We start from the raw sequence: 57,671 nt of genomic DNA, 5'->3' as shown, positions 1-57,671 counted from the left end.
AAAAAGGAGATGTGATCACAATCGATAACTATCATTTTGTGATAGAAGAAGCCACAAATAAGAAGATTGAATTGGTTAAAATGACTATCAAAGACTGAGATTCTTTTTTAAATTTAAAAAAAAACAAAAAAAAAACAGTAGTTCTATAATTATTAATTAGATAATTGTATTTTCGCAAACAAAATTTTAAAATAAACAATAATATACAATGGCAGTTTTATCAAAAATTAGACAACATTCCGCTATAATGATTGGAGTTATTGCTCTAGCATTATTTTCATTTATAATACAGGATCTTTTTTCGAGCGGGAGTTTTGGTTCTAGCTCAAAGGATGTAGGAAGCATTAATGGGAAGGATATCGCATTTGAAGACTTTAGACTTAAAGTGAGCAATGTAGAAAAAAGTGGACAAGGAATTTCTTCAACAGAAGCGTCTAGACAAGTGTGGGATCAAGAAGTGACTATCGCTTTGCTTTCTGCTGAATTTGATAAATTAGGATTAAGAGTAGGTGAAAAACATATTTTGGATATCCTTAAAGCAGATCAAAATATTGGTAAAAATCCAATGTTTTTAAATGCTGCAGGAATGTTTGATGTTGCAAAATTTAAAGAATATTTCAAATCAAATCCAGAGCAAGCACAATTTTTAAAAGACAGAGAAAAAAGTGCTGAATTGAATGCTAAATTTCAAATTTATAATACCTTAATTAAAGGGGGTATTTATACAACTGAAAGCGAAGGAAAATTTAATTACGAAATGGGAGCTAACAAAGTGAGCTTTGCTTATGTTGCTGGTTTGTTTTCGACTATTAAAGACAGTGAAATAAAAGTTACTGATGCGGATATTTTGGATTATATGAAAGCAAGTCCAAAAAAATTCAAATCTGAAGAAACTCGTAAAATAGAATATGTTTTAATTGAAGACAAAGCATCTCCAGAAGATGTAAACGAAGTTAAGACTAAGGTTAATTCATTATTGTCAGGAAGTGTAGTTTATAATCAAGCAACTGGTAAAAATGATACTGTAGCTGGATTTAGAAACACTAAAAATGTGATTGAATTTGTAAATTCAAACTCTGATGTGCCTTACGATTCTTCATATGTTGCCAAAAAAGATTTACCTGCAGTTGATGCTGATAAATTATACAACTTAGCTCCAGGAGAAGTTTACGGACCTTATGTTTTTGGAAGTTACTACTGTATTTCAAAATCTTTAGGTAGACAAGCTGGTGTAAATGCAAAAGCAAGTCATATCCTTATTAGTTATGAAGGAGCTCAAGTTCCTAATCAAAGAGAGAAAAGAACTAAAGAAGAAGCTAAAGCTAAAGCGGAATCTGTTTTAGCTCAGGTAACTGCAAATCCAGATAGTTTCTTGATGTTGGCTTTTACAAGTTCAGATGATTCTTCTGCTCAACAAGGTGGAGATTTAGGATATTTTGGTCAAGGTCAAATGGTAAAACCTTTCAATGATTTCGTTTTTAACAATGGTATTGGAAAAGTTGGATTGGTAGAAACTCCATTTGGTTTCCATATCATCAAAATTACTGATAAGCAAGACGGAATTCGTTTGGCAACTGTAGCTCAAAAAATTGAAGCTTCAGAAGCTACTTCTGACAAAGTATTTACACAGGCAACTAAATTTGAAATGGATGTTGCAGATAAAGATTTTAATAAAGTAGCCAAAGATATGGCTCTTACTGTAGCTCCAGCGGTTTCAGTAAAAGCAATGGACGAAAATTTTGGTCCTTTAGGAAATCAAAGAACTATCGTAAGATGGGCTTTTGAAAAAGACTCTAAAGAAGGTGCTGTAAAAAGATTTGAAGTAGCTAATTTAGGTCACGTAATTGCAAAAGTTAAAACTATTGACAATTCTGGATTAGTACCAGTTGATCAAGCTAGACCGTATGTAGAGCAAATTCTTAAAAACAAGAAAAAAGCAGAATTATTAAAAGCGAAAATGAGTGGAAGTTCATTGGAAGCAATTGCTAAAGCGACAGGTACAACTGTACAACAAGCTACTGACGTTACTTTGGAAAATCCAGTTTTAACAGGTGGTGTTGGTCAAGAGCCAAAAGTTGTTGGAAATGCATTTGCATTGGCTGCTAATAAAGTATCTTCTCCAATCGAAGGTGTTACTGGAGTTTATGTAGTGAAAAACATAAGTACTGTTAAAGCGCCAGCTTTAAAAAGTTATGCTGATAATGTAACTAAATTAAAAGCACAAAGTGCTTCTGAAATAAACAGAGTATTGCCAGCTTTAAAAGAAGGTGCTGATATCAAAGACAACAGAAAAGATTTTAATTACTAAACAGTAATTTTCAAACATAAAAAACCCGATACTTATAAACTGCAAGTATCGGGTTTTTTGTTTTATTTATTTTTCAGTTAGAAGCTGTAGTCTATTTCTAATACTGAATTTTGGTAAAATTATAGTATCATTTCCTGATAAGGAATAATGGTTTCAAATCCTTTGGATATAAAATATGAAGCGGGGTTTTCCTTTGAAATAACCAATACAAAATCGCCACCCCATGCGCCAAGACTTTTTATGGTTCCATCAAAATCATAGAACAAGTTTTCTTTGACGGTTTTGGTTTCAAGAATAAAACTCAATTCTTTTTCGTGTTTCTCTAACGCTTGCGCAAAAGTGTTTTCGTCTTTTGCATTCAAAACGATTTGAGTGAGTTGATTGATAATTTCTTTTGTGTCTTCTAAATTGTTTTTTTTCTCTTTATAGGAAGCAATGGCATTTTTGCTGTTTTGCTTTTGGTTTAGATAAACAAAGTATAGATTTTCTACAAATGTTGGTTGGAATTTTACTTTTTCAACAACTGGTTTTCCTTGTTCAAGATGATATAGAATTGGACAGTCGTTTTGCGCACAGGCTATATCATATCCACTGCCTCCAAAACTGTTTTTAAGTAACGTGAAGGCATTTATTTCAAACCATTGGGCAATGTTGTTTATTAAAGTTGAAGAAGTACCCAATCCCCATTTTTTAGGAAAACTCAATTGGGTTGAAACGATATAACCCTCCGAATCTAAAATTGCACTTGGGTTCAACTGATAGGCTGATCGTAAAATGGTAATTAGAGTATTTTTTACAGATTCTTTTTCAAAAGGAGTTGTGGAAATAATTTCCGAAAACAAAATGGTGTCATCAAACCAGATACTTCCGTCGGCATCATAACTTTTCCATTTTATTTCTTGTTTATCGTTTCTTTCAACAATCAGATTCTGTCCAAGTTTTGTGGGTAAAGCCAATGCTTTTGCACCATCAAGAACTAAATATTCTCCTGTTATTAAAAGTTTCCCGTTGCTGTAAAATGTTTTTTTCATTTTTGGAAAATAACCCTGTTATGGTTTTAAACCCTAACGGGGTTGTTAATTGGATTTTCTAAGATTTTCAATATAATCAACTACTGCGCTATGGGAAACAATATTATGCTTGAAGTGTTTTTTTATCAAAATACGTTCTTCTTCATTAGCCTCAAACTGATTTAGAATGTTGTTCAAATGCATTTTCATGTGTCCGTCTTGAATTCCTGTTGTAGTCAATGAACGCAATGCAGCAAAATTTTGTGCCAATCCAGCAACAGCAACAACTTGCATTAATTCTTTGGCTGATGGTTTTTCAAGCATTTCCAGAGATAACTTTACCAAAGGATGAAGTGATGTTAATCCGCCAACTGTTCCTAATGCCAATGGGATTTCCAACCAAAAACTAAAAATTCCATTTTCTATTTTGGCATGAGACAAACTAGAGTAATGTCCTTTTCTGGAAGCATAGGCGTGGATTCCAGCTTCCACAGCTCTAAAATCATTCCCAGTTGCAAGAACAACAGCATCAACTCCATTCATGATTCCTTTGTTGTGTGTTACGGCACGATACGGTTCCACTTCGGCAATTTGTATCGCTTGAATAAACTTGGTCGCAAATTCATGAGGATATTCAATATGTTTTTCAGCTAAATCTTCAATTGGGCAAGAAACTTCTGCGCGAACGATGCAATCTGGAACATAATTTGAAAGAATACTCATAACTATTTGTATGTTTTTTTCTTCTTCGCTAAACATCTCAAAAGTTAATGCTTCTTCTTTTATTGTTTTGGCAAATTGTTCCAAACAAGAGTTGATGAAATTGGCACCCATGCTGTCTTTTGTTTCAAAAGTAGCATGCAGTTGATGGTAATTTGGTAATAAACTGGTTTTGTTTTTTAGAACTATATCCAAAATTCCGCCACCACGTTTTTGCATATTTTTGGTGATGCTTTCGGTTGCTGTAAATAATTTAGATTTTAATTGAGCAAAGAACAACGTCAGTTTTGATTCGTCTCCTTTGTAAATAAAATGTACCTGTCCAATTTTCTCAGTACTGATTACAGTTGCTTTGAATCCGCCACGAGTGGACCAAAATTTTGCTGCTTTGGAAGCGGCCGCAACAACTGAACTTTCTTCAATAGCCATTGGGATTGTACTGTATTTTCCATTGATCAGAAAATTAGGGGCAACACCCAGAGGAATGTAAAAATTAGAAATCGTATTTTCTATGAATTCATCATGTAATTTTTGAATTTTTTCGTCAGAGTTCCAGTAATTTTTAAGTAGTGCTATGGCTTCACTTGGAGTTGAAAAATAGTGATTGGCAATCCAGTTTATTTTTTCTTCTTTGGATAGTTTAGAAAATCCAGCAACAGCGTTGTTCATAGGTATAAATTATAGCTTTATAATCGCAAAGATACACATTCCATTTTATTGCTTTTTTCAAAATGAATCTGTATTTCGAATTCGATTAATTTATTTAGGGAATTGACTTTTTGAGATTTATAATAGAATGAGTGTTATATAATAAGGAGTCTTGTTTTATCATAAAATTCAAATACTACAAAATCAATGGAAAGAATAACTGTGCTTTGTTGGGTTGTTAGAAAAATATTCAGTAAAATTGTTAAAAATATTTTTTTATAACATTTAACAAGGCGAAAGTGTTTTATTTATAAAATTTTCACTAAAATTGTCGCTTTTATAACTTAATCCATATTGTGTAATGAGTATGACATTAAATTAGTACAAATACTAATTATGACATGTAAATTGCATATTTCAAAAGAAAACAAATTTACCTAAATATGAATTCGAATAAGATTACTGCCTTATTTTTCTTTTTGTGTGTTACTGTATTTGGACAACAAAAAATTACCGTTGAAGAAATTTATACAGGCGCTTATCGTGCCAAAGGGATGGATAAATTGCAATCAATGAAAAATACCAATCAATACACGGTATTAAATTCTGACAGAGCAACTAAAAGCATGCAAATCGATCTTTATGATTTTGCAACATTAAAAAAAGTATCAAATCTAATCGATACTAAAAATTTCAAAGAGCTGGCAGACGGAATTGACAGTTATACTTTTGATGATTCTGAAAAAGAGATATTAATTGCTTGTCATTCAAACAAAATTTTCCGCCATTCTTTTACAGCAGATTATTTTTTATATGATATAGCTGCCAAAACACTAACAAAACTTTTTGATTTCCAGGTTCAAGAGCCTACTTTTTCTCCTGATGGAACTAAGATTGCTTACGCCAAAGAAAACAATTTATATGTTTATGATGTAGCTTCGAAAAAATCAACTGCAGTTACTACCGATGGAAAAAAGAATGCTGTAATTAATGGTATTACGGATTGGGTTTATGAAGAGGAATTTGCTTTTGTTCGTGCTTTTGATTGGAGTGCAGACAGCAAAAAACTAGGCTATATCCGTTTTGACGAAAGCGCAGTGCCAGAATTTTCAATGTCGATTTTTCAAAAAAGTTTATATCCAACAGTTGAGACTTTCAAATATCCTAAAGCAGGAGAGAAAAACTCGTTAGTTTCATTGCATTTATACAATGTAGATTCTAAAGCAGTAATAAATGTGGATTTAGGGAAATATAATGATTTTTATATTCCTAGAATAGAATGGACTAATGATGCCAATGTTTTGTCTGCCAAAATAGTGAATCGTCACCAGGATAATTTAGATTTATTATTCGTTGATGGAACTACTGGAGCCTCCAAAGTTGTTTTTAATGAAACAGAAAAAGGTTATATTGATTTTATTGATACAGACAACTTAACTTTCCTGAAGGATAATAGTTTTATTTGGACAAGTGAAAAAGACGGTTTCAACCACATTTATCTTTATGATAAAACGGGAAAACTAAAAAATCAAGTTACTAGAGGAAACTGGGAGGTTACTTCATACTACGGTTTCGACGAAAAAACAAAAACTATTTTCTATCAATCTACTGAAAATGGTTCTATCAACAGAGATATTTACCGCATAGGATTAGACGGAAAAAATAAAGTTCGTTTATCTAAAAATACTGGAACTAATGCAGCGACTTTTAGTCCTAATTTCCAATTCTTCATTAATACTTTCTCAAGTGCTTCTCAGGCTACGACTTATACTTTAAACGAGTCAAAAACAGGGAAAGAAATTCAGGTTATCGAAAACAATCAGGCTCTTACAGCAAAATTGGGAGGGTATAATTTGCCGTCTAAAGAGTTTTTTGTTTTAAAAACAGCTAAAGGAAACGAACTTAATGCTTGGATGATTAAACCAAAAGATTTTGATGCTTCAAAAAAGTATCCTGTTTTTATGTTCCAATATTCAGGGCCAGGTTCACAACAGGTAAATAATGATTGGAACTCTGCAGATGACTATTGGTTTATGATGTTAGCACAACAAGGTTATATTGTGGCCTGTGTTGATGGAAGAGGGACAGGTTTTAAAGGCGCTGATTTCAAAAAAGTAACCTATAAAGAATTAGGAAAATACGAAGTTGAAGATCAAATTGATGCTGCAAAAGTAATAGGGGCCTATCCTTATGTAGATGCTTCAAGAATTGGTATTTTTGGTTGGTCTTATGGAGGTTTTATGGCATCTAACTGTATTTTTCAAGGAGCTGATGTTTTCAAAATGGCAATTGCTGTAGCACCAGTAACCAACTGGCGTTTTTACGACAGTATTTATACAGAAAGATACATGCAAACTCCACAGGAGAATGCAAGCGGATATGATAATAATTCGCCAATTAATCATATAGATAAATTAAAAGGGAAATTCCTTTTGATTCATGGTTCTGGAGATGATAATGTGCATGTGCAAAATTCTATGCAAATGATGGAAGCTTTAATTCAATCCAATAAACAATTTGATTCTCAAATATACCCTGATAAAAGCCACGGTATAAGTGGAGGAAAAACAAGAATTCAATTGTTTACTAAAATGACTAATTTTATCAAAGAAAATTTATAAACCAAATCACAAAAACAAATACCAAAAGAAAAAATGACAGAAACTCAAACGAAAACAGCACATCCAAAAGGACTTTGGGTGTTATTTGGAACCGAAATGTGGGAGCGTTTCAACTTTTACGGAATGCGGGCTTTATTGACCTTATTTTTGGTAAACTCTTTGATGATGAAAGAAGAAGAAGCTTCATTGATTTATGGTGGATTTCTTGGACTTTGTTATTTGACTCCAATGCTTGGAGGTTTTGTTTCGGATCGTTTTTTCGGAAATAGAAATTGTATTTTGTTAGGTGGATTAATGATGGCAGTTGGACAATTATTATTGTTTACCAGCGGAAGTATTTTTGAATCAAACTTAGGGTTGGCAAAAATAATCATGTATTGTGGATTAGGGGTTATTGTTTTTGGGAATGGATTCTTTAAACCAAATATTTCCAGTATGGTGGGAAGTTTGTATCCAAAACAGGAAAAAACAAAATTAGATTCTGCATTTACTATTTTTTACATGGGTATTAACATCGGGGCTTTCCTAGGTCAGTCTATTTGTCCGCTTTTAGGAGATGTTAAAGATGCTACTGGTTTTAGAGATGTTTATGCTTTTAAATGGGGGTTTTTAGCAGCTTCTATCGCAATGCTTTTGGGAACTATTCTTTTTTACATCTTGAAAAATAAATATGTAGTGACTCCGGAAGGAAGACCATTAGGAGGTTTGCCATCTAAAAATATTGCTTCTGATTTTGAAGAAGGAGAAGCTCAAAAAGCTAATTTTTCTAACAAAGCTTTATCTATTGCCGGAATTGCATTTTTAGGTTTAGGCTTGTTTTTTCACTACGTAGTAGGACAAAATTTAATTTATACGCTGATTTATTCAAGCGGTTTGGCTTTGGCAGGATTAATTATTTCAGATTCATCATTGACAAAAATTGAGAGAGACAGAATTTTAGTAATCTATATTGTTTCGTTCTTTATTATTTTCTTCTGGGCTGCGTTTGAGCAGGCAGGTTCTTCATTGACTTTTATTGCAGATAATCAAACAGATAGAAACTTTTTTGGTTTTTTAATGCCAGCTTCGATGGTTCAGATTTTCAACGGATTGTTCGTTGTAATATTGGCAGTTCCTTTTAGTGTATTATGGGATACTTTAAGAGCTAAAGGAAAAGAGCCAATTTCTCCTGTAAAATTAGCAGTTGGATTAGTAATCATATCTTTGAGTTTCTTTATGATCGCGACTCAAGTTTCTTATATTGGAACTTCAGGATTATTGTTGGTTAAATGGTTAATTTTATTATATTTCTTAAACACTTGTGCAGAGTTATGTTTATCCCCAATCGGGTTATCATTGGTAGGTAAATTATCTCCAAAGCGTTTTGCTTCTTTATTATATGGAGTATTCTTTTTGTCTAATGCATCAGGTTATGCATTAGGTGGAACTTTAGGTTCTATCTTGCCGGCAACTGGTGATAAATTTGCAAAAGCAAAAGAATTAGGTATCGATCTTCAAGCAGTTTTAGACAAAACAATAACTCCTACTGCTGAACAATTGGTACTTTTGGATAAGCATCAAATTAGTGCTGCTAATCACTTTTTTGCAGGATTTGAAATTCACAACTTGTATGAATTTTTCATGGTATTTGTTGTCCTTACAGGTATTGCAGCAATATTGTTATTTGCCTTAACACCAGTTTTGAAAAAAATGATGCACGGTGTTAGATAATTTACTAAAATAAAATAGAATGAAACATCATCTTTTTGACAACCTCAAAAAGATGATGTTTTTTTATTTAAACTCTTTTTAATATAATTTAAAATGGAACAAAATTTAAGCCTGGAACAGATACAAAATTTTAAAGGAAAGTATCCTAAACAGTTATGGTATTTGTTTTTTAGTGAAATGTGGGAGCGTTTTTGTTTCTATGGAATGCGTGGAATGTTGGTTGTATTTATGGTTGGTCAATTAGGGATGAACGATAGAATTGCCAATTTGCAATATGGTGCTACTCAAGCTTGGGTATATGCATTTACATTTATTGGAGGTTTATTTGCAGATAAGATTTTGGGCTTGCGTAAATCGTTATTTTGGGGTGGAATCTTAATGATTATTGGAAGTGTTATTCTTTCGATTGATCCCAAAAACTTTTTTTTCATAGGAATCGGGTTTACTATTGTGGGAACAGGATTTTTCAAACCAAATATTTCATCGATGGTTGGTCAACTGTACCAAGATGGCGATCCGAGAAGAGATGCCGGTTTTTCATTCTTTTATATGGGAGTAAATCTAGGAGCATTAATTGGAGGATATATTTGTATAGCAGTTGCCGAGGGTTCTATGTGGCAATCAATGGTTCCTGAACATCTTCGTTGGAATGTAGGTTTTGGCTTTGCTGCAATTGTTATGATTATAAGTCTTTTGACTTTTACACAAACTCAAAAAAAGCTTGGAAATATTGGAATTTCTCCGTTGTTGGAAATTGAAAGTTCCAAAAGGAAAAAAATGGAAACGCTTACTTATGTTGGATCATTATTGATTATTCCTGTAATTATCATCATGGTTGCCAATACTGTTTACACGGACTATTTTATGATGATTATTGGGCCGGCTTCGATTTTATATTTGTTGTATGAGATGAAAAACTTTTCCGCAGCTGAAAATAAAAAATTATTTGCGGCTTTGATTTTCATTATATTCTCTATTTTCTTTTGGGCGTTTTTTGAACAGAGTGGTGGTTCTTTGAGTCTTTTTGCTGTAAATAATTTAAATAACGACATTCTTGGGGTACAATTAAGCCCGAATGGAGTGAACAATTCAGCTAATTCATTCTTCGTAATTGGGTTTGCAGCTTTGGTTGGATTAGTTTGGTTATGGATGGCTAAAAGAAAAATTGAACCGAATACCGTTATTAAATTCGGTTTGGCATTTTTATTTCTGGCTGGCGGTTTTTGGATTTTTTATTACACCAAATTCTTTGCAGGTGCTGATGGTAGAACATCATTAGGATTGTTTACTTTCGGTTGGTTTATCATCACTTTTGGAGAACTTTGTTTATCACCAATTGGTATGTCTGCCATGACAAAACTTTCACCTTTAAAAACACAAGCGGTAATAATGGGTATGTGGTTTTTGGCTAGTGCTTACGGTCAGTATTTTGCTGGATTATTGGGAGCCAATATAGCCGAAGCTTCTGAGCATGCAACTAATCTTGAAAAGTTAAATGTGTATGCCGATGGGTACAAACAATTGGCTATTTATGCTTTGATTGCTGGGATAGTTTTAATAGTTATTTCGCCATTGGTAAAAAAATTAATGCAAGAAGTAAAGTAGCAGATAAATTTTGGTATTATTTTTGTTTAATTTCGTAGATATTAAATACATTTGGGATTAAGGAAAATAAATTTCAAAATTTTATTTGACAAATAAATAACAGATACAAGAAATGAAAAAAATAATTTTAGTTGCATTCTTTTTTATTGGGCTAAGTGTTTCCCAAGCTCAAGAATTAAAATGGTATACAGATGTAAAAGAAGCTATCAAAGTTTCGAATAAAGAAAAGAAACCGTTAATGTTGTTTTTTACTGGAAGTGATTGGTGTGGATGGTGTATTCGTTTACAAAATGAAGTGCTTAAAACTCCAGAATTCAATAAATGGGCAAAAGAAAGTGTTGTACTAGTTGAGTTGGATTATCCTAGAAGAACGGCTCAGTCTGATGAGATTAAAAAACAGAATAACGAATTGCAACAAGCATTCGGAATTCAAGGATTCCCAACCGTTTATTTTGCAAATGCGAACGTGAGCAAAGATGGGAAAGTGAATTTTGAAGGTTTGGGAAGTACTGGATATGTAGCTGGCGGACCAACAGCATGGTTAGCAGTTGCGGATCCATTTGTAAAAAAACCGGCTTTGAGTCCTGAACCAACAAAAGCAAAAAAATCTAAAAAAGCATAAGAAATACAGTTAATTAATTTTATAAAATCCCTTTTCACTAGTTGAGTGAAAAGGGATTTTTTGTTGGGAACAAGTTGCTTTCCATCTTTTTTGGAACGATTTGTAATTGGAGGCATCGACAACAACCATTTTGGGTTTCATGGTTTGTAATAGCCTCTCAAAATTGATTCTTGGCGATTGAGTGAATATTAAAACATCGGGCAGTACGTTTTTTGGATATGCCTTAGAACTGTCTATTAACAGTATTTTTTTTCCTTTAAAATACATCAGATTTTTCAATTTGTTTTTTTCTGTTAATGTGCTAAAGTTGGCCGTGAGATACGAAGTCAGCACTTTATTGGCTTTGACATTTTTTAAAAGACTGTCATTGGCATAAAGATTTGTATTAGCTCCATTTCGTTCTATGAGTTGTGTGTTTTTTGAAGTGTTTAAAACAACAAATTCAACTTGATTTTGAACTTCCCACTTTGTTCCAATAGCAGATAATTGGAAGGTTACAATGGCTATTAATACCCAGATAAAATTTTTAAAGCGTTTTTGTTGGAAAGCAATAATTGTCGTAATAATTACCAAATAACTGCTAAGTAAAAGTGCTGTGTTTAATGGTATGTCTTTGATAATAAATTGTTCCAAAGAAGCAATGAAGCCAATTATTTTGTTCAAATGATAAATACTTATTTCCAAAAATTTTGCAAGATAAAAAGGAACCCAGTTAAAAGAAGCAAAAACCATTACTAGACATCCAACTCCCATAATAATACTTAGGAACGGAATCACGATTATATTCGTAATGAAAAACAATCCTGGAAATTGATGAAAGTAATAAATGCTAAGAGGCAAAGTGCCAATTTGTGCCGCAAGCGAAACGGTTAGTATGTCCCAAAAGTAGTTGACGATTTTGTTTTTTGGTTGCCAAAGGTTTGCAATCAAAGGCTGTAGCCAAACGATAAAAAACAGTGCTACATAACTTAATTGGAAACCGACATCGAATAAAAAGGAAGGTTGAAACAGCAAAATAAGTAAAACGGAAACGAGAAGCGTGTGGTAGATATTGACACTTCTTCTTAAGTATTGTCCAATCGCAACAAACGAAAACATGGTTACAGAACGAACTACCGAAGGCGCCAGTCCTGCTAAAATTCCAAAAAGGAGCATGATTGCGAGCGTAATTAACAGCTTGACAAAAGTACCTTTCTTGGTGTTTGGAAAAGGTTTTAGAGCAAAAGAGACAAACAATAATATAAATCCAATATGTAATCCAGACACCGATAAAATATGCACGGCTCCTGCATATTGATAGTCCTGAATAATTTCGGGATCAATGTCTTGTTGTTGACCCATTATCAGTGCGACAGCAACGTTCAGTTCTTTATTGTTGAATTTGCTTTTCTCTAAATTTTGGATAATCCGTGTTCTTAATTGCGAAGTGTAATACCAAATGTCTTTTGATATTTTGGGATTGAGCTGTATTTGATTTGGTTCGATATAGAGTTGAGCATAGATTTGTTTGTTTTCGAGGTATTTCTGGTAATCGAATTGGTTGGGATTTTTCTGGCTTGTATTTTTATATAAAAGCGCATCGATTTTTAATTGGCTGCTAATGGCAAATGAATGTTTTGTGCTGTCTTTGTTGATGTTGAGCAGAATTCGACCAGATGCTTTTTCTTGGTCAATCGAATTTAGTATGGCAATATAACGTTCGTTGAAAACGGTGGATTTTAGTTTTTCCCGTAATGTCAATGTGAAAGTATGTTTTTTTTCGAAGATGTTTTTGTAATGGGTGTAATTGTTTTTTTGATTAGAATCGGTATGGATAGTTTGTGTGGTGATACCAATGGAAAAGGCAAGGATATAAGTCGCTATCCCAAAATGCAGTTGAATTTTTTTGTTTTTTTTACTTGAATAATATGATCTGAAAATAATTATAATTGCTATAGCCAGAAAAGCAAATACAATAGGAAGAATTGGTTTTAGGAAATAGGCGAGTAGTATTCCTGCGATAAAGGCTATTGTAATTCTGGCTAGGGGGAATTGTAATACTTTCATATTACTAAAGTACAAATATTTTGTAAGAAATAAAACCTTTTTTAAGCTACTTAACTTGATTTCGATTAGCACAGCAAAAAAATCAATCTGAAGTAAGCAACAATCTGTCAGAAGATTGTGATTGGGAGTCCGAAGCTCGTATCAGGGTATTATTTTTTCTTTGGATGCTCAATTTTATTGGACGGAGCTCAATAAAAGTGAAAACAAAGAAAATTTACATTTTGCAAGGTTGCAACCTTTATTTCTTATATTTGAAAAGGTCCAAATTGGATTTTTGTCAGGCTAAAGTGTTTAAATCGGTGGAGTAGGGTGGTTTTGTCAGGTTATCAGTAAGTTAGTAACAAGTATGTCGCACAAGACGAAAAACATCTAGAAAACTATATTATGGATATTGAAATCAAAAAAATTAATTCCTCAGAAAATGAAATAGTAGGTGAACTATTTAATAAATATCGAATATTTTACAAGCAATCAAATATTGAACTTGCAAAAACATATACAAAAGAGCGTCTAGAGAAAAATGAAGCGCAAATATATGCTGCATTCAAAAAGGAAAATCCAAATCCTGTAGGTTTTATGCTGCTGTACCCAAAATCTTCTTTTGTTTCCACTAAAAAGAATTGGCATATTGGATATTTATTCGTCGAGATAGACCAAAGAAAAAGGGGTATTGGACAAAGATTAGTCAACACAGCATTAAATTTTGCAAAAAATGAAGGAGCAAATTTCATATCATTGAACACTGAAACTGACAATTATCCTGCTCAAAAACTATATGAAAACATTGGTTTTGTAAAGGAAGGACATTTTTCGGGTTATTTATATTATCAATTTAATCTCTAAAATAATACTCAAACTTAGGTAAGTATGTCTTTTATTGACATCGTTTGTTTTGCGTGAGGGATAGCAGCAAGCTACCAAAGTAGCGCGAATAGCCCGACACCATAAAGAAAAGGAGCCGAATCACCGCAACGATGATTTGGCTCCTTTTCTTTATGGTGGCACGCCCAAATAATCTTTAAATTACTTTATGGAATCAACAATTAAATGAGCTGTTTTTTTGCTGGCGCCTATTCCACCTAGTTTTTCTTCCAGTAAATCGTAGTTTTCGAGAAGTGTTTTGCGATAGTTCGGCTCCAGAATTTTGGCCAATTCTTCTCTAATGCGCTTGGTGGAGCAATCGTCCTGAATTAATTCGGTTACAACTTCCCTGTCCATAATTAGGTTGACCAGCGAAATGTATTTTAGGGTGATGATGCGTTTGGCGATTTGATAAGAAGCCCAACTTCCTTTATAGCAAACCACTTCGGGAACTTTGAAGAGGGCCGTTTCGAGCGTAGCCGTTCCTGAGGTTACCAGTGCAGCCGTGGCGTTACGCAATAAAGCATAGGTTTTGTTTGAGATAAATTTTATGTTTTCGCCAGAAATGAATTGTTGGTAAAATGATAATTCCTGGCTTGGCGCTCCTGCAATCACAAATTGATAATCGGGAAAATCCTTAACAACACTTAGCATCACCGACAGCATTTTGCTGATTTCTTGTTTTCGGCTTCCGGGTAAAATGGCGATAATTGGTTTTTCGGACAATTGGTTTTCGGCTCTAAAAGTATTGGCGTCAACACCCGATTGATTGTGGATGGCATCAATTAATGGATGTCCGACAAATTCAACTGGGAATTTATGCTTGACTTCATAAAAGTCTTTTTCGAAAGGCAAAATCACGTACATTTTGTCGATATCGTGCTTGATGGCCGTGATTCGGTTTTCTTTCCAAGCCCAAATTTGTGGGGAAATATAATAATGGTTTTTGTACCCGACTTGCTTTGCCCATTTGGCAATTCGCATGTTGAAACCAGGGTAATCAATGTAAATAATTACGTCTGGTTTGAATTGCGTAATGTCATTTTTGCAAATAGTGATATTATTCAAAATGGTTTTCAAGTTGAACGCCACCTCGATAAATCCCATAAAAGCCAATTCACGATAATGTTTTACCAAAGTCCCGCCTACATTTTGCATCAAATCGCCACCCCAAAAACGGATGTTGGCATTTGGGTCTTCTTCATAGAGTGCTTTCATCAAATTGGAACCGTGTAAGTCTCCAGAAGCTTCTCCTGCAATAATATAGTATTTCATTTTTGTGTATTTTTTAGTAGTTGCTGAGATTCTAAGGTACTAAGATTCTAAGATTAAAGCAGAGATTTTCAAAAAAACTTAAAAACCTAGAACCTCAGTAACTTAGAGGCTATTTTTAAAGAAACAAAGTAACAATAGTCAGTGCAATAACTGCCAAAACGACACCTCTTGCCATGAGTTCTTTATTCATTTTTAATAAAACTCCGAAGGCTATTAAATCCATTATAGAGCCTAGGGTGACAATTTTTCCGAGTTGGCCTTCGTTTTTCATAGATTGGATTCCGGCTAAAAAATCGGTGTGCATAGCCAGCGTGATGTAAAGGAACATTCCGAAGAAGGAAGCTAAAATTCCTATTATGAATCCGATGAGTAAGTCTGTTTTCTTCATTTTAATCTCTTTTTTATTTAATCCAATCTCTTTTAGTTAGGTTTTGTATGGCGTGATGTGCTGTTAAGTCAAATTGTACGGGAACTATAGAAATAAATCCATTTTGTAATGCCCATTCATCAGTGTCTTCACCTTTGTCTTGGTTAACAAATTCACCTGTAAGCCAGAAGTAGTCTTTGCCTTGTGGGGTTTGTCTTTTGTCAAATTTTTCGACCCAAAGGGCATTCGCTTGACGACAAATTTTGATTCCCTTGATTTCTTTTTCTTTTAATTTTGGAAAATTCACATTCAAAACAACACCTTCTGGAAGTTTGTTTTTTAAAACTTCGAGTGTAATGGTTTTGATGTGGGATTTTATTTGGTCGAAATCGGCGTTCCAATCATAGTCCAATAAAGAAAAACCAATGGCTTGAATGCCTTCGATTCCAGCTTCAACAGCGGCGCTCATTGTTCCCGAATAAATAACATTTATCGATGAGTTGGATCCATGATTAATTCCTGAAACGCAAAGATCTGGTTTTCGTTTGAGAATTTCATGTACGCCTATTTTAACACAATCTACAGGAGTACCAGAACAACTGTATTCTATAATTGCATCTGTATCTTTTGAAATTTTATTGAGGTGAAGTGTGTTATTTATGGTAATGGCATGACCCATTGCGCTTTGAGGTTTGTCTGGTGCGACAATAATAACGTCACCAATTGTGGCCATTACTTCGGTTAAAGCTTTTATTCCTGGAGCAGAAACTCCATCGTCATTTGTTATTAGTATTAAAGGCCTTTCATTTTTCATTTCAATGGTGTTAAAAAGATATAAATTTTCATAAATTTTGACTTCAGAAACAAATGTACTAACACAAAATCTTATATTGCGAACAAATAAAATATATTTTTTGCCTAACTTTTTTTAAAAGAAAAAAAAATCTATTTTATACCTTTAACAAAAAATTATGTAGGTATCTAGGGGGGTGACATAGTTTTTAATGTAACTTAGATAAAAAAATTGATGAATTCTATTATTAGCTTTATGAAAAGAAATTATAAAATACTCATAGCTGTGGTATGCCTTTCTGCTACCTTATTCGCCTTTAATATTAATTCAAAAAAATCGATAGATCCAGAGAGAGATAAACTGCTTTTGGAGTTATTGACATTTGTAATTGAAAAAGGTCATTATAATCCTGCTGTAGTAGATGACAACTTTTCAAAAGGGGTTTACAAGGATTATATTGCGGCTTTGGATCCTTCAAAGCGTTTCTTTTTGCAATCGGATATTAATGAGTTTTCCAAATTTGAATTGGAATTGGATGATCAGTTGATTAATAAAGATTTGACTTTCTTTAATCTTACTTACGATCGTTTGATGCTTCGTATGGAGGAAAGTAAAAAAATATTTAAAGACATTTTAAGCAAACCTTTTGATTATAGTGTCGAAGAGGATTTTAATGTAGATTATGATAAAGCTCCCTATGCTAAAAACAGTGCAGAATTGAAGGAGAAATGGAGAAAACAAATTAAATTATCTACACTTTCGTCTTTTACCGATAAACAAAAATTGGAAGCAGACAGAAAAGGAGGGAAAGAAGCAGCGTTTAATACAAATTCATCTTTGACAGATAAGCAAAAAGAGGAAGAGGATAAAAAGTTGAATGATCCTAACTATGTTCCAAAATCTGATGCGGTTTTAGAAAAAGAAACAAGAGAAAGTTCCTTGAATTCATTAAATGAGTCCTTTGGATTTATGAATGATTTAAAAAGAGATGATTGGTTTACATTGTACATCAATTCTATTATGTCTCGTTTTGATCCGCACACGACTTATTTTGCTCCTGAAGAAAAAGAAAGATTTGACGTGAGTATGAGTGGTAAGCTTGAAGGAATTGGAGCCAGATTACAAAAGAAAAATGATTACACTGAAATTTCAGAATTAATATCAGGTGGACCAGCTTGGAGAGGAAAGCAATTGGAAGCGGGAGATTTAGTAATGAAAGTGGCTCAAGGTAATGGCGTTCCAGTTGATGTTGTGGGAATGCGTTTGGACGATGTTGTTAAAAAAATCAAAGGGCCAAAAGGTTCTGAAGTTCGTCTTACGGTGAAAAAAGTGGATGGAACTATTCAAGTGATTTCTATTATAAGAGACATCGTTGAGATAGAAGAAACTTATGCCAAATCTAGTGTAGTTGAGAAAAATGGTGTAAAATATGGCGTTATTTATTTGCCTAAATTTTATATTGACTTTGAAAATAAAGACGGAAGAGATGCTGGCAAAGATATTGCTTTAGAAGTAGATCGTTTGAAAAAAGCGGGAGTAAAAGGTATTGCTCTTGATGTACGTGATGATGGAGGAGGATCTTTGTCGACTGTTGTTGATATTGCAGGTTTGTTTATTGAGCAAGGACCAATCGTTCAAATAAAATCAGCTGGTAAGAAAAAAGAAATCTTATACGATACTGATAAAAAAATTGAATGGGATGGACCATTGGTAATTATGGTGAATGAATTTTCGGCATCGGCTTCAGAGATTTTGGCAGCTGCTATCCAAGATTACAAAAGAGGAATCATCATTGGAAGCAAGCAAACTTATGGTAAAGGAACTGTTCAAAATGTGATCGACTTGAATCAATTTGTTCGTAATAGTTCTGCTGGAGATCTAGGTGCATTGAAAACAACTACTCAGAAGTTTTATAGAATCAATGGAGGTTCAACCCAGTTAGAAGGAGTGAGTAGTGATGTGGTTATGCCAGATCGTTATGCTTATTTGAAAATGGGAGAGCGTGATGAAGAAAATGCAATGCCATGGGATAAAATTGATCCAGCTCCTTATGCCGTTTGGACTAATACTTCAAAATTCGATCAAGCTATTGATAATAGTAAAAAGAGAATTGAAAATAATGCTCAGTTTAAATTGATAGAGGAAAATGCTAAATGGATTGACAGCAGAAGTAATGAAAATAATTATAGTCTAAATATTGATAAATTTAAAATTGCCCAAAATCAAATTGAAGAAACTGCCAAAAAATTTAGACCGATAGTTGATTATAAAAACAATTTAAAATTTACCTCATTACCTTATGAATTGGAAGGAATCAGCAAAGATCCTGTTCTAAAAGAAAAGAGAGAAAGATGGCATGAAAGTTTAGCTAAAGATATTTATGTTGAAGAAGCTTTAAATATTTTGGATGATTTACAACCAAAATCAATTGTGAAAACCAATATTCCTGGAGATAAAAAGAAGTTGGTTAAATCATAAATTTTAAAAGATATCATAGTAATTAGAAACGCTTCAATTTTTGAAGCGTTTTTTTTATGGATTAAAATAGTAAATGTTAAATAATGGAATGAACTGCTTTTCAGTTCATTGATTTGTATAAGTTAAAAAAACTAATTTATATCTTTAACAAAATTTTATTGAGTTGTCGATGTAGTTGGCATGGTTTTTAATGTACTTTAGAAAATACTTTAGTTTATGCAATGAGCATGATAAATAAAATGTCACAAATGCAAACGCATGTAAGTGAATTTTCTTCATCCCGAGTGCTATCGGGAAATCAAAAAACAATATGTTACATATGAAAAGAAATTATAAAAAACTCATAGCAGTAGTATGCCTTTCAGCTACCTTATTTGCCTTTACAGTTAATTCAAAAAAATCGATAGATCCAGATAAAGACAAATTGCTATTGGAATTATTGATGTTCGTAATAAAGAAAGGACACTATAATCCTGTAACCATTGATGACAATTTTTCAAAAGGTGTTTATAAAGAGTATATAGAAGCCTTAGATCCGTCTAAACGTTTCTTTCTACAATCTGATATAAATGAGTTTTCTAAATTCGAATTAGAATTGGATGATCAGTTAACGAATAAAGATTTCACTTTCTTTAATCTTACTTATGATCGTTTGATGCTTCGTATGGAAGGTGGGAATAAAATATCCAAAGAGGTATTAAGTTCGCCTTTTGATTATAAAAGCGATGAGGATTTTAATGTGGATTACGATAAAGCACCGTATGCTAAAAATAGCACTGAGTTGAAAGATAGATGGAGGAAACAAATTAAGTTATCTACACTTTCTTCTTTAACCGAAAAGCAGAAATTAGAAGAAGATAAAAAAATTAAAGATCCGACTTATGTTGTAAAATCTTATGATGTGTTGGAAAAAGAAACAAGAGAAAGCTCGATGAAATCGTTGAATGAGTCTTTTGTGTCACTGAATGAATTGAAAAGAGAAGATTGGTTTACATTGTATATCAATTCTATTATGTCTGAATTTGACCCTCATACTTCTTATTTTGCGGCTGAAGAAAAAGAAAAATTTGATGAGAATATAAGTGGTAAATTTGAAGGTATTGGTGCTCAGTTACAAAAGAAAAACGATTATATCGAAGTCTTAGAGCTTATTTCAGGAGGGCCTGCGTGGAAAGGAAAAAAATTGGAAAAAGGAGATTTAATTATTAAAGTAGCTCAGTCCAACGGTGTTGCTTTAGATATAGTAGGAATGCGTTTGCCCGATGTTATAAAAAAAATAAAAGGACCAAAAGGTTCTGAAGTTCGTCTGACAGTAAAAAAAGCAGATGGTACAATACAAATTATTCCAATCATTAGAGATATTGTTGAGATTGAAGAAACCTATGTAAAATCAAGCATTGTTCAAAAAAACGGTTTGAAATATGGGGTTATTTATTTGCCTAAGTTTTACATTGATTTTGAAAACAAAGATGGAAAAGGAAGAGATGCTGCTAAAGACATGGCTCAAGAGGTAGATCGTTTAAAAAAAGCGGGTGTAAAAGGTATTGTTCTTGATGTTCGTGATGATGGGGGCGGTTCTTTGGAGGCAGCTGTAAATATTGCAGGTTTGTTTATAGAAGAAGGACCTATTGTTCAGGTTAAATCAGCTGTAAAAAAGGAAATTCTGTATGATACTGATAAGAAAATAGCATGGGATGGACCATTGGTAATTATGGTAAATGAATTCTCCGCTTCGGCTTCAGAGATTTTGGCTGCTGCAATGCAGGATTATAATAGAGGAATAATTGTTGGGAGTAAGCAAACCTATGGTAAAGGGACTGTTCAAAGGGTAATCGACCTGAATCAATATATTGGGAAAAGTGCCTTCGGGGATTTAGGAGCTTTGAAAACGACTATTCAAAAATTCTACAGAATTAATGGTGGTTCAACTCAACTAGAAGGAGTAAGCAGTGATATAGTAATGCCAGACCGTTATGCTTATTTAAAGATGGGAGAACGTGACAAAGCAAATGCATTGACTTGGGATAAAATTGATTCAGCTACTTATACCGTTTGGAATAATACTTCAACATTCAATCAAGCTATTATTAATAGTAAAAAGAGAATTGAAAATAATGTTCAATTTAAGTTAATCGAAGAAAATGCCAAATGGGTTGACACTAGAAGTAATGAAAATGAGTATAGCTTAAATATAGATAAATTTAAAGTGGCTCAAAATCAAATTGAAGAGACATCTAAGAAGTTTAAGCCAATTGCTGATTATAAAAATAATTTAGAATTCACTTCTTTGCCTTATGAATTAGAAGGTATTCGTAAAGATCCTGTTCTAAAAGAAAAAAGGGAAAGATGGCATGAAAGTTTGTCAAAAGACATTTATGTTGAAGAAGCTTTAAATGTTTTGGATGATTTACAACCAAAAACAATTGTGAAAGCCAACACTGCCATCGATAAAAAAGATAAGTTGGCTAAATCATAAAAGAATGTTTTTAAGTAAAAAAAGCAGGCTGTCTAAAAAATATAGACAGCCTGCTTTTTGTTATGGGGACGTTTCATTAGATAATTTAACGATTGTGTTGAGATTGCATTGTCTTTTATTTTAAATAATTAGAGATCTTTAGGGTTATATTAGGCAAATATTGGGGTTATAAAAACCGAGGTTAATATTTTAAAATTGGTACGTTAAATTCTGTTGCAAAAAGCAAATTTTATCTATTTTTACAATCTTAGATGTATATAAATATTAAAATCGCAATACCGTAATGCACATAGCTATAGCAGGAAACATAGGTTCAGGAAAAACAACATTAACGCGTTTGTTGGCCAAACATTTTAAATGGGAGCCCCATTTTGAAGAAGTAGTTGACAATCCTTATCTAGATGATTTTTACCATCAAATGGAACGTTGGTCATTTAATTTACAAATTTATTTCTTGAATAGTCGTTTTCGTCAAATAATGCAAATCCGTGAAAGTGGTAAAAAAATCATTCAAGATAGAACCATTTATGAAGATGCCCATATTTTTGCTCCCAATCTTTATGCAATGGGATTGATGACACATCGTGATTTTGAAAACTATTCATCACTTTTTGAGTTGATGGAATCATTTGTCAAAGCACCGGATTTATTAATCTATTTAAGAAGCTCTATTCCAAACTTAGTGGGACAAATTCATAAGCGTGGCCGCGAATATGAAAATACTATTTCAATCGATTATTTAAGCCGCCTTAACGAACGTTATGAAGCTTGGGTACACACTTATAACAAAGGAAAAATCATGATTATCGATGTGGATAATATCAATTTTGTCGATAATCCAGAAGACTTAGGAAACATCATCAACCGAATTGATGCCGAGTTAAATGGTTTGTTTTAAAAAAGCTTTTGACTTATTCAGATAATAAAAAAGCTCCTATATTTTGAACTGCCCCCAAAAAGTTAGACACTATTTGGGGGCATTTTTATTGTAATTCACCCAGATTATTAATGGTTTTTTGGTGTTTAATTAATATAATTTTAACAGAATTGGTCTGTATAAATGGTTGATGTTGGCAAAAAACAAAATAATTATCAAAATAAATGTCTTATTCTAAGTCAGTATGTAACTAGCTTGTTTTTAAGTATTTATGTATTTTTAGCTTCTGCTGAATAATTAGATTTGAACTACTGTTTTTGTTAAATTTTATTAAGAAATGAAATAAAGTTGTCTTAACGTCCGTTTTTAATTGTGCACTTTATAAACCAAATCTATAATTAAAACACAGAAATTATGAAAAAATTTAAATTAAAAGTCTTAGGAATTTTTGCAATGACATTATTGAGCCTGTCTCTTTTTAGTTGTGATGATAATGGAAATGACAATAACAATGAAACTACATCAAGACTGATGGTGAAAATGTCTGATGCTCCCGGCGATTACGACGAAGTAAATATAGAAGTACTTGATGTAATGATTAAAGCCAATTCTGATTCCGGTGACGATGGTTGGATAAGTATTGGTGACAAAACCCAAGTAGGTGAAGGGAAAATTTATGATTTATTAAAATTGACTGGAGGCACCAATATTATGCTGACTGACAGTTTGGTTCCTTCAGGTAGTTTGGGACAGATTCGATTACTTCTTGGAGATGAAAATACCGTTGTTGTAGATGGTGAAAAATTTGCCTTGACTACGCCAAGTGCTCAACAGTCCGGATTGAAGTTGCAGGTTAATCAAACCCTGATAGGTGGTACAACGTATGAATTTCTTTTGGACTTTGATGTGGATAAATCTATTGTTACTACAGGTAGTTCGAAGTATATTCTAAAACCAGTTATTCGTGTTTCTACAATGGAAGCTTCTGGTGTAATAAAAGGAATTGTTAGTCCGGCAGTCGATTATCAGGTTTTGGCATCTGTTCAACAAGGAGAGATAATTTTCTCAGCATTTGCGACAATGGATGATAAAGATGGAGATTCAAATGATGGTGATGGAACTTTCCAAATAAATGGAATACCATCTGGAACATATACATTAACATTGACACCTGACCCAACTTCAGGAAAAACGCCAATAACAGTTGATAATGTAATTGTGTATAATGGAAAAACTACTGATGTTGGAAGTGTTGCTTTTCCTTAAGGATGAAAATTTATCTTGGCCGATGACCTCTTTTTAATCATTCGGTTTAAGAGAGATTTAGTACAAAAAAAATGCCCCAATTTACGGGGCATTTTTAGTATAATTAATTAGAATCTATTTTATTTCAAAGCTTCAACTTTAGCTTTTACTTCTTCAAGTGAACCTTCGAAAACCTGTACGTCTTCAGTGCCGTTTTCTGAAGTAGTCACTGTTGCTTTTGCTTTTCCGTCTTTGTTTATCAGTTGGACTTTAACTTCTTTTTTAATTTCCCCTTTTTTAGCACAACAAGATTTTCCTTTTGGCTCAACAAATTTTCCATCTTTGTCGTAATGTGACAAACACATTTCTTTTTGTTCAGGAGTACATTTCAGACTATCACACATTTTTGCACATTCTTCTTTGGTTATTTTTGCACATTTAGACATGTCGCATTTTCCCATCATCATTGCACCTTCATGCATAGTGCATTTTTTCATCATGATTTCTTTCTTTTCGCAAGAACCATGGGTGTCAATAGTGTGGCTTCCATTTCCTAAAATTGGAGCCATAACCAATCCAATCAAACAGGTTAATTTAATCAAGATGTTCATTGACGGTCCAGAAGTATCTTTGAATGGATCTCCAACAGTATCACCAGTTACGGCTGCTTTATGAGCATCAGACCCTTTATAGGTCATTTCACCATTAATCATAACTCCTGCTTCAAATGATTTTTTAGCATTGTCCCAAGCACCTCCTGCGTTGTTTTGGAAAACAGCCCAAAGCACTCCCGAAACAGTAACTCCAGCCATATAACCACCTAACATTTCGGCGATTAATTGATTGTTATCTCCGTACACTAATTTTCCTAAAAGCACAATTGCAATTGGGAAACCAATCGTTAAAATACCTGGTAACATCATTTCGCGTAAAGCTGCTTTAGTTGAAATGTCAACACATTTGGCATATTCAGGTTTTCCAGTTCCTTCCATAATTCCTGGAATTTCTTTGAACTGACGACGTACTTCGTACACCATGTCCATTGCTGCTTTTCCTACTGAATTCATCGCTAAAGCTGAGAAAACGACAGGTATCATTCCACCAACAAATAGCATTGCCAAAACAGGAGCTTTGAAAATATTAATTCCGTCAATTCCAGTAAAAGTAACATAGGCTGCAAATAAGGCCAAAGAAGTCAAAGCCGCAGAAGCAATCGCAAAACCTTTTCCAGTTGCTGCCGTTGTGTTTCCTACTGAATCCAAAATATCGGTTCTGGTACGAACTTCTTTGGGTAATTCACTCATTTCGGCAATTCCACCTGCATTGTCAGATATAGGTCCAAAAGCATCGATTGCCAATTGCATTGCCGTAGTTGCCATCATTGCTGAAGCTGCTAATGCTACTCCATAAAATCCTGCTAAAGCATAAGAGGACCAGATCGCCGCTGCAAATAACAATACTGTTGGGAAAGTTGAAATCATTCCTGTGGCAAGACCTGCAATTACGTTTGTTCCTGCGCCAGTACTTGATTTTTGAACAATCGCCATAACTGGTTTTGTTCCTAAACCTGTATAATATTCGGTTACTGATGAAATAGCTCCACCAACAACTAATCCAATAAGCGTAGCATAAAACACACGCATCGATGAAATATCCATTGATCCTTCACCAAAGAAAGTCATACTCATGGTTTCCGGCAACATATATTGAACCAAGAAGTAGCAAGAGATTGCCGTTAAAACAATAGAAACCCAGTTTCCAATATTTAATGCTTTTTGAACTTGTGCTTCTTTAGCATTCTCATCAGTAATCTTAACCAGCATAGTTCCAATTATAGAAAACAAAATTCCAAAACCTGCAATTGCCATAGGTAATAAAATAGGTCCTATTCCGCCAAAAGCATCTTGAATGTTTCCACCCATATCTTTGATTACATAATTTCCAAGAACCATAGCCGCTAGAACGGTTGCGACATAAGATCCAAATAAATCGGCACCCATTCCCGCAACGTCTCCAACATTATCACCAACGTTGTCTGCAATAGTAGCAGGATTACGTGGATCATCTTCTGGAATTCCAGCTTCAACTTTACCAACTAAATCAGCACCTACATCGGCTGCTTTGGTATAGATTCCTCCACCTACACGTGCAAACAAAGCAATAGATTCAGCTCCAAGAGAGAAACCCGCCAATGTTTCTAGAACAACCGTCATATCTTCAGTAGAAGTCCATTGTCCGTTCATGAATATTCTGAAAAAAAGAATAAAAAAACCGGTCAACCCTAAAACAGCTAAACCGGCTACGCCTAATCCCATTACAGTTCCGCCGCCAAAAGAAACTTTCAAAGCTTGTGGTAAACTAGTACGAGCGGCTTGAGTAGTTCTAACATTGGTTTTTGTTGCGATTTTCATTCCCATATTTCCAGCCAAAGCTGAGAAAAATGCACCGAACACAAATGCAACTACGATTAATATATTTGTTTTAACTCCAGGAATAAAAGTGATACTTGCTAATACAATACTTGCGATTAATACAAAAACAGCTAATAATCGGTATTCTGCCTTTAAGAAGGCCAAAGCACCTTCATATATGTAATCTGATATCTCTTTCATTTTACCATCTCCAGGATCTTGTTTTAAAACCCACGATCTTTTGATAGCCATAAAAATAAGCCCTATTAGTGCCATGAAAATTGGCACATAAATCATAATTGAATTCATAAATAGTCTTTTTGGTTTGTTAGTATAAAATTTTAATCGACAGCAATTTAAACAAAAAAAGCAATACTCTTTGAGGAGTATTGCTTTTTTTATAAAATTTAAGGGTGAAAATTATTTAATACTAAATAATCCCTCTGGTTTATTTTCTATTTGATCAAAACGTTCTGTACATTCTTTAATAATAGCGTATGCTTCGTTTACATCTCCCCAACCTTCAACATCTACTTGTTTATTTTCAAGATCTTTGTAAACTTGGAAGAAATGCTCGATTTCTTTCAATAAGTGTGGATTGATATCAGAAAGGTTTTCCAATGAATTCCAAATAGGATCAGAAACAGGTACACAGATTACTTTTTCGTCTGGTCCTTTATCATCTGCCATATGGAAAACTCCAATAGGTTTTACTTCCATTACACAACCAGGGAAAGTAGGCTCGTTTACCAATACTAAAACGTCTAATGGGTCACCATCCAAAGCTAAAGTTTCAGGAATGAAACCATAATCAGCTGGGTACATCATAGAAGAGAACAACATTCTATCAAAACGCATTCTTTTTATTGTAAAATCGTACTCGTATTTATTTCTACTTCCTCTTGGTATTTCAATTAATACATCAAAAGTTTTTAATTTGTCTGCAGTCATTATTCTTTTATCTTTTCTTATAATTTATTAACGAGTGCAAAAGTAATCAAACTATACTTTTTTTCAATAAAAAAACGCAATATATTACTATAAAGTTTTAGTTAAAATTGCTTTTAGTAAACTATTGTTCGTTTGCGCTTTTTTAAATAATAATGCCAAAGCAAAAATGTAGCATAAGAGCGGTATGGACTCCATTGCTCAGTGTGAATTTCCATTTGTTGTTTGTCATGAATATCAAGTAATTCTTTAATTGTATTGATGACTGCGATGTCACCTAATGGAATTAAATCAGGTTCTTGGAGACAGAACATTAGGTAAATGTCGATAGTCCAATTTCCGATTCCTTTTAATTTGATTAATTCTTCCCGAACTTGTTGCGCTGTTTTTGTGGCTAAACCTTCAATATCCAGTTCTTTGTCAAGGACAGCTTTGGCTAATATTTTAATGTAATTTGTTTTTTGGCGGCTAACCCCGAGAGCTCTAAATTCTTCGTCTGGAAAAACAGAGAGTGTTTCGGGATTGCAGGTTGTATGTGCTTTGATTTTTATAAATGTGGCCTTTGCCGAGTCTATTGAAACTTGTTGTTCCAAAATTAACAGTACCAAAGTCTCAAACCCTTGAGGCCTTTTTGGGATTGTTGGTAATCCGTAAGTATCTATAATGTGTTTGAAAATGGAATCTTTTTGAAAAAGATAATCGATAGCTTGTTGCATGATTGGATTTTTTTAGCCCAGATAAAAATGAAAAGCCTTAAAAAAAACTGCTAATTTTTGTCTAAGTAAAAAAGCGACTAAAGGAAGCTCTTTTTACTTTTTACAAAAATAGCAGTTTTTGAGTAAGCTTGTAATAGATTGCTTCACCAATTCGGCTTTCAGCCTCGTGTGCTGGATAAAGCTTCTAGAAATAAAAACCAAACGATCCTTTTACGGTAAATCTATTGGTGTTTACTGTTTCAAGATAATTTCCTCTCCAAGAGAAATCCAAGCGGAATACTTTGAAGATATTGCCGATTCCTGCATTGTATTCCCAATAAGGATTTTCAGGTGCCACATACACCAAGCCTGAAGCATTTATGGCTCGATTGGCATCCGAGACGGTTCCATAGGCAGCTTTTATGCCCACAAATTCCCTCCAATTGAGTTTTCGCATAAAAGGGATTCTGGCAAACAGCCTTCCGTTGAAATCGTGATTCCATTGGAACGTCGCATACGTATCGGTGATAAATTCGTAATAATCAAGATTGCTGAATGTGTTGTCAATTGTAAAAAAGGTCTGGTTACCCGGTACAATACTCAATAGTCCCAAAGGAACTGTGCCGAAAGTTTTTCCTAATTCCAATATCAAGTTACTACGTCCAAGTGGGCCAATAATGATAGGCTGTTTGTAATAGATTTCGAGTTTTTTATAATTAAAATCACTGTCGATGATTCCTTTATATCCTTGGCTGTAATTAACAAAAAACGTGGTGTACGGACTGTTGGCTATGCTTCTTTCGACTCCATAGGCGATAGTTCTTCGGTTGGGAGTGTATGTCGCCTGAATGTTGAATTCCGACTGGACAGTTTTACTTTTTACCACTCCTGCAGGGTTTTCGGCCGTGGGCATAGTAGTGTAGTAATCTAGGCTAAAAACCGGTGATGCCGATTCTAATGTTTTGTAGGTCACTCCCGTTTGAAAAGTCAGGTTTTTAATGGGTTCCATTGCGATATAGGCGTTGGTCAAGCCTATATCGGTTAGTTTTCCATTGGATCCTGTAGTAAAAAAGGCTGTAGAACCAAAATTTCTGGCCAATATATCGTTGGTTGTGGTCAGGCTAGCTCCCAATTGTTCAATATCGCGCCTGTTTCCACCGGAAATTATGATACGGTTTTTCTTTTCAATCATCCATTTTCCTGCAAATCCATATTTGAATTTATTATCGTCAAATCCATAGGCCGTAAATGCCTGTACACGCCAAGGATCATTGGGACCAAAATAGGTTCGCCCTCCTAGTTGTACTCTGATTCCTTCGACCTCATTATATCCAAAGGTGGAGAAAATAGGGCCAAAATCGAATCCCTCATAATTTATATATCCACTGGCGAGTATTGTTACCACGTCAGTAAGTCGCTTGAATGCTTTGACTGTTTGCAGTGTATCGAGCATTTTATAAACGCCTTCTTCGTCTTTGGTTAATTTTTCGAATCGGTTTTGTTCCCAATATTCGTCACTTTTTTTATATACTTCATTGTCTATAAAATTCACTTCTTCCTTGTAGAATTTTGCAGGTTTCTCGATATTGAATTTGTGATTTTGATAATAGGTTGTTCTCTTTCCGTATACCCCTTTTGATTTTTCTTTTTTGTTTACAGCAAAATCAGACATCAAATAATCTTTGGTCAATAGAAAAATGGAATCGCTCAAGACGTCAAATTCCTGTTCAACATAAATATCCTTTACCCAGTTGATATTGGCACTTTTGGTAACAGCCATGTTGATTTTTTTGATGGCAAATGTGGTGTCATTAACCCAAAAATCTCCTTTGAAAGTCAGTTCGTTTTTTCGTCTTGGATAAAAAACAATATTGTAGCACCATTTTTTGTCAATATAGGCACTGTCTCTCAATACATAATTATAAACGTCAATCCCCGTTGTGGAAAGAGGGCTGGTAAAAGTTTTGTCAAATAAGGCAATGTAATTATTGTAGATATTATAATCTGAATATAAATCTTTTATGAAAGACAAAATTTGTTGATTTCCTTCAAAACCCGAAGTTTTATTGGCTTTGGTAATCTCTTTAACTTTTGGAATTTTATTGTCTCCATATACATCTACCAATGCTTCATTCACAAAAATGGGTAAATAGGTTTTACCTGTTACTTTTGAAGTGTCCACATGGTCAAAAATGAATTCCATGCCTTTGAAAATCTTTTGTTTTTTATAGGCACTGTCAATGGAATTAATATCGAATTCTACCTTTTCATATTTTTCCATTTGGTATTGGTCAAATTGATACAAACCATTTTTGCGCTTTTTCTCCCAAATTTTTCTCAGAATATCAAGAGCAGGATTGTTCTTTTTAGACGTTTTACCAGTATACACAACCACTTCTTTTAGGGATTGTTGCTCGCTTAATTCAATCGTGAAATTATAATTGACCGATTTGGTAAGGGTGATTTCTTTTTCAGAAAATCCGATCGAACTTATTACTAATGTAGTATAGGTATTTGGAGATTCCATATAAAATCGTCCATCTTCGTTGGTGACAGTTCCAATGCTAGAGTTTTTAAAGACTACATTCGCGAATGGAATAGGCTGTTTGGATTTGTCAACAACAATTCCACTCACTTTTGTTTGAGCGAAAATTTGAGGTGTTACCACAAATAAAAAGAAGGCAATAATCGGTAGGATTTTCTTCATGATATAAAAAAAAGCTTCATCAAATTGGAGTCTTGATGAAGCTTTTTAAATAGTTGTTTTCTATTATTTATATAATACTTTCTTAACAGCTTTCACAACGTCTGCATGATTTGGCAACCATTCTTTCAGTAATACTGGAGAATATGGTGCTGGAGTATCAGCAGTTGTAATACGTTGGATAGGCGCATCAAGGAAATCAAAAGCTTGCTCTTGAACTAAGAAAGCAATTTCAGAAGATACACTTGCAAAAGGCCAAGCTTCCTCAAGAATCACTAATCTATTTGTTTTTTTAACCGAAGTTAAAATTGCATCCTTATCCATTGGGCGTACAGTTCTCAAGTCAATAATTTCACATGAGATACCTTCTTTTGCCAATTCATCGGCTGCGATATAAGCTTCTTTGATTATTTTTCCGAAAGAAACAATAGTTACATCTGTTCCTTCACGTTTGATATCGGCAACTCCAATTGGAATAGTGTATTCACCATCTGGAACTTCACCTTTATCTCCATACATTTGCTCTGATTCCATGAAAATAACTGGGTCATTATCACGAATAGCCGATTTCAATAAACCTTTGGCATCATAAACATTAGATGGAACCACAACTTTAAGTCCTGGAGTATTTGCAAACCAGTTCTCGATAGCTTGAGAGTGAGTTGCTCCCAATTGTCCTGCAGAAGCAGTAGGTCCACGAAAAACGATAGGCACATTAAATTGCCCACCAGTCATCTGACGCATTTTGGCAGCATTATTTATAATTTGATCAATTCCAACTAAACAAAAGTTGAAAGTCATGTATTCTACGATAGGACGACATCCATTCATTGCTGATCCTACTGCAATTCCAGTAAAACCAAGCTCGGCGATTGGCGTGTCAATTACTCTTTTTTCACCAAATTCAGCTAGCATTCCTTTAGATGCTTTGTATGCACCATTGTACTCCGCTACCTCTTCACCCATTAAGTATATGGACTCATCGCGACGCATTTCTTCGCTCATTGCTTCACAAATGGCCTCTCTAAATTGTATCGTTCTCATATTTTATAGTCTGTGTGTAATTTTAGAAACGCAAAAATAATTATTTTAAATTACTTAAAAGCATAAATTACTTTAAAATAACAAGGATTTATGCTATTGTTTTTTTTAGTAGCTGTTTCCGGCTATTCGCTATATCTTCTTGCTGACTCGTTAGAAAAACGTGTCCACAAGAAGGATGCCGCTTCTATCCGGGCTAGGAATTCAATGCTAAAATGGAAATTTATAAAATAAAAATGACATGTAAAGTAGTGGATTGATGTAAGATAGTCTACTTTAATCACAAAATTAGTTTAGTTGTTTATAATAATTCTGACTAAAACCTCTATTACGTTATTATGATATTCGAAATCGTAATAGTTGTAAAAAAATATTATGCACGCATAGTATATTATTCGATTTATTATTTTAAATTTGTCAAAGAAAAAAAAGAATTTAATATATATAATTATGAAAATATTAGTTTGCATCAGCCACGTTCCTGATACTACTTCAAAAATCAACTTCACTAACGGAGATGCTGAATTTGATACCAATGGGGTTCAATATGTAATTAATCCAAATGACGAATTTGGTCTAACACGTGCTATTTGGTTTCAAGAGCAACAAGGAGCTACAGTTACTGTAGTGAATGTTGGAGGTCCAGATACAGAGCCTACTTTGAGAAAAGCATTGGCAATTGGTGCCAACGAGGCCATTCGTATTAATGCAAACCCTACAGATGGTTTTTTTGTTGCAAAACAATTGGCTGAAGTAATTAAAAACGGAGGTTACGATGTTGTGATTGCTGGAAAAGAATCATTAGACTATAATGGAGGAATGGTTCCTGGAATGATCGCTGGGATATTAGGATATAACTTTTTGAATTCATGTACAGGCATCACTGTTGAAGGTACTAATGTAACTGCCGTTCGTGAAATTGATGGAGGAAAAGAAACAGTAAGCACTTCATTGCCTGTTATCATTGGTGGACAAAAAGGAATTGTTGAAGAGAAAGATTTGCGTATCCCGAATATGAGAGGAATTATGACTGCTAGAACTAAAGCATTAACAATCCTTGAGCCAGTTGACGCTGCCGTAAATACCAAAGCGGTGAAATTTGAAAAACCAGCTCCAAAATCGGCGGTTAAATTAATTTCAGCTGATAATTTGGATGAATTAATTAATTTATTGCACAACGAAGCTAAGGTAATATAATTTTAAATTATGAATTTTAAGTTGTGAATTAACATTCTCAAATATATTTAAAATTTATAATTCAACATTTAAAATAAAAAAATATGTCAATATTAATATATGCAGAATCTGCAGAAGGAAAATTTAAAAAAGTAGCATTAGAATTAGCTTCTTATGCAAAAAAAGTAGCCGAATCATTAGGAACAACTGTAACAGCTGTGACTGTAAACGCAGGAGATGTTTCTGAATTGTCAAAATACGGAGTAGACAAAGTTTTAAAAGTAAGCAGTGATAAATTAGCTGGTTTTACTGCTAAAGCTTATGCAGATGTTATCAAACAAGCGGCACAGAAAGAAGCGACAAAAGTAGTTTTATTGTCTTCTACAACAGACAGTATTTACTTAGCTTCATTGGTAGCTGTAGCGTTAGAAGCTGGTTATGCTTCAAATGTTGTTGGTTTGCCAGTGAGCACTTCTCCTTTTCAAGTAAAAAGAAATGCTTTTTCAAACAAGGCTTTCAATATTACAGAAATCAATACTGATGTAAAAGTATTATCTATCGGTAAAAATTCTTATGGTATTTTTGAAAGTGCTTCATCATTAACTGAAGAAGATTTTAATCCAACAATCGGAGATGCTGATTTTGGAGTAAAAGTAACATCTGTAGAAAAAGTATCAGGAAAAGTTTCAATTGCCGATGCTGATATCGTAGTTTCTGCAGGACGTGGTCTTAAAGGGCCAGAAAACTGGGGAATGGTTGAAGAATTAGCATCAGTTCTAGGAGCTGCTACTGCATGTTCAAAACCAGTATCTGATTTAGGATGGAGACCTCACGGAGAACACGTAGGTCAAACAGGAAAACCGGTAGCTACCAATTTATATATTGCTATTGGAATTTCTGGAGCTATTCAGCATATCGCAGGTATCAACTCTTCTAAAGTAAAAGTGGTTATCAACAGTGATCCAGAAGCGCCTTTCTTTAAAGTTGCAGACTATGGAATTGTTGGAGATGCATTTGAAATTGTACCACAATTAATATCAAAATTCAAAGCTTTCAAGGAGCAACAATCCTAGATATTTATTTCTACTATATTAGCTACCTAAAAATAAGATAATCGTATCTTTGCTTTAGGTAGCTTTTTTGTTCCATATATTTTGATTAAAATTGCACTTTATTAAAACCAACGGAGAAGACATAATTAATTAGAGTACTTAGTGCTTTCCATTATACAAACATGAGCTTAGTTAAATTATCTATAAAAGGAATTTCGTACAGTCAAACTCAAAATGGCGCTTATGCGTTAATTTTGAACGAGGTTGATGGGGAAAGAAAATTGCCTATCGTTATTGGAGCATTCGAAGCTCAGTCTATTGCAATTGCTTTGGAAAAAGAAATTAAGCCACCTCGTCCTTTGACACATGATTTGTTTAAAAATTTTGCAGAGCGATTTGATATTGTGGTAAAACAAGTTATTATCCACAAACTAGTAGATGGTGTTTTTTATTCTAGTATTATTTGCGAAAGAGATAAAATCGAAGAAATAATTGATGCAAGAACTTCGGATGCCATTGCTTTGGCCATTCGTTTTAATGCTCCTATTTTTACCTATAAAAACATTTTGGACAAAGCGGGTATTTTCTTGAAAGCAAATCCTCTTGAGAGTGATACTCCAAATGAGATGGACGATATCCTTTCTAATCCTGAAACTTTCGGAAATACAGAAAGCAACGAATCGGGTAGCACTTATTCTAATCATACTTTGCAAGAATTAAATGAATTGCTGGAACAAGCGGTGGAGCATGAAGATTATGAAAAAGCTGCAAAAATTCGTGATGAAATTTCTAAGAGAGATTCGTAATGTATAACTCTGTATTTGTTTAAATCGATAAACCAAATCAACAAAAATGAAGCAATACCTAGATTTAGTACAACATATCATGCATGAAGGTTGTCAAAAAGGAGATCGCACCGGAACTGGTACAAAAAGCGTATTTGGTTATCAAATGCGATTTGATTTGAGTGAAGGGTTTCCAATGGTAACTACAAAAAAATTACACCTAAAATCGATTATATATGAATTGCTTTGGTTTCTTAAAGGAGATACCAATATTAAATATCTTCAAGAAAACGGAGTCAAAATATGGGATGCCTGGGCAGACAGCAATGGTGATTTAGGTCCTGTTTATGGCCACCAATGGCGTAATTGGAATAGTGAAGAAATTGACCAAATTAGTCAACTTATAGTTGAATTAAAAACAAACCCAAACAGCCGAAGAATGTTAATTTCGGCCTGGAATCCATCAGTTTTGCCAGATACAACAAAGTCATTTGAAGAAAATGTTGCCAATAATAAAGCTGCATTGCCTCCATGCCATGCCTTTTTTCAGTTTTATGTGGCTTCTCCAGACGAATCCAAAGGAGAGACCAAAGGAAAACTTTCATGTCAATTGTATCAACGAAGTGCTGATGTCTTTTTGGGAGTTCCTTTTAATATAGCTTCTTATGCATTGTTAACTATGATGATCGCACAGGTTTGCGATCTTGAAGCAGGTGAATTTATACATACATTTGGCGATGCACACATATACAATAACCATTTTGAGCAACTAGAGTTACAGCTTACTCGTGAGCCAAAACCATTACCAAAAATGATTTTAAATCCAAATGTGAAAAACATCTTCGAATTTGATTTTGATGATTTTACACTAGAGGGATATGAGCCGCATGCCCTAATCAAGGGAAGTGTAGCTGTATAAAGTTTAAAAATCCGCTTATAAAGCGGATTTTTTTTGATTGCTATACTACTAAGACACTATTTTCAGCTCCAGCGAAATCATTCCATTTGAATGAATCGGCTTCTGGCTCATTTACATAAGCACCGTCAATTACATATTTGAACTCGTATTCTGAATCTTTATTTAAGTCAAAAGATCCTTTAAAAGTTCCATTTTTTAATTTGCTTAAGGTTCCTTCTTCTGCTTTCCAATCATTAAAATCACCAATTACAGATACTTGATTAGCCTCTTTTGCTTCGACAGAAAAGGTGACTTTGACAACAGGTTTAGTTTTTATAAATTGTTTTTTTACCGACATAACTATTTCATTTTTAAAGTTATAGCAAAGTAAATGAAATATTTTTAAGTTTGTACAAGCGGCCTCATTTTTAGTATAAAAGCAAAAATGCATTCTCTTTTTTGCTTTTAAAAAGAAATTAAATCTTTTAAATTTTGATTTAAAAAAAGAAAACGATTTCTCTTTAAATATTCAATAATCAAAAATGGAGACTTTTAAAAATAAATTTTACCTTTATGAGCAAAATTTTAAATCATGGAAAAAGAATTTCACGAACAATATGAATATGCCAGGAATCGGATAAAGCAAAAGAAAAGATTATATTATCATTTTGTTTTCTTCATGTTGTCTAGTATTTTTTTGATTGCCGCGGCTTACTTTTTTGATGCGGGATTGAATATTCATTGGTGTATTTGGGGAATTACTTTGTGGTTATTCTTTTTTGTTCTGCATTTTATAAAAGTTTTTATAACAGATCGTTTTATGGACAAAAACTGGGAGAGAGATCAAATTGAGCGACTGGTAGCTTTACAGCAAAAAAAAATAGAGCATTTGAAATCCAAAATTGAAGAAACTAATTCTAAATAACACCATTACGTATGATTATTATGATTGCTGCCGTTGCAGAAAATAATGCCCTTGGAAAAAATAATGAGCTAGTTTGGCATCTACCTAATGATTTTAAAAGATTCAAATCCTTAACGACAGGACATCATATAATAATGGGGAGGAAAACGTTTGAAAGTTTTCCAAAACCACTTCCCAATAGAACTCACGTAGTAATAACGCGAAATAAAAGCTATAATCCAGAAGGTTGTATTGTTGTTGATAGTATCGAAAAAGCAATTGCAATATGTCCTGAAAACGAAACTTCATTTATTATTGGAGGTGGTGAGATTTATAGTTTGGGACTTCCATTTGCTGATCAACTTGAAATAACGAGAGTGCATCATAGCTTTGATGCAGATGCTTTTTTTCCAGAAATCAATTCCGATGATTGGAAAGAAATTCAATCAGAGTTTAATCCTATAGACGATAAACATCAATTTGCTTATACTTACCAAACGTTTCTCAAAGTGTAAATTCTTGTTGTTTTAATTCTAAGAAATATTTATAAAACAAAAAAGCATCCTAAAGATTAGGATGCTTTTTTTAATGATTAGCGGGATGACTCATTCCTGTACTAAGATTTGATAACATAATATACAAATCACAAATATCAATATTATCCCTGAAAAGAAGACAATATAATTTGATAATCTTTGAGAGTACAACTCAAAAAAGCCTTTAGTACCAAATACCACAAAGGTACTAAAGGCAAAGAAAATTAAAATTTCCAAAAACAAATTTAATCCTAAGAACGTATTTTGCGCTTTCAAAATAATGCTGCCATTGCTGACGGCACCTTCAAAAAATAATACAAGAACAAATGAGATAAATAGCGCAAGAAGCATCCATTTGATTTGGGTCATTAATTCCCGTCTAACCATTTAAAAAATATTTAAATTTTAAAGTACAAACATCAGTAATAAAAACAGTTTCCACAATACCCACTTTTGGTGATATTTCAATTATTTTTCATTTTTGTTTTAATTGTAATATTTATTGTGAAAATGAATTTCCAAATAAAATTTTAACCAAAACTAAAAAGACATTTATAGTTTATGCAGTTTGTTTATATTTGTACAAACTAAAAAAATGCCAAAAGAAATCACACCCTATAAAGACTCTTCACTTACTAAAAAAGAACAAGTTGCCAAAATGTTTGACACCATTTCTGGGAATTATGATAACCTTAATCGAGTTATATCGTTTGGTATCGATGTTAAATGGAGAAAAAAAGTTTTAAAGCTAGTAGCTGATACTAATCCTGAAAAAATATTAGATATTGCAACAGGGACGGGAGATCTTGCTATCTTAATGGCGCAAACGCAAGCTAAAAAAATCATCGGGCTTGATATTTCTGCAGGAATGTTGGAGATTGGAGTGAAAAAAATCGAAGAAAAAAAGTTGTCTCAAACCATTGAAATGGTCTTAGGCGATTCTGAAAATATGCCTTTTGAAGATCATTTTTTTGATGCTATCACTGTGGCATTCGGGGTTCGAAATTTTGAACACCTTGAAAAAGGATTAACTGAAATTTTGAGAGTGTTAAAGCCAGGAGGTGTTTTTGTTATTTTAGAAACTTCCGTACCAGAGAAAACACCTTATAAACAAGGATATAGTTTTTATACAAAAAATATTTTACCGCTGATAGGAAAGCTGTTTTCCAAGGATGATGTGGCTTATGGTTATCTATCCGAATCAGCTGCTTCTTTTCCTTATGGAGAAGCATTGAACAATATTTTAAGAAAAACTGGGTTTATTAATGTGAAAGCTATGCCTCAAACTTTTGGTGTTGCAACCATTTACTCAGCTTCTAAAAAATAATACAGAAACAGCTAGCATAAATATGAAATTGCATGATTTTATATTGCTAACAGGAATGAAAAATGGCAATGCCGTATCCTGTTGTAAAACAAATATTGTCCCCATATGAAAAAAATAATTGTATTAATTCTATTGACTATTGCCATAAAAGGAAGTGCGCAGAATTCAAAAAGTATTTTCAGCAAAGATCCTATTATAAATCTAGAAAACTGGCAAAAGAAAAAAATCTACTTTGGTTTTTTTTTAGGATTTAACTCTTATGATTTCAAGATTGACTACAATAAAGTGGTGACAGATGATATCCAAACTGACAATACATTTGGATTCAATGTTGGATTGGTGACTAATGTAAGATTGATGGAGTATTTGGATTTGCGTTTTGAACCAGGACTTTATTATGCTAATAGAACCTTGCATTATCCTCCAAATTTGTTTAATAGCCCAAGTACAAGCGATCTTATTAGAGACATAAATAGTACTTATATCAATTTTCCTTTATTGTTGAAATTCTCTGCTCTTCGAACTGGAAATGTACGTCCTTATTTATTGGGAGGAGTATCGGCAAATTTAAATTTGTCTAGTAATGCAAAATCTTTGGACGACAATTTAGAAGAAAGATTTAGGGTAAAAACTTGGACTACTAATTACGAGTTAGGTATTGGAATTGATATTTTTTCAGAATACTTTATATTTTCTCCGTCGATTAGAGGGCAATTCGGAATTTCTGACGAATTAATACGTGACAAAGACCCTAACAGCCCTTGGACAAGTAATATTGATTCAATGAAATCGAGAGGCTTTTTGGTTAATTTCACCTTTCATTAGAAAAAAATATAAGCTAGTTTTAATTTTGCCTTCTGAATTCGCTTAGGATAATAGCTGTTGCAGTAGCCACATTCAGACTTTCGGTGATTTGAAGATCTCCAAAACGTGGAATAGTAATTCTTTTGGTAATTAATTTTTCTATATTTTCAGAAATTCCATTGGCTTCATTTCCCATGACAATAATACCTTCTTGGGGTAAAGTTGTTTTGTAAATGTTTTCACTATCCATAAAGGTACCAAAAACAGGTAATTTAGTTTTTGTTATAAAAGCGTCTAAGTCAATATAATTCACATTTACTCTAGCAATCGAACCCATTGTGGCTTGAACGACTTTTGGATTGTAGATGTCAACCGTCTCTTTTGAGCAGATCAATTGTTGGATTCCAAACCAGTCACAAAGTCTCATAATAGTTCCTAAATTGCCAGGATCGCGGATAGAATCTAGGGCTAGAACTAGTCCAGACTCAATAATTTTGCGTTCTAAAGGAATTTTGAATACTGCTAGGCAAGTATTCGGTGTGGACAAAGCACTAATTTTATTTAATTCATTTTCTGAAATTACACTTCTTTTATGAGGGGCAACATCATTAAAGTCCTCGTTGGTTGTGTAAAGATGTTCTAATTCAAAATTTGATTTTACTAATTCTTGAATTACTTTTACACCCTCGGCAAAAAACAATTGATTTACAAAACGATGTTTTTTTTGTTGCAGACTAGATATAAGCTTTATTTGGTTTTTACTAAGCATAAAAAAATGTACTTTTGAATTAAATATTCTATAAATACGAGTCCCCTCATGAATAAATTTTTTTCTTCCTTTAAAACAAAAAAGCGGTTTGCTGGATATTTTGGGCAAGCCTTACTTTTTGAGAAGAAAAAGAATCTTGCAAAAATATCATTATTTATCCTAATTAGTGTTCTTTTCTATGCTTGTAATTCAGAAAAGAGGGTTCCTGCTAGAAAACAGCTTCTTGTCAAAAATGAAATTTTCGAAAATGGTAAATTGCTCAAGAATCAAACCATATATGATCAATTGTATCAGCAGCCAAATAGTAAAGTGCCTATTGTAAGATATCGTTTTTTGTTGAATTTGTATAATTTGGCAAACCCAAATCCTGATTCTACATTTAATTTAAAATATTTAAACAATAAAAAGAAATACGATAGGGAAGTCAAATGGCTTTCGGAAAAACAAATTCAAGGGCTACGCAAATCTTTTTGGTATCTAGGAATACATAATTTTCTGAAAGAAACAGGAGAAGCACCTGTAATTTTGGATACCATAAAAGCTCAAAAATCAGTTGCACGACTTAAAAATTATTATTTCAAGAATGGTTATTTTGATGTAGATGGTGTCTATAAACACGATTCTTTGGCGCCTAAAAGTGCTCAAGTAAAATACTATTTAACAACTGGAAATCCATATTTTATAGATTCCTTAAGAACGGCAATTCAAACGCCTGTTTTAGATTCTATTTATAAAACTTCAAAATCACTTATCGTCCCTGGTAAACAATATAAAACAGAAGATTTTGAAAATGAAAAAAATCGAATAACTACTCTTTTTAGAAGCCATGGAGCCTACCGTTTTCAGGCTAATTATGTTACGTTCGATATTGATACTATAAACAAAAAAAACAAAGCTAGTGTAATCTTGAATGTTGGAGATTATTCGTATCAGGAAAATGATTCTACCAAGACTGAGCCATTTAAATTATATAAAATCAGCGAAATCAAAATCTACACTGATTATAAATCTGAAAGGCAAGATTTGGCAATTAAAGATAGTATGACGTATAATAACATGAATTTGTACGGATATGAAAAAATAAAATACCGCCCTCATGCAATAACGGATGCCGTTTTTCTTTCTAAAGGGGGTATGTTTAATGATGAAAACACTGTTTTAACTAATCGGTATTTCAATAATTTAAAAGTGTTTAATTATCCAACGATACAATATCAAGTTGATCCGAAAGATACATTAGCTCAGTCTTTGATCGCTAAAATTTATTTAACACCTCGTAAAAAATACAGTTTTGGCTACACTTTGGATCTTACCCATTCGAATATAGAAGATTTTGGTATTACTGGGAGTATTACTGAAACAATCCGAAATGTTTTTAATGGGGCTGAGACTTTAGAGATTTCGGCCAGAGGAAACATTGGGGCTTCAAATGATATTGCAAATGCAGATGATAGCTTTTTTAATGTGTCGGAATATGGTTTAGATGCCAAATTAAATTTTCCGCGGATTCTATTTCCTCTTAAAACCGAGAAGATAATTCCGAAAAGTATGATACCATCCACTGTGTTGAGTTTAGGTCTTTCTAAGCAAACCAATATTGGATTGGATAAAGAAAATTTTACAGGATCACTTTCTTATAATTGGACGCCTAAAATCAATACAACTACGAGATTTGATATTTTAAACTTCCAGTATGTTCGTAATTTAAATCCAGAAAACTATTTTAATGTTTATAATAGTTCCTACGATGCCTTAAACGATATTGGACAAACATATAATACCAATCCAGACTATGTTGATTTAAATAATAATTTGATTATTGAAAGTGGTACCACTGGTTTTACAAGGGATGTTTTAACCTTAAAAACGGTTTTGAAACCAGATGATCAAGAATACCAAGATGTAAGTAATATTGAACAACAAAGAATAAGACTTACGGATAATGATTTTATTTTGGCAACTAATTTTAGTTTTTCCAAAACAAGCAAGAAAGATTTACAGGATAATACTTTTTACACTATTAGAACCAAAATTGAATCGGCAGGAACTATGTTGTCTTTGATTTCAAATGTGAGCAATTTACCCAAAAATGAAAATGGAAATTACGAAATTTTTAATTTGGAATATTCTGAATACATAAAAACAGAATTTGATTATATCAAACATTGGAATGTAAATAAGGCAAATGTTTTTGCGATGAGAACTTTTTTTGGGATTGCAATTCCATATGGAAATTCTAATTCCATCCCTTTTTCAAAAAGTTATTATGCAGGTGGAGCCAATGATAACAGAGCTTGGCAGCCTTACAATTTAGGGCCTGGAAGCAGTTCTTTTTCTAATGACTTTAATGAAGCTAATATGAAAATTGCAATCAGTGGGGAATACAGATTTTTAATTGGTGGAAAATGGAATGGAGCTCTTTTTGCAGATGCTGGAAACATTTGGAATGTTTTGGATGCTGTTAATTATGAGCCTGCTAGATTTAATTCGATTGAAGATTTAAAAGAAATAGCTTTAGGTACAGGATTTGGTTTACGATATGATTTAGGTTTTTTTGCTGTGAGGGTTGATGTAGGGTTCAAAACATACAATCCTGCCTTAGAAACTGAAGAAAGATGGTTCTCTCAGTATAATTTTGCAAACGCTGTATTTAATTTTGGTATCAATTACCCTTTCTAAGTGCTAATTAATTCTTATTTTTGCAAATTATAATCTAAAAAACTAAAAAAAACAATTAAAAGAAAAATTAAAATGGCACACAATATCAAACCCGGAGTGGCAACAGGAGATCAAGTACAAGAGATTTTCAATTATGCAAAAGAAAAAGGATTTGCACTTCCTGCTGTAAACGTTGTTGGATCAGACACAATCAACGGAGTATTAGAAACTGCAGCTAAATTGAAAGCACCAGTTATTATTCAATTTTCAAATGGTGGAGCACAATTTAATGCAGGAAAAGGACTTTCTAATGCAGGAGAAAAAGCCGCTATCGCTGGTGGTATTGCTGGAGCAAAACATATTCATACATTAGCAGAAGCATACGGAGCAACAGTTATTTTGCACACTGACCACTGTGCTAAAAAATTATTGCCTTGGATTGATGGTTTGTTGGATGCTTCTGAAAAACATTTCGCTGAAACAGGAAAACCTTTGTTTTCTTCTCACATGATTGATTTATCTGAAGAGCCAATCGAAGAGAACATTGAAATCTGTAAAGGTTATTTAGAAAGAATGAGCAAAATGGGAATGACTCTAGAAATCGAACTTGGAATCACTGGTGGTGAAGAGGACGGTGTAGACAATTCTGATGTTGATAGTTCAAAATTATATACTCAACCTTCTGAAGTATCTTATGCTTACGAAGAATTATCAAAAGTTAGCCCAAGATTTACAATCGCTGCTTCTTTTGGAAACGTTCACGGTGTTTACAAACCAGGAAACGTAAAATTAACTCCAAAAATCTTAAAAAATTCTCAAGATTACGTTCAAGAAAAATTCAAAACTGGACACAATCCTGTTGATTTTGTTTTCCACGGTGGATCAGGTTCTACATTAGAAGAAATCAGAGAAGGAATTAGCTACGGAGTTGTAAAAATGAACATTGATACTGATTTGCAATTTGCATTTACTGAAGGTATTCGTGATTTTATGGTAAACAATGTTGAGTACCTTAAAACTCAAATTGGTAACCCAACTGGTTCTGATGCTCCGAACAAAAAGTACTACGATCCAAGAAAATGGTTGCGTGAAGGTGAAGTAACTTTCAATACAAGGCTTGAGCAAGCATTTGCTGACTTAAATAATGTGAATACACTATAATTTTACATTTCGGATTTTAGATTTCACATTGAAATCTAAAATCTGAAATTTTGATCTAAAATAATAAAAAATGGCTTGGTTTAAAAGAAAAGAAAAAGGAATCACTACGGCTACTGAAGACAAAATGGACATTCCAAAAGGACTTTGGTACAAATCACCTACAGGGAAAATTATTGATGCTGAAGAATTAGCTCGTAATCTATTTGTAAGCCCCGAAGATGGTTTCCATGTTAGAATTGGAAGTGAAGCCTATTTTGATATTTTATTTGACAACAATGAGTTTGTTGAATTGGATAAAAATATGACTTCTAAAGATCCATTGCATTTTGTTGATACCAAGAAATATGCAGATCGATTAAAAGAGGTTATGGACAAAACTCAACTTAAAGATGCAGTACGCACTGGAGTTGGAAAATCCAAAGGAAGAGAATTAGTTATTTGCTGTATGGATTTTGCCTTTATCGGTGGATCTATGGGGGCAGTTGTAGGAGAAAAAATTGCAAGAGGAATTGATCATGCGATCAAGAATAGATTACCTTTTGTAATGATTTCAAAATCTGGTGGTGCCAGAATGATGGAAGCTGCTTATTCTTTAATGCAATTGGCAAAAACATCTGTAAAATTAGCGCAACTAGCCGAAGCTAAATTACCTTATATCTCACTTTGTACTGATCCAACTACTGGAGGAACAACCGCTTCTTATGCAATGTTGGGAGATATCAACATTTCTGAGCCAGGTGCCTTAATTGGTTTTGCTGGTCCACGCGTAGTAAGAGATACAACGGGTAAAGATTTGCCTGAAGGATTTCAAACTGCTGAGTTTCTTCTAGAACATGGTTTCTTGGATTTTATTACGCCAAGAAAAGAATTGAAAGATAAGATTAACTTATACATCGATTTGATTCAAAACAACGATATTAGATAAATGAAAATCCCGAGCAATCGGGATTTTTTATTTTATAACTGTTTTTTAGGTCTGTCCTTTTTTAGTTCTTTTTCGGCTATTTTAAACACTAGTTTTTCTCTCCATTTAGCATAACGACCTTTGAAGGTTACTTTTATGGCACTGTCTACAGCGCCATGCATGAATAAACTCCAAACACTAGCCATTTTGCGAGTAATAGATCGATCCCATGCACGAAGAGTCAGGGAAAAAGAACCATCTATGTAGCGCATCCAGTGCCACATGCCTGTTGGCATAAACAAGGTGTCGCCGTGTTCTAGAAAAACTTCATAACCTTCAACTCCTTTTAAAGCTGGAAATTTTTCAAAATCAGGATTGGCAACATCATAATCTTCTAGGGCATAAGTGGTGTTAGGGATGCAATAAAGCCTTTTTTTCCATTTATTATCAAATAATATAATGTGTTTTCGTCCTCCAAAATGAGTGTGGAAAAGATGAGGTAAATCGATATCATAATGTAAAAAGGTGATAGCCTTGGAGCCTCCAAAAAACATGGCAGGCATGCTTTCTATAAAACCACCCATTAAGTCTTTGGGAACTTTTACATCATTAAGCAATTCGGGTCTGTGTTTAAAAAGATTAAAGAAAAAAATACGCAATTCTGTAGGTTCTCTTTTTATTAAATCCAGATATTCACCAAATTTCATACTGGCAATAGAAGCATTGATCACTTTTGTTGGATCTGCTTTGGAATTGTCCACTAGTTTTACCTCAATGTCTCCCGCGATTTCCTTTAAATAATCGGTTGACCATTTTTCTCTTGCGGGCCAATCCTTAGTTAGCCCTTTTATAATTAATGGCTTTCTTTTATCTAAATAGTTTTTTTTAAATTCTTCTCTAGAAATAGACTCAACAGTATCAACAGATTTTAGGATAAAGCTCATTTATTTATTAATTTAAAGATGTCTGCTTAAAAATACCTAATTATTTCTAATCGTCAAAATTTACAATTAAATAACAAAAATGCAACATGCTACATTCCAGTTCTAATGGCTTCTACTGGATCTAGTTTGGATGCGCTAATAGCCGGAAGAATTCCGGAAATAAGCCCAATTACAGCTGCTAATCCTGTTCCTAAAAGAATGTTTCCAAGTCCTAATACGAATTCAAATTCTAAGACATTAGTCAAAATCAAAGCGATTATCCAAACCATAAATAAACCAATAATACCGCCAAGAACCGAAAGTATTATAGCTTCGAATAGAAACTGAAATAATATAAAGCGATTTTTTGCTCCCAATGATTTTTGAATTCCGATGAGATTGGTGCGTTCTTTTACAGATACAAACATAATATTGGCAATTCCGAAGCCACCTACCAATAATGAAAATCCACTGATAATCCAGCCAACCATGTTCATTTGACCAATTATGTTATCTATAAGTTCGAGAAATCCACCAAAAACATTAATGAAGAAATTATCAATTTCCCCAGCTTTTAGTCCTCTAAAATTTCTTAGTTTTTGTGTTATTTCACTTTTATACTCTTCCATATCCACTCCTTTTTCGGGCTTGAATATAATTACATTTGTTAGATTTGGGTTATTATCGCCATATAGCCTACGCACAAAATTAACAGGAATAAAAGCCGCAGTGTCATTACTGTCACCAATTGAAGAGCCTTCTTTCTTTAAAACACCTATAACGGTAAATCGTTGGCCATACAATCTCACATTTTTACCTAGCGGTTCTGAGTCGTTAAAAAGTGATTTTGCAATATCGTTTCCAATTACAATAACAGGAGTTCCTGAGTTGGCTTCAGATTCATTATAAAACCTCCCTTTTTCAAATTCTAATCCCTGAATGTCTATAAACTCATAGGAAACAGGAACAATATTCACATCGCTCACGGTGTTGGATTCATATTTTATAGCTTCACTTCTAGTAAATATCTGGTATCCTAATTGCTCTGTGTGAGTCATCACGTTTTTAAGGTACACATATTCGGTGTATTTTACATTGGGAAATTGCTCTCTTTTCCATTGTGGTATATCCGAAGGGCCAAAGGAAAATTTTAATAAATAAATGGTGTTTTTGTCCAGACTGCTTAATTCTTTTGAAATTTTTCTGTCCAAAGAATCGACCGCCGCAAGAACCGCTATTATAGAAAATATTCCAATAGTAACACCCAATAAAGAAAGTAATGTTCTTAATTTATTACTGCGTAAAGCATTCATGGCAAAACCAAAACTCTCTTTTAATAATCGTAGGTAAACAAGCATGTTTTTTGAATTTGTATTACTGTAAAATTCTATCTTTTTATTTCTTCCGAAAGTATTTAAAATTTGGTTGTCAGCAACCGCTTTTTGCCATTTTAATATGAAGAAATTTCATCTCGGCGGTTTCAAAAACCTAAAAAAAATACATTTAACAATTGGTATGTTATTTTAAGAGATTGTTACATTTTTTTATTGAATTATATTATCAAAAAAAACTATTTTTGCACTTTATAATCATAACTACTCAATGAACACAACAAAAACAATCCAATCAGCATTAATTTCGGTATTTTCAAAAGAAGGTCTTGAGCCAATTGTTAGAAAACTGCATGAGCAAAATGTGGTTTTTTATTCTACAGGAGGAACCGAGGAATTCATTAAAAATTTAGGAATCCCAGTTATCCCTGTTGAAGATGTTACTTCTTATCCTTCTATTTTAGGTGGTCGTGTAAAAACATTACATCCAAAGGTATTTGGTGGAATCTTAAACCGTCAAGATAATGAAAGCGATGTACAGCAAATGCAGGAATACAACATTCCACAGCTTGATTTGGTAATTGTAGATTTATATCCATTTGAAAAAACTGTAGCTTCTGGCGCAAGCGAAGAAGATATTATCGAAAAAATAGATATTGGTGGTATTTCATTAATTCGTGCTGCCGCAAAAAACTTTAAAGATACCGTAATCGTTCCGTCAATGGATCAATACAGTCTGTTTTTGGACATGATTACTGCTCAAAATGGTGCAACAACATTAGCTGACAGAAAATTATTGGCTACCAAAGCTTTTCATGTTTCTTCACATTATGATGGAGCAATTTTTAATTATTTCAATACTGACGAAACAATCTATAAAGCAAGTATAGAGAACGGACAAGTATTGAGATATGGAGAAAATCCACACCAAAAAGGATTCTTCTTTGGAGATTTTGAAGCAATGTTTACTAAAGTTCACGGTAAAGAATTGTCATATAATAATTTATTGGATGTTGATGCTGCTGTAAACTTAATCCATGAGTTTAAAACTGATGGGCCAACATTTGCAATTTTAAAACATAACAATGCTTGCGGATTAGCGACAAGAGATACTATTTCTGAAGCATACAATGTGGCTTTGGCTTGTGATCCTACCTCTGCTTTTGGTGGTGTATTGATTGCTAATACAACAATTGATGTGGCTACGGCAAATGAAATCAATAAATTATTCTGCGAAGTAGTTATCGCTCCATCTTATGATGCCGAAGCAATTGCTATTTTACAAGAAAAGAAAAATAGAATTATATTAATTCAAAATGATGTTGAATTGCCTCAAAAACAGGTGAGAACGTGTTTGAATGGATTGTTGATTCAAGAAAGAAACAACATCACTGATACTAAAGCGGACTTAAAAACCGTTACTACAACAGCACCGACAGCGCAAGAAATTGAAGATTTGATTTTCGCTTCTAAAGTGTGTAAGAATACTAAATCGAATACGATTGTTTTTGCTAAAAACGGAACTTTAATTTCTTCAGGAACAGGTCAAACATCAAGAGTTGATGCGTTATTACAAGCTATTGAAAAAGCTAAAGTTTTCGGATTCAGTTTAGAAGGTGCATCTATGGCAAGTGATGCTTTTTTCCCTTTTCCAGATTGTGTCGAAATTGCAAAGAAGGCAGGAATTACGGCCGTGATTCAACCTGGAGGATCAATAAAAGACGAATTGAGCATTAATTATTGCAACGAAAACAATCTTGCGATGGTATTTACAGGAACACGTCATTTTAAACATTAATTTGTTTAACTTTGTGCGTAATTTATTTATAACTTTTTAACCCTTAAAAGGCATATGGGATTTTTTGATTTCATGACCGAGGATATTGCGATAGACCTTGGTACAGCAAACACTTTAATCATTCACAATGACAAAGTCGTAATTGACAGTCCGTCTATAGTTGCGCGTGATAGAATATCAGGCAAAATTATTGCAGTTGGTAAAGAAGCCAATATGATGCAAGGGAAGACGCATGAAAACATTAAAACAATCAGACCTTTAAAAGATGGTGTAATAGCTGATTTTGATGCCTCTGAAAAAATGATCAGTATGTTTATTAAAAGCATACCGGCATTGAAAAAAAGAATGTTTACACCTGCCTTAAGAATGGTAGTTTGTATTCCTTCAGGGATTACCGAAGTGGAGATGAGAGCGGTAAAAGAATCTTGTGAAAGGGTAAACGGAAAAGAAGTATATTTGATACATGAGCCTATGGCTGCAGCAATTGGTATTGGAATCGATATTATGCAACCAAAAGGGAATATGATTGTTGATATAGGGGGTGGAACTACTGAAATTGCTGTTATTGCATTAGGTGGAATCGTTTGCGACAAATCTGTTAAAATTGCTGGAGACGTTTTTACCAATGATATTGTTTACTATATGCGTACACAACACAACTTATTTGTTGGAGAAAGTACCGCAGAAAAAATAAAGATTCAAATTGGTGCTGCCATTGAAGATTTGGAAACTCCTCCAGAAGATATGTCAGTACAAGGTAGAGATTTATTAACTGGAAAACCAAAACAGGTTGAGGTTTCTTATAGAGAAATTGCAAAAGCATTGGATAAATCAATTCAGCGAATTGAAGATGCTGTAATGGAAACATTATCACAAACTCCTCCAGAGTTAGCTGCCGATATTTATAATACAGGTATCTATCTTGCAGGTGGTGGATCTATGTTGAGAGGTCTAGATAAAAGAATCTCTCAAAAAACAGATTTACCGGTTTATATTGCCGAAGATCCATTGAGAGCGGTAGTAAGAGGAACAGGAATGGCTCTTAAGAATATTTCAAAGTTTAAAAACATTTTGATTAAGTAATACCTTTTTTACTGAAGTTACTTTATATCTAACATTCAATATATACAGTTAAAAAATGCAGCAAATATTTTCATTTATTATAAAAAACAGTAATAGAATACTGTTTTTGCTGCTTTTGGGTATTTCGTTATCCTTAACTATACAATCCCATTCTTTTCATAGAAGCAAAGTTATCAGTTCTGCCAATTTTTTGAGTGGTGGTGTTTATGAAAAGATAAATTCTGTAGAAGAATATCTTTACTTAAAAGAACAAAATGATGAACTTGCACGGGAAAATGCCAACTTGAAAAGTTTGTTGTTTAAAACTCAAGATTCCACAAAAATTCCTAATCTAGACAGTCTAAAAGGTGTTCTTCCAAAGGATATCATTGTTTCTAAAGTGATTCATAACTCATTTAATGTGTATGAGAATTTTTTAACTTTGAATTCTGGTGCTAAATCAGGGGTAAAGCCTGATATGGGGGTTATTAATAGTCTGGGAATTGTAGGTATCATCGATAATGTATCTACAAATTATTCGACAGTAATCAGTATTTTGAATGTAAAATCTCAAATTAACGCTAAGATTAAAAATTCGGATCATTTTGGAACCTTGAATTGGGACGGTAAAAGTACTGGTTTTGTTAAGCTAATTGATGTGCCAAGATTGGCCAGTGTAAAAAAAGGAGATACTATTGTGACAGGTGGACAATCTGTTATATTTCCTGAAAACATTAACATTGGTACTATTGACAAATTAGAAAAAGACGAGGTAACACATTATTATACCATAACTGTAAAACTATTTAATGATATGACCAATTTGGGTCATGTTTATATTATAAAATCTGAAAACAGCGAAGAAATTAAAAACTTAGAAAACCAAAGAAAAAAAGATGAATAGCACGTTGTTAGTGAACATTTTTCGTTTTGTGCTCTTATTAGCTTTACAAATTCTAGTTTTTAATAATATGAATTTCGGAGGTTATGTAAGTGCATTTCCCTATATACTTTTCATCATTCTTTACCCTGTAAATGGGAACAAAGGGAATTTGCTTATAGCAAGTTTTTTTCTAGGTTTAATTATGGATTTGTTCTGTAATTCGGGAGGTGTTCATGCTACTGCATGTGTTCTTTTGGCTTATTTGAGACCTTTCTTTTTTAAATTTTCATTTGGACTCAGTTATGAATACCAAACTATCAAATTAAATGATGTTTTGACACCAGAGCGATTCACGTTTATTTTATTGGCAGTCATTACACATCATATTGCCTTATTCTTATTGGAGTCTTTTCAAATTACTTTCTTCTTTGACGTTCTACTTAGAACTTTTTTAAGCACATTATTTACTATTTTAACCTGTATTATTCTTATTTACTTAATAAAGCCAAATAAAAGATGAGAAAAGTCTTGTTGCCAGCTTTAATTATTATTGGTGCATCTTTGTTAATCATACGTGTTTTTTACTTACAAATTATTGACGATTCTTTTAAGCTAAAATCAGAAAATAATGCAATTAAAATCAAATATGATTATCCAGAGAGAGGTTATATTTATGATAGAAATGGAGTATTATTAGTGGCGAATCAACCCTCTTATGATATCATGGTAATACCAAGAGAGTTAGATAATACAGACACTCTTGAGTTTTGTAAATTATTAAATATTACAAAGGAAGATTTTATAAAAAAAATAGAGAAAGCCAAAGTTTACAGTCCGAGGTTGCCTTCGGTGTTTTTAGCTCAATTGAATAAAAATGAGTTTGCAGCTTTTCAAGAAAAAATTAGAAAGTTTGAAGGGTTTTATTTCCAAAAACGTGCCTTGCGTGATTATGAAGTTGATTTCGGAGCCAATATTTTTGGATTTATTACACAAGCAAATGAAAAGCTTATTGAAAAAAATAATTACTATAAGAGTGGTGATTTGATTGGTAAACAAGGAGTTGAGGAAAGTTACGAAAAAATTCTCCGAGGTATTAAAGGAGTTAAATATTTTCAAAAGGATAAATTCAACCGAGAAATAGGATCTTACAAAGAAGGAAAGTATGATACAATTGCTGTTCAAGGTGAGGATATAAACCTAACTATTGATGCCGAAATTCAAAAATATGGTGAGCAATTGATGGTTAATAAAAGAGGAGGTATAGTAGCTATTGAACCAAAAACGGGTGAAATCTTAGCACTTGTAACTGCTCCTTCCTATGATCCGGGAATTTTGGTTGGAAGACAACGATCTAAAAACTATACAAAATTATATCGTGATTCTATTGCTAAACCACTTTATGACAGGGGATTATTAGCCGAATATCCACCAGGATCGCCTTTTAAAATTATGACAGGTCTTGTTGGGTTGCAAGAAGGAGTTATGGATGAAGAAACCACTTTTGTTTGTAGTCATGGTTTTTATTATGCTCCAGGTCGATTTCAAGGATGCCATTGCGGCGGCGGTGTTTTGAATCTTCATGTTGGGATTTATAAATCTTGTAATGCTTATTTTTCGAATGTGTATTTGAGAACTATTGGGAAATACAAAAAGACACCTTATGCTGTGGATGTATGGAGTAATCATATTAAGAGTTTTGGATTAGGTCAATTTATGGGTTATGATTTACCAACGGGTAGAAAAGGAAAGATACCTACTTCCAAAACTTATAAAAGAATGTACCCTGGTTGGGGCTATAGTGGAAAAACGATTATTTCCAATGCCATCGGTCAAGGAGAAGTATTAATGACCCCAATTCAATTAGCTAATATGATGTCGGCTGTTGCTAACGAAGGATATTATTACACTCCTCATATTATTAAAAAGATAAAAGGAGAGAAAATCGACACTAAGTTTACAACAAAGCATGTAACGACGATCGATAAAAAATATTTTCCACCTATGATTAGCGGATTGTTTGATGTTTACAACAGAGGAACTGCTTATGCATTAAGAGTGGAAGGAATTGATATTTGCGGAAAAACAGGAACAGCTGAAAACTTTGCTAAAATTGATGGAGTTAGGACAAAAATGCAAGATCACTCTATTTTTGTTGCTTTTGCGCCTAAAGATAATCCGAAAATTGCCATAGCTGTTTTAGTTGAAAATGGAGGTTATGGAGCCACAATTGCAGGACCAATCGCCAGTTTAATGATTGAGAAATATTTGAGAAAAAAAATCACGAGAACAGATTTAGAAACACGAGTATTAAATATTAGTTTGCAGGGCCGATATGCAAAGTTTGGTGGTCTTTCAGAAGAAGTAAAAAAACAACTGCGTATTCAGGATTCTATTAAGGAGAGTAAAATAAAAGCGGCAGCAAAAAAAAGTGACACAACCAAAACGAAAAAATAATACATTCATATCAGATGAAAAATCAAAGTTTATCGAGCAATATTGATTGGATATGTATAATTATCTATGTTCTACTCGTATTCATGGGGTGGTTAAATATTTATTCGTCTTCATTGTCTTCTACAGAGGGAACTTATGAAAAGCAAGCCATATTTATAGCTTTATCAGTTCCTTTGATTTTTATTTTATTATATATTGATGGTAAATTTTATGAAAAATATGCCAGTATCATATTTGTAGTTTCTCTGCTGTCTCTGTTAGGTTTGTTTGCTTTTGGTAAAACAATTGCAGGTCAACGTTGTTGGTATGCAATTGGGAGCTTTACATTGCAGCCCTCAGAGTTTGCAAAAGCTGCTACTTCATTGGCATTGGCCAAATATCTAAGCGACACACAGATCAATTTAAAAGATGTTAATAGACAAATGCAGGCATTGGCAATTGTGTTTTTGCCAGTTATGCTCATTTTGCCACAACCAGACCCTGGAAGTGCTATGATCTACAGTATTTTTATTATTGTTTTATTTAGAGAGGGATTACCATCTTGGTATGTTTGGACAGGTTTTGTTACCATACTGCTTTTTATGTTGACACTGGTTTTAGAACCTCAATATGTTATTTTAATGGCTTTGTTGGTTATTGTTCTAATACATTTCAAATCGAGAATTGGTGATAGAAACATTGTTTTGAGTGCTATTCTTTTTGCGATTATTTCTGGTTTTGTTTTATCAGTAAACTATGTTTTTACTAATGTTTTCAAGCAACACCATCGTGATCGTTTTAATATATTATTGGGAAAAGAAGTTGATATGAAAGGTATTGGATATAATACCAATCAATCTGAAATTGCTGTAGGTTCAGGAGGCTGGTTCGGTAAAGGTTTTCTTGAAGGAACACAAACCAAAGGCGGTTTTGTACCCGAACAACATACTGATTATATTTTTACTACAGTAGGAGAAGAGTGGGGGTTTATTGGTTCCTTGGTGGTAGTTACACTTTTTGCAGGTCTATTTCTTCGAATAATTTATCTTGCGGAAAGACAAAAAACTAAATTTAGTAGAGTATATGGTTATTGTGTTGCTGGAATATTATTCACACACTTTTTTGTAAATATTGCCATGGTTGTGGGAGTTTTTCCAACCATCGGAGTTCCGCTACCTTTCTTTTCTTATGGAGGTTCTGGTTTGTGGGGATTTACCATTTTGTTGTTCATTTTTATTAAAATGGATGCCAACAAAGTAAATGAATGGTAGATCATTCATCCTAATTGAAATTTTAATTTTAAAAATTCGCCTTGTTTTTGGGTATAAAAAAAACCATTCGATTCCGAATGGTTTTTTTGTATAATAAATTCATATTTTTTTACAATCCAAAAGCAGCTTTCACTTGATCTACAAAATCTAATTTTTCCCAAGTAAATAAGTCAACTGTTACCGTTTTAGTTAATCCACCAGGAGCAGAGAATGTTTTTGTAACGGTTTCTGGAGTACGTCCCATATGACCGTAAGCAGCAGTTTCGCTATAGATTGGATTTCTTAATTTCAAACGTTGTTCGATGAAGTAAGGACGCATATCAAAAATAGCTTCTACCTTTTTAGCAATTTCACCATTAGTTAAATTAACTTTAGAAGTTCCATAAGTATCAATAAAAATTCCCATTGGTTTTGCTACTCCAATTGCATACGAAACTTGTACCAAAATCTCATCAGCAACACCAGCTGCAACAAGATTTTTTGCGATATGACGTGTAGCATAAGCTGCACTTCTGTCTACTTTACTTGGATCTTTTCCAGAGAAAGCACCACCACCGTGAGCTCCTTTTCCACCGTAAGTGTCAACAATGATCTTTCTTCCAGTCAATCCAGTATCTCCGTGTGGTCCTCCAATTACGAATTTCCCTGTTGGATTGATGTGGTATTGAATTTTATCATTGAATAAATGAGCGTGCGTTGGGTTTTTTGCAATGATTCTAGGAATCAATATTTCAATAATGTCTTTTTTGATTTTAGCAAGCATAGTAGCTTCTTCGTCAAAATCGTCGTGTTGTGTAGAAATTACGATTGCATCAATACGTGTTGGTTTGTTGTCATCGCTGTATTCTAAAGTAACTTGAGATTTTGCATCAGGACGCAAATAAGTGATTTCATTATTTTCACGTCTCAAAATAGCTAATTCCTGTAATAATTTATGAGATAAATCAAGTGCCAATGGCATGTAATTTTCAGTTTCATTCGTTGCATAACCAAACATCATTCCTTGGTCTCCAGCTCCTTGCTCTTCTTTACTAGCTCTGTCAACACCTTGATTAATGTCTGCAGATTGTTCGTGAATTGCTGAAAGAATACCACAAGAATTGGCTTCAAACATATATTCGCTTTTTGTATAACCAATTTTACGAATCACTTCACGAGCAATTTGTTGTACATCTAAGTAAGTATTTGACTTTACTTCACCTGCTAAAATTACTTGACCAGTAGTAACCAACGTTTCGCAAGCTACTTTTGAGTCAGCATCAAATGCCAAAAAGTTATCAATTAATGCATCTGAAATTTGATCTGCAACTTTGTCTGGGTGTCCCTCACTTACAGATTCTGACGTAAATAAATAAGCCATAATAATTATAAATTTTAAAAATTAATCGAGGAAAAACAATTGCTAGAATGGCTAAAGGAGAGTTTCTGCTTTAGCATTTTTTCTACTGAAAATTTTTCAGCATCCATAATGAATCCATTTCATTATGAAGAGGTTGCAATCAGTTCAAATTTTTCCTCTTGTATTCGGGTGCAAATGTATGAAACCATTTTGAATTGCAAATTATTCTTTTGTTTTTTTTAATTAATTAAGAGGAATTTAACAAACCCTACTAATTCTATAGAATTTATAAAAATAAATTGATTTTTGCTTGGTGGTTTAAAAAATAGTTTGCACTTTTGCTCCATCGAATAGGAAGAAACTGAAACGAATGATATGTAATAGTTGTTTCATGATGATGAAAATTCCTAATAGAGTGTTATTGTAATGATTTAAAAATATAAAAAGAAAAGTCCTCTATTAACAAATAAGATTTTTTGGTTTTAGATAATAAGTGAAGAGATGAAAACGATAGGGAACAAAATGACAATGTGTTGTATGATGTGTATGTGCATCCCAATTCCCTATTGCCAAAAGTGAAGGATTTAATCCTTGTTATAGTCAAACTATAAACCCTTTTGGTAATTCATCCAAAAGGGTTTTTTTATTTCCCGGATTTATTTGAAAATATAAAGCAAAATCATTAAAACTAATAACATAACTTTTTAAAACTTAAAATCATGAGCACACAAAAATTTGCAACAAACGCATTACACGCAGGACATGACGTAACTAAAAATGGCGGAACCAGAGCTGTTCCAATTTACCAAACCACTTCGTATGTATTTAATAATTCTGACCATGCGGCCAATTTATTTGGTCTTGCAGAAGCGGGATTCATTTACACCAGATTAAATAATCCAACCAATGATATTCTGGAACAACGATTGGCAACTCTGGAAGGGGGAATTGGAGCAGTCGTTACCGCTTCTGGATCATCGGCAATTTCGACTGCCATATTAGTATTGCTAAGAGCAGGTGATCATATTGTAGCGTCCAACAGTTTGTATGGAGGAACTTATAATTTATTAAAAGTGACTTTACCTAGATTAGGTATCACAACCACTTTTGTAGATCCAACAGATCCACAAAATTTCACTAAAGCTGCCAAGGAAAATACCAGAGCTTTTTTTGTGGAAAGTTTAGGAAACCCAAAATTAGATGTATTGAATTTAAAAGGGATTTCTGATGAAGCGAAAGCTTTTAAAGTTCCTTTTATAGTCGACAATACAGTCGCATCACCTTATTTACTGAATCCAATTGAGTATGGTGCTGATATCGTAATTCACTCTTTGACTAAATATATTTCTGGAAATGGGACTTCTTTAGGTGGAGTAATCATTGATGCCGGAAAATTTGATTGGAGCAACGGAAAATTCCCTGAATTTACTGAACCTTCTGTTGGTTATCATGGATTGGTTTACCACGAAGCATTAGGAAATGCAGCTTTTATAGCAAAAGCACGTATTGAAGGATTACGGGATTTTGGGGCAGCTTTGAGTCCGTTTAATGCTTTTCAAATTATACAAGGTTTAGAAACCTTAGAAATTCGCATCAGAAGACACAGTGAAAATGCTTTGGCTTTAGCCCAATGGTTGGAACTTCAAGAGGAAGTAGCATGGGTGAATTATCCAGGATTGAAATCGAGTAAATATTATGATTTAGTGCAAGAATATTTACCAAAAGGGCAAAGTGGAGTGGTAACTTTTGGACTAAAAGCTGGTTTTGAGGCTGCTAAAAAAGTGGCGGATAATACCAAGTTGTTTTCCATATTGGCCAATATTGGAGATACCAAATCTTTGATTATTCATCCAGCCAGCACTACACATCAGCAGTTATCAGATGAGGAGCAAATTGCAACTGGAGTAACAAAAGATTTAATCCGACTTTCTGTTGGATTAGAAGATATAGAGGATCTAAAAGCAGATTTAAAAGCTGTTTTTGAAACCATAAAAACCCCTCAATTGGTATAGGAAAGTGTTAGTTTTTGTTAGGTAAAACTGTCTTAGTTATTTGATTTATAATCTAAGGCAGTTTTTAAAAAAATAACTTTAAAAAGTATTCAAAATGGAAAATTTAGAAAAAATAGATCTCTTTAATTTTGATTTAGAAATAGGAAAACAGAAGGCATATCTTCCTTTGTTTTATCAAGTATTT

The 57,671-nt window shown here is 33.3% G+C and carries 46 protein-coding genes (2 of these 46 cut by a window edge); 30 read left to right on the top strand and 16 right to left on the bottom strand.

From position 1 onward, the window contains the following. Positions 1-98, top strand: the 3' portion of a protein-coding gene (locus J2W95_RS17185) for a hemolysin family protein (protein WP_310009240.1). 1,162 nt of this gene lie to the left of the window's left edge; 98 of the gene's 1,260 nt are visible here — the last part of the coding sequence; its start codon lies off the left edge, out of view; the stop codon is at positions 96-98. A 110-nt stretch (positions 99-208) separates the two neighbouring features. After that, entirely contained in the window at positions 209-2,308 is a 2,100-nt protein-coding gene (locus J2W95_RS17180) for a peptidylprolyl isomerase (protein ID WP_310009238.1), read from the top strand. A 119-nt stretch (positions 2,309-2,427) separates the two neighbouring features. Here J2W95_RS17180 and J2W95_RS17175 read toward each other — a convergent pair whose 3' ends face one another. Beyond that, the gene (locus J2W95_RS17175; protein ID WP_310009236.1) at positions 2,428-3,339 is read right to left on the bottom strand and encodes a GYDIA family GHMP kinase; all 912 of its coding nucleotides are present in this window, start codon (positions 3,337-3,339) and stop codon (positions 2,428-2,430) included. Positions 3,340-3,384: 45 nt separating this feature from the next. Further along, positions 3,385-4,707, bottom strand: a complete 1,323-nt coding sequence (locus J2W95_RS17170; protein WP_310009234.1) for a hydroxymethylglutaryl-CoA reductase, degradative — start codon at positions 4,705-4,707, stop codon at positions 3,385-3,387. A 422-nt stretch (positions 4,708-5,129) separates the two neighbouring features. On the opposite strand from J2W95_RS17170, the gene J2W95_RS17165 reads away from it, so the two are divergent. The 4 genes from J2W95_RS17165 (at position 5,130) to J2W95_RS17150 (ending at position 11,244) form a co-directional block, all read left to right on the top strand. Next, complete coding sequence (locus J2W95_RS17165; protein ID WP_310009232.1) at positions 5,130-7,307, top strand: S9 family peptidase; 2,178 nt, start codon at positions 5,130-5,132, stop codon at positions 7,305-7,307. A 33-nt stretch (positions 7,308-7,340) separates the two neighbouring features. Further along, positions 7,341-9,017: a peptide MFS transporter gene (locus J2W95_RS17160; protein ID WP_310009230.1), complete on the top strand. Its 1,677-nt coding sequence runs from the start codon at positions 7,341-7,343 to the stop codon at positions 9,015-9,017. Positions 9,018-9,110: 93 nt separating this feature from the next. Then, positions 9,111-10,622 (top strand): peptide MFS transporter, encoded by a 1,512-nt coding sequence (locus J2W95_RS17155; protein WP_310009228.1) that lies wholly within the window; start codon positions 9,111-9,113, stop codon positions 10,620-10,622. 112 nt (positions 10,623-10,734) lie between these two features. Continuing rightward, positions 10,735-11,244: a thioredoxin family protein gene (locus tag J2W95_RS17150; protein ID WP_310009226.1), complete on the top strand. Its 510-nt coding sequence runs from the start codon at positions 10,735-10,737 to the stop codon at positions 11,242-11,244. Positions 11,245-11,253: 9 nt separating this feature from the next. Here J2W95_RS17150 and J2W95_RS17145 read toward each other — a convergent pair whose 3' ends face one another. Beyond that, positions 11,254-13,290 carry a ComEC/Rec2 family competence protein gene (locus J2W95_RS17145; RefSeq protein ID WP_310009224.1) on the bottom strand — a complete coding sequence of 679 codons (2,037 nt, stop codon included), beginning with the start codon at positions 13,288-13,290 and terminating at the stop codon, positions 11,254-11,256. A 384-nt stretch (positions 13,291-13,674) separates the two neighbouring features. On the opposite strand from J2W95_RS17145, the gene J2W95_RS17140 reads away from it, so the two are divergent. Further along, on the top strand, positions 13,675-14,133 hold the full coding sequence (locus J2W95_RS17140; protein WP_310009222.1) for a GNAT family N-acetyltransferase: 459 nt from the start codon (positions 13,675-13,677) through the stop codon (positions 14,131-14,133). 180 nt (positions 14,134-14,313) lie between these two features. Here J2W95_RS17140 and lpxB read toward each other — a convergent pair whose 3' ends face one another. From lpxB to surE, 3 genes are all read right to left on the bottom strand, one after another. Then, positions 14,314-15,426, bottom strand: a complete 1,113-nt coding sequence (lpxB, locus tag J2W95_RS17135) for a lipid-A-disaccharide synthase (protein WP_310009220.1) — start codon at positions 15,424-15,426, stop codon at positions 14,314-14,316. 115 nt (positions 15,427-15,541) lie between these two features. After that, on the bottom strand, positions 15,542-15,814 hold the full coding sequence (locus tag J2W95_RS17130) for a hypothetical protein (RefSeq protein ID WP_310009218.1): 273 nt from the start codon (positions 15,812-15,814) through the stop codon (positions 15,542-15,544). 13 nt (positions 15,815-15,827) lie between these two features. After that, the gene (gene surE / locus J2W95_RS17125) at positions 15,828-16,607 is read right to left on the bottom strand and encodes a 5'/3'-nucleotidase SurE (RefSeq protein WP_310009216.1); all 780 of its coding nucleotides are present in this window, start codon (positions 16,605-16,607) and stop codon (positions 15,828-15,830) included. A 213-nt stretch (positions 16,608-16,820) separates the two neighbouring features. On the opposite strand from surE, the gene J2W95_RS17120 reads away from it, so the two are divergent. The 4 genes from J2W95_RS17120 to J2W95_RS17105 all read left to right on the top strand — a co-directional run bounded on the left by J2W95_RS17120 (position 16,821) and on the right by J2W95_RS17105 (position 23,683). After that, positions 16,821-19,064, top strand: a complete 2,244-nt coding sequence (locus J2W95_RS17120) for a carboxy terminal-processing peptidase (protein ID WP_310009214.1) — start codon at positions 16,821-16,823, stop codon at positions 19,062-19,064. 319 nt (positions 19,065-19,383) lie between these two features. After that, a complete protein-coding gene (locus tag J2W95_RS17115) occupies positions 19,384-21,540 on the top strand; it encodes a carboxy terminal-processing peptidase (RefSeq protein WP_310009212.1) in 2,157 nt (718 codons plus the stop codon). Between the two features lie 283 nt (positions 21,541-21,823). Then, on the top strand, positions 21,824-22,438 hold the full coding sequence (locus J2W95_RS17110) for a deoxynucleoside kinase (RefSeq protein WP_310009210.1): 615 nt from the start codon (positions 21,824-21,826) through the stop codon (positions 22,436-22,438). Positions 22,439-22,831: 393 nt separating this feature from the next. Continuing rightward, entirely contained in the window at positions 22,832-23,683 is an 852-nt protein-coding gene (locus J2W95_RS17105) for a DUF4382 domain-containing protein (RefSeq protein ID WP_310009209.1), read from the top strand. A gap of 119 nt (positions 23,684-23,802) precedes the next feature. Here the strand turns inward: J2W95_RS17105 and J2W95_RS17100 are convergent, their stop codons facing one another. The 5 genes from J2W95_RS17100 to J2W95_RS17080 form a co-directional block, all read right to left on the bottom strand. Beyond that, positions 23,803-26,382, bottom strand: coding sequence for a sodium-translocating pyrophosphatase (locus tag J2W95_RS17100; RefSeq protein WP_310009207.1), 2,580 nt, complete (start codon positions 26,380-26,382; stop codon positions 23,803-23,805). Between the two features lie 111 nt (positions 26,383-26,493). Beyond that, positions 26,494-27,024, bottom strand: a complete 531-nt coding sequence (locus tag J2W95_RS17095) for an inorganic diphosphatase (protein WP_310009205.1) — start codon at positions 27,022-27,024, stop codon at positions 26,494-26,496. 113 nt (positions 27,025-27,137) lie between these two features. After that, positions 27,138-27,737, bottom strand: a complete 600-nt coding sequence (locus tag J2W95_RS17090; RefSeq protein WP_310009203.1) for a DNA-3-methyladenine glycosylase family protein — start codon at positions 27,735-27,737, stop codon at positions 27,138-27,140. Positions 27,738-27,921: 184 nt separating this feature from the next. Continuing rightward, positions 27,922-30,423, bottom strand: a complete 2,502-nt coding sequence (locus tag J2W95_RS17085) for a DUF5686 and carboxypeptidase-like regulatory domain-containing protein (RefSeq protein ID WP_310009201.1) — start codon at positions 30,421-30,423, stop codon at positions 27,922-27,924. A 63-nt stretch (positions 30,424-30,486) separates the two neighbouring features. Beyond that, entirely contained in the window at positions 30,487-31,464 is a 978-nt protein-coding gene (locus J2W95_RS17080) for a pyruvate dehydrogenase complex E1 component subunit beta (RefSeq protein ID WP_310009199.1), read from the bottom strand. A 447-nt stretch (positions 31,465-31,911) separates the two neighbouring features. On the opposite strand from J2W95_RS17080, the gene J2W95_RS17075 reads away from it, so the two are divergent. The 4 genes from J2W95_RS17075 (at position 31,912) to J2W95_RS17060 (ending at position 35,393) form a co-directional block, all read left to right on the top strand. Continuing rightward, positions 31,912-32,658, top strand: coding sequence for an electron transfer flavoprotein subunit beta/FixA family protein (locus tag J2W95_RS17075; protein ID WP_310009198.1), 747 nt, complete (start codon positions 31,912-31,914; stop codon positions 32,656-32,658). An 83-nt stretch (positions 32,659-32,741) separates the two neighbouring features. Next, positions 32,742-33,710, top strand: a complete 969-nt coding sequence (locus tag J2W95_RS17070; protein WP_310009196.1) for an electron transfer flavoprotein subunit alpha/FixB family protein — start codon at positions 32,742-32,744, stop codon at positions 33,708-33,710. Between the two features lie 161 nt (positions 33,711-33,871). Continuing rightward, positions 33,872-34,495, top strand: a complete 624-nt coding sequence (locus J2W95_RS17065) for a bifunctional nuclease domain-containing protein (RefSeq protein WP_310009194.1) — start codon at positions 33,872-33,874, stop codon at positions 34,493-34,495. 46 nt (positions 34,496-34,541) lie between these two features. Further along, entirely contained in the window at positions 34,542-35,393 is an 852-nt protein-coding gene (locus J2W95_RS17060; protein WP_310009192.1) for a thymidylate synthase, read from the top strand. A gap of 40 nt (positions 35,394-35,433) precedes the next feature. Here J2W95_RS17060 and J2W95_RS17055 read toward each other — a convergent pair whose 3' ends face one another. Beyond that, positions 35,434-35,730 (bottom strand): isoamylase early set domain-containing protein, encoded by a 297-nt coding sequence (locus tag J2W95_RS17055; protein WP_310009190.1) that lies wholly within the window; start codon positions 35,728-35,730, stop codon positions 35,434-35,436. A 234-nt stretch (positions 35,731-35,964) separates the two neighbouring features. Here J2W95_RS17055 and J2W95_RS17050 point away from each other — a divergent pair, with 234 nt between their 5' ends. From J2W95_RS17050 to porT, 4 genes are all read left to right on the top strand, one after another. Next, positions 35,965-36,297, top strand: coding sequence for a 2TM domain-containing protein (locus J2W95_RS17050; protein ID WP_310009188.1), 333 nt, complete (start codon positions 35,965-35,967; stop codon positions 36,295-36,297). A gap of 11 nt (positions 36,298-36,308) precedes the next feature. Beyond that, entirely contained in the window at positions 36,309-36,791 is a 483-nt protein-coding gene (locus J2W95_RS17045; RefSeq protein WP_310009186.1) for a dihydrofolate reductase, read from the top strand. A gap of 616 nt (positions 36,792-37,407) precedes the next feature. Beyond that, positions 37,408-38,139, top strand: coding sequence for a bifunctional demethylmenaquinone methyltransferase/2-methoxy-6-polyprenyl-1,4-benzoquinol methylase UbiE (gene ubiE, locus J2W95_RS17040; protein ID WP_310009184.1), 732 nt, complete (start codon positions 37,408-37,410; stop codon positions 38,137-38,139). Positions 38,140-38,244: 105 nt separating this feature from the next. Next, positions 38,245-38,964 carry a type IX secretion/gliding motility protein PorT/SprT gene (gene porT, locus J2W95_RS17035; RefSeq protein WP_310009182.1) on the top strand — a complete coding sequence of 240 codons (720 nt, stop codon included), beginning with the start codon at positions 38,245-38,247 and terminating at the stop codon, positions 38,962-38,964. A 19-nt stretch (positions 38,965-38,983) separates the two neighbouring features. Here the strand turns inward: porT and J2W95_RS17030 are convergent, their stop codons facing one another. Further along, a complete protein-coding gene (locus tag J2W95_RS17030) occupies positions 38,984-39,712 on the bottom strand; it encodes a TrmH family RNA methyltransferase (RefSeq protein ID WP_310009180.1) in 729 nt (242 codons plus the stop codon). Between the two features lie 48 nt (positions 39,713-39,760). On the opposite strand from J2W95_RS17030, the gene tamL reads away from it, so the two are divergent. From tamL to accD, 3 genes are all read left to right on the top strand, one after another. Beyond that, positions 39,761-42,391, top strand: a complete 2,631-nt coding sequence (gene tamL / locus J2W95_RS17025) for a translocation and assembly module lipoprotein TamL (protein WP_310009178.1) — start codon at positions 39,761-39,763, stop codon at positions 42,389-42,391. A gap of 72 nt (positions 42,392-42,463) precedes the next feature. Then, complete coding sequence (fbaA, locus tag J2W95_RS17020) at positions 42,464-43,531, top strand: class II fructose-bisphosphate aldolase (protein WP_310009176.1); 1,068 nt, start codon at positions 42,464-42,466, stop codon at positions 43,529-43,531. Positions 43,532-43,601: 70 nt separating this feature from the next. Continuing rightward, a complete protein-coding gene (gene accD / locus J2W95_RS17015; protein ID WP_310009174.1) occupies positions 43,602-44,456 on the top strand; it encodes an acetyl-CoA carboxylase, carboxyltransferase subunit beta in 855 nt (284 codons plus the stop codon). A 32-nt stretch (positions 44,457-44,488) separates the two neighbouring features. On the opposite strand, the gene J2W95_RS17010 is transcribed toward accD, so the two are convergent. Beyond that, positions 44,489-45,379, bottom strand: coding sequence for a cupin-like domain-containing protein (locus tag J2W95_RS17010; RefSeq protein WP_310009172.1), 891 nt, complete (start codon positions 45,377-45,379; stop codon positions 44,489-44,491). A gap of 89 nt (positions 45,380-45,468) precedes the next feature. Continuing rightward, a complete protein-coding gene (locus J2W95_RS17005) occupies positions 45,469-46,716 on the bottom strand; it encodes an ABC transporter permease (protein WP_310009170.1) in 1,248 nt (415 codons plus the stop codon). A gap of 244 nt (positions 46,717-46,960) precedes the next feature. Here J2W95_RS17005 and purH point away from each other — a divergent pair, with 244 nt between their 5' ends. The 6 genes from purH to rodA are packed head-to-tail and all read left to right on the top strand — an operon-like array spanning position 46,961 to position 54,136. After that, the gene (gene purH, locus J2W95_RS17000; RefSeq protein ID WP_310009168.1) at positions 46,961-48,487 is read left to right on the top strand and encodes a bifunctional phosphoribosylaminoimidazolecarboxamide formyltransferase/IMP cyclohydrolase; all 1,527 of its coding nucleotides are present in this window, start codon (positions 46,961-46,963) and stop codon (positions 48,485-48,487) included. Between the two features lie 54 nt (positions 48,488-48,541). Next, entirely contained in the window at positions 48,542-49,570 is a 1,029-nt protein-coding gene (locus J2W95_RS16995) for a rod shape-determining protein (RefSeq protein WP_268847984.1), read from the top strand. Between the two features lie 55 nt (positions 49,571-49,625). Continuing rightward, positions 49,626-50,453 (top strand): rod shape-determining protein MreC, encoded by an 828-nt coding sequence (gene mreC, locus J2W95_RS16990; protein WP_310009166.1) that lies wholly within the window; start codon positions 49,626-49,628, stop codon positions 50,451-50,453. Beyond that, positions 50,446-50,952 carry a rod shape-determining protein MreD gene (locus J2W95_RS16985; protein ID WP_310009164.1) on the top strand — a complete coding sequence of 169 codons (507 nt, stop codon included), beginning with the start codon at positions 50,446-50,448 and terminating at the stop codon, positions 50,950-50,952. The genes mreC and J2W95_RS16985 overlap by 8 nt, the downstream gene beginning before the upstream one ends. Next, entirely contained in the window at positions 50,949-52,886 is a 1,938-nt protein-coding gene (gene mrdA, locus J2W95_RS16980) for a penicillin-binding protein 2 (RefSeq protein ID WP_310009161.1), read from the top strand. The genes J2W95_RS16985 and mrdA overlap by 4 nt, the downstream gene beginning before the upstream one ends. Before the next feature lie 14 nt (positions 52,887-52,900). Continuing rightward, a complete protein-coding gene (gene rodA / locus J2W95_RS16975) occupies positions 52,901-54,136 on the top strand; it encodes a rod shape-determining protein RodA (protein ID WP_310009159.1) in 1,236 nt (411 codons plus the stop codon). A 109-nt stretch (positions 54,137-54,245) separates the two neighbouring features. Here rodA and metK read toward each other — a convergent pair whose 3' ends face one another. Further along, positions 54,246-55,496, bottom strand: coding sequence for a methionine adenosyltransferase (gene metK / locus J2W95_RS16970; protein WP_310009157.1), 1,251 nt, complete (start codon positions 55,494-55,496; stop codon positions 54,246-54,248). A 698-nt stretch (positions 55,497-56,194) separates the two neighbouring features. Between metK and J2W95_RS16965 the strand changes: the two genes are divergently transcribed. Next, the gene (locus J2W95_RS16965; protein WP_310009155.1) at positions 56,195-57,487 is read left to right on the top strand and encodes an O-acetylhomoserine aminocarboxypropyltransferase/cysteine synthase family protein; all 1,293 of its coding nucleotides are present in this window, start codon (positions 56,195-56,197) and stop codon (positions 57,485-57,487) included. Between the two features lie 94 nt (positions 57,488-57,581). Then, positions 57,582-57,671 carry the beginning of an alpha/beta fold hydrolase gene (locus J2W95_RS16960; protein WP_310009152.1) on the top strand. It continues 912 nt past the right edge of the window, so 90 of the gene's 1,002 nt are visible here — the first part of the coding sequence; the start codon lies at positions 57,582-57,584; its stop codon lies beyond the right edge, outside the window.

It is taken from the genome of Flavobacterium granuli, assembly GCF_031456055.1.
Classification (GTDB): domain Bacteria; phylum Bacteroidota; class Bacteroidia; order Flavobacteriales; family Flavobacteriaceae; genus Flavobacterium; species Flavobacterium granuli_A.
Note: the sequence above shows the minus strand (reverse complement) of the source record. Positions and strands in the feature narration are given on the sequence as shown.

Coding starts and splice junctions, on each gene's coding strand:
- J2W95_RS17180 (WP_310009238.1), top strand. CDS start 209: ATGGCAGTTTTATCAAAAATTAGACAACATTCCGCTATAATGATTGGA.
- J2W95_RS17175 (WP_310009236.1), bottom strand. CDS start 3,339: ATGAAAAAAACATTTTACAGCAACGGGAAACTTTTAATAACAGGAGAA.
- J2W95_RS17170 (WP_310009234.1), bottom strand. CDS start 4,707: ATGAACAACGCTGTTGCTGGATTTTCTAAACTATCCAAAGAAGAAAAA.
- J2W95_RS17165 (WP_310009232.1), top strand. CDS start 5,130: ATGAATTCGAATAAGATTACTGCCTTATTTTTCTTTTTGTGTGTTACT.
- J2W95_RS17160 (WP_310009230.1), top strand. CDS start 7,341: ATGACAGAAACTCAAACGAAAACAGCACATCCAAAAGGACTTTGGGTG.
- J2W95_RS17155 (WP_310009228.1), top strand. CDS start 9,111: ATGGAACAAAATTTAAGCCTGGAACAGATACAAAATTTTAAAGGAAAG.
- J2W95_RS17150 (WP_310009226.1), top strand. CDS start 10,735: ATGAAAAAAATAATTTTAGTTGCATTCTTTTTTATTGGGCTAAGTGTT.
- J2W95_RS17145 (WP_310009224.1), bottom strand. CDS start 13,290: ATGAAAGTATTACAATTCCCCCTAGCCAGAATTACAATAGCCTTTATC.
- J2W95_RS17140 (WP_310009222.1), top strand. CDS start 13,675: ATGGATATTGAAATCAAAAAAATTAATTCCTCAGAAAATGAAATAGTA.
- lpxB (WP_310009220.1), bottom strand. CDS start 15,426: ATGAAATACTATATTATTGCAGGAGAAGCTTCTGGAGACTTACACGGT.
- J2W95_RS17130 (WP_310009218.1), bottom strand. CDS start 15,814: ATGAAGAAAACAGACTTACTCATCGGATTCATAATAGGAATTTTAGCT.
- surE (WP_310009216.1), bottom strand. CDS start 16,607: ATGAAAAATGAAAGGCCTTTAATACTAATAACAAATGACGATGGAGTT.
- J2W95_RS17120 (WP_310009214.1), top strand. CDS start 16,821: ATGAATTCTATTATTAGCTTTATGAAAAGAAATTATAAAATACTCATA.
- J2W95_RS17115 (WP_310009212.1), top strand. CDS start 19,384: ATGAAAAGAAATTATAAAAAACTCATAGCAGTAGTATGCCTTTCAGCT.
- J2W95_RS17110 (WP_310009210.1), top strand. CDS start 21,824: ATGCACATAGCTATAGCAGGAAACATAGGTTCAGGAAAAACAACATTA.
- J2W95_RS17105 (WP_310009209.1), top strand. CDS start 22,832: ATGAAAAAATTTAAATTAAAAGTCTTAGGAATTTTTGCAATGACATTA.
- J2W95_RS17100 (WP_310009207.1), bottom strand. CDS start 26,382: ATGAATTCAATTATGATTTATGTGCCAATTTTCATGGCACTAATAGGG.
- J2W95_RS17095 (WP_310009205.1), bottom strand. CDS start 27,024: ATGACTGCAGACAAATTAAAAACTTTTGATGTATTAATTGAAATACCA.
- J2W95_RS17090 (WP_310009203.1), bottom strand. CDS start 27,737: ATGCAACAAGCTATCGATTATCTTTTTCAAAAAGATTCCATTTTCAAA.
- J2W95_RS17085 (WP_310009201.1), bottom strand. CDS start 30,423: ATGAAGAAAATCCTACCGATTATTGCCTTCTTTTTATTTGTGGTAACA.
- J2W95_RS17080 (WP_310009199.1), bottom strand. CDS start 31,464: ATGAGAACGATACAATTTAGAGAGGCCATTTGTGAAGCAATGAGCGAA.
- J2W95_RS17075 (WP_310009198.1), top strand. CDS start 31,912: ATGAAAATATTAGTTTGCATCAGCCACGTTCCTGATACTACTTCAAAA.
- J2W95_RS17070 (WP_310009196.1), top strand. CDS start 32,742: ATGTCAATATTAATATATGCAGAATCTGCAGAAGGAAAATTTAAAAAA.
- J2W95_RS17065 (WP_310009194.1), top strand. CDS start 33,872: ATGAGCTTAGTTAAATTATCTATAAAAGGAATTTCGTACAGTCAAACT.
- J2W95_RS17060 (WP_310009192.1), top strand. CDS start 34,542: ATGAAGCAATACCTAGATTTAGTACAACATATCATGCATGAAGGTTGT.
- J2W95_RS17055 (WP_310009190.1), bottom strand. CDS start 35,730: ATGTCGGTAAAAAAACAATTTATAAAAACTAAACCTGTTGTCAAAGTC.
- J2W95_RS17050 (WP_310009188.1), top strand. CDS start 35,965: ATGGAAAAAGAATTTCACGAACAATATGAATATGCCAGGAATCGGATA.
- J2W95_RS17045 (WP_310009186.1), top strand. CDS start 36,309: ATGATTATTATGATTGCTGCCGTTGCAGAAAATAATGCCCTTGGAAAA.
- ubiE (WP_310009184.1), top strand. CDS start 37,408: ATGCCAAAAGAAATCACACCCTATAAAGACTCTTCACTTACTAAAAAA.
- porT (WP_310009182.1), top strand. CDS start 38,245: ATGAAAAAAATAATTGTATTAATTCTATTGACTATTGCCATAAAAGGA.
- J2W95_RS17030 (WP_310009180.1), bottom strand. CDS start 39,712: ATGCTTAGTAAAAACCAAATAAAGCTTATATCTAGTCTGCAACAAAAA.
- tamL (WP_310009178.1), top strand. CDS start 39,761: ATGAATAAATTTTTTTCTTCCTTTAAAACAAAAAAGCGGTTTGCTGGA.
- fbaA (WP_310009176.1), top strand. CDS start 42,464: ATGGCACACAATATCAAACCCGGAGTGGCAACAGGAGATCAAGTACAA.
- accD (WP_310009174.1), top strand. CDS start 43,602: ATGGCTTGGTTTAAAAGAAAAGAAAAAGGAATCACTACGGCTACTGAA.
- J2W95_RS17010 (WP_310009172.1), bottom strand. CDS start 45,379: ATGAGCTTTATCCTAAAATCTGTTGATACTGTTGAGTCTATTTCTAGA.
- J2W95_RS17005 (WP_310009170.1), bottom strand. CDS start 46,716: ATGCTTGTTTACCTACGATTATTAAAAGAGAGTTTTGGTTTTGCCATG.
- purH (WP_310009168.1), top strand. CDS start 46,961: ATGAACACAACAAAAACAATCCAATCAGCATTAATTTCGGTATTTTCA.
- J2W95_RS16995 (WP_268847984.1), top strand. CDS start 48,542: ATGGGATTTTTTGATTTCATGACCGAGGATATTGCGATAGACCTTGGT.
- mreC (WP_310009166.1), top strand. CDS start 49,626: ATGCAGCAAATATTTTCATTTATTATAAAAAACAGTAATAGAATACTG.
- J2W95_RS16985 (WP_310009164.1), top strand. CDS start 50,446: ATGAATAGCACGTTGTTAGTGAACATTTTTCGTTTTGTGCTCTTATTA.
- mrdA (WP_310009161.1), top strand. CDS start 50,949: ATGAGAAAAGTCTTGTTGCCAGCTTTAATTATTATTGGTGCATCTTTG.
- rodA (WP_310009159.1), top strand. CDS start 52,901: ATGAAAAATCAAAGTTTATCGAGCAATATTGATTGGATATGTATAATT.
- metK (WP_310009157.1), bottom strand. CDS start 55,496: ATGGCTTATTTATTTACGTCAGAATCTGTAAGTGAGGGACACCCAGAC.
- J2W95_RS16965 (WP_310009155.1), top strand. CDS start 56,195: ATGAGCACACAAAAATTTGCAACAAACGCATTACACGCAGGACATGAC.